Annotated in this window: 51 protein-coding genes and 8 tRNA genes (1 of these 59 running past the window's edge); 36 read left to right on the forward strand and 23 right to left on the reverse strand. The window is 38.0% G+C overall.

Annotated elements, in window-relative coordinates:
- Positions 1 to 94: 94 nt before the first annotated feature.
- A complete protein-coding gene (locus ACG916_RS15075) occupies positions 95 to 397 on the reverse strand; it encodes an MBL fold metallo-hydrolase (RefSeq protein WP_419329053.1) in 303 nt (100 codons plus the stop codon).
- Between the two features lie 299 nt (positions 398 to 696).
- On the opposite strand from ACG916_RS15075, the gene xseA reads away from it, so the two are divergent.
- From xseA to ACG916_RS15095, 4 genes are all read left to right on the forward strand, one after another.
- Positions 697 to 1,962 (forward strand): exodeoxyribonuclease VII large subunit, encoded by a 1,266-nt coding sequence (gene xseA, locus ACG916_RS15080; RefSeq protein ID WP_419329052.1) that lies wholly within the window; start codon positions 697 to 699, stop codon positions 1,960 to 1,962.
- The gene (gene xseB / locus ACG916_RS15085) at positions 1,952 to 2,146 is read left to right on the forward strand and encodes an exodeoxyribonuclease VII small subunit (protein WP_419329051.1); all 195 of its coding nucleotides are present in this window, start codon (positions 1,952 to 1,954) and stop codon (positions 2,144 to 2,146) included. Before xseA ends, xseB begins: the two co-directional genes overlap by 11 nt.
- A 105-nt stretch (positions 2,147 to 2,251) precedes the next feature.
- Positions 2,252 to 4,987: a UvrD-helicase domain-containing protein gene (locus ACG916_RS15090; RefSeq protein WP_419329050.1), complete on the forward strand. Its 2,736-nt coding sequence runs from the start codon at positions 2,252 to 2,254 to the stop codon at positions 4,985 to 4,987.
- A gap of 550 nt (positions 4,988 to 5,537) precedes the next feature.
- Positions 5,538 to 5,783 carry a hypothetical protein gene (locus ACG916_RS15095; protein WP_419329049.1) on the forward strand — a complete coding sequence of 82 codons (246 nt, stop codon included), beginning with the start codon at positions 5,538 to 5,540 and terminating at the stop codon, positions 5,781 to 5,783.
- 29 nt (positions 5,784 to 5,812) lie between these two features.
- Here ACG916_RS15095 and ACG916_RS15100 read toward each other — a convergent pair whose 3' ends face one another.
- The 4 genes from ACG916_RS15100 to ACG916_RS15115 all read right to left on the reverse strand — a co-directional run bounded on the left by ACG916_RS15100 (position 5,813) and on the right by ACG916_RS15115 (position 9,537).
- Entirely contained in the window at positions 5,813 to 6,766 is a 954-nt protein-coding gene (locus tag ACG916_RS15100) for a recombination directionality factor (protein WP_419329048.1), read from the reverse strand.
- A gap of 182 nt (positions 6,767 to 6,948) precedes the next feature.
- Positions 6,949 to 7,995, reverse strand: a complete 1,047-nt coding sequence (locus tag ACG916_RS15105; protein WP_419329047.1) for a YqaJ viral recombinase family nuclease — start codon at positions 7,993 to 7,995, stop codon at positions 6,949 to 6,951.
- A 154-nt stretch (positions 7,996 to 8,149) separates the two neighbouring features.
- Entirely contained in the window at positions 8,150 to 9,199 is a 1,050-nt protein-coding gene (locus ACG916_RS15110; RefSeq protein WP_419329046.1) for a DUF932 domain-containing protein, read from the reverse strand.
- 89 nt (positions 9,200 to 9,288) lie between these two features.
- Positions 9,289 to 9,537 carry a hypothetical protein gene (locus ACG916_RS15115; RefSeq protein ID WP_419329045.1) on the reverse strand — a complete coding sequence of 83 codons (249 nt, stop codon included), beginning with the start codon at positions 9,535 to 9,537 and terminating at the stop codon, positions 9,289 to 9,291.
- A gap of 715 nt (positions 9,538 to 10,252) precedes the next feature.
- Here ACG916_RS15115 and ACG916_RS15120 point away from each other — a divergent pair.
- Genes ACG916_RS15120 through ACG916_RS15135 form a run of 4 tightly spaced genes read left to right on the forward strand, consistent with a single transcriptional unit; the run spans position 10,253 to position 11,744 of the window.
- On the forward strand, positions 10,253 to 10,531 hold the full coding sequence (locus tag ACG916_RS15120) for a hypothetical protein (protein WP_419329044.1): 279 nt from the start codon (positions 10,253 to 10,255) through the stop codon (positions 10,529 to 10,531).
- 10 nt (positions 10,532 to 10,541) lie between these two features.
- Positions 10,542 to 10,691, forward strand: coding sequence for a hypothetical protein (locus ACG916_RS15125; protein ID WP_419329043.1), 150 nt, complete (start codon positions 10,542 to 10,544; stop codon positions 10,689 to 10,691).
- A gap of 51 nt (positions 10,692 to 10,742) precedes the next feature.
- Complete coding sequence (locus ACG916_RS15130) at positions 10,743 to 11,159, forward strand: hypothetical protein (RefSeq protein WP_419329042.1); 417 nt, start codon at positions 10,743 to 10,745, stop codon at positions 11,157 to 11,159.
- Between the two features lie 12 nt (positions 11,160 to 11,171).
- On the forward strand, positions 11,172 to 11,744 hold the full coding sequence (locus tag ACG916_RS15135) for a membrane lipoprotein lipid attachment site-containing protein (protein ID WP_419330594.1): 573 nt from the start codon (positions 11,172 to 11,174) through the stop codon (positions 11,742 to 11,744).
- A 152-nt stretch (positions 11,745 to 11,896) separates the two neighbouring features.
- Here the strand turns inward: ACG916_RS15135 and ACG916_RS15140 are convergent, their stop codons facing one another.
- A complete protein-coding gene (locus tag ACG916_RS15140; protein WP_419329040.1) occupies positions 11,897 to 13,231 on the reverse strand; it encodes a hypothetical protein in 1,335 nt (444 codons plus the stop codon).
- Between the two features lie 78 nt (positions 13,232 to 13,309).
- Here ACG916_RS15140 and ACG916_RS15145 point away from each other — a divergent pair, with 78 nt between their 5' ends.
- From ACG916_RS15145 to ACG916_RS15155, 3 genes are all read left to right on the forward strand, one after another.
- Entirely contained in the window at positions 13,310 to 13,531 is a 222-nt protein-coding gene (locus ACG916_RS15145; RefSeq protein ID WP_419368198.1) for an AlpA family phage regulatory protein, read from the forward strand.
- 428 nt (positions 13,532 to 13,959) lie between these two features.
- Entirely contained in the window at positions 13,960 to 15,147 is a 1,188-nt protein-coding gene (locus ACG916_RS15150; RefSeq protein WP_419329038.1) for a YagK/YfjJ domain-containing protein, read from the forward strand.
- Positions 15,144 to 16,133: a hypothetical protein gene (locus ACG916_RS15155; protein ID WP_419329037.1), complete on the forward strand. Its 990-nt coding sequence runs from the start codon at positions 15,144 to 15,146 to the stop codon at positions 16,131 to 16,133. The genes ACG916_RS15150 and ACG916_RS15155 overlap by 4 nt, the downstream gene beginning before the upstream one ends.
- Before the next feature lie 235 nt (positions 16,134 to 16,368).
- Here the strand turns inward: ACG916_RS15155 and ACG916_RS15160 are convergent.
- Both ACG916_RS15160 and greB read right to left on the reverse strand, forming a co-directional pair.
- A tRNA-Ser gene (locus ACG916_RS15160) sits at positions 16,369 to 16,458 on the reverse strand.
- A gap of 111 nt (positions 16,459 to 16,569) precedes the next feature.
- On the reverse strand, positions 16,570 to 17,043 hold the full coding sequence (gene greB / locus ACG916_RS15165) for a transcription elongation factor GreB (RefSeq protein WP_419329036.1): 474 nt from the start codon (positions 17,041 to 17,043) through the stop codon (positions 16,570 to 16,572).
- Positions 17,044 to 17,597: 554 nt separating this feature from the next.
- Between greB and ACG916_RS15170 the strand changes: the two genes are divergently transcribed.
- Positions 17,598 to 18,707 (forward strand): MltF family protein, encoded by a 1,110-nt coding sequence (locus ACG916_RS15170; RefSeq protein ID WP_336952668.1) that lies wholly within the window; start codon positions 17,598 to 17,600, stop codon positions 18,705 to 18,707.
- An 83-nt stretch (positions 18,708 to 18,790) separates the two neighbouring features.
- Here ACG916_RS15170 and ACG916_RS15175 read toward each other — a convergent pair whose 3' ends face one another.
- Positions 18,791 to 19,174 carry an SCP2 sterol-binding domain-containing protein gene (locus ACG916_RS15175; RefSeq protein WP_004722377.1) on the reverse strand — a complete coding sequence of 128 codons (384 nt, stop codon included), beginning with the start codon at positions 19,172 to 19,174 and terminating at the stop codon, positions 18,791 to 18,793.
- Between the two features lie 225 nt (positions 19,175 to 19,399).
- Positions 19,400 to 20,308 carry a tRNA 2-thiocytidine(32) synthetase TtcA gene (gene ttcA, locus ACG916_RS15180; RefSeq protein WP_419329035.1) on the reverse strand — a complete coding sequence of 303 codons (909 nt, stop codon included), beginning with the start codon at positions 20,306 to 20,308 and terminating at the stop codon, positions 19,400 to 19,402.
- Between the two features lie 538 nt (positions 20,309 to 20,846).
- Between ttcA and ACG916_RS15185 the strand changes: the two genes are divergently transcribed.
- Both ACG916_RS15185 and htpX read left to right on the forward strand, forming a co-directional pair.
- Positions 20,847 to 21,680 (forward strand): lytic transglycosylase domain-containing protein, encoded by an 834-nt coding sequence (locus ACG916_RS15185; RefSeq protein ID WP_419329034.1) that lies wholly within the window; start codon positions 20,847 to 20,849, stop codon positions 21,678 to 21,680.
- A gap of 309 nt (positions 21,681 to 21,989) precedes the next feature.
- A complete protein-coding gene (htpX, locus tag ACG916_RS15190; RefSeq protein ID WP_419329033.1) occupies positions 21,990 to 22,895 on the forward strand; it encodes a protease HtpX in 906 nt (301 codons plus the stop codon).
- A 167-nt stretch (positions 22,896 to 23,062) separates the two neighbouring features.
- Here htpX and ACG916_RS15195 read toward each other — a convergent pair whose 3' ends face one another.
- From ACG916_RS15195 to ACG916_RS15205, 3 genes are all read right to left on the reverse strand, one after another.
- Entirely contained in the window at positions 23,063 to 23,416 is a 354-nt protein-coding gene (locus ACG916_RS15195; RefSeq protein ID WP_419329032.1) for a bleomycin resistance protein, read from the reverse strand.
- 53 nt (positions 23,417 to 23,469) lie between these two features.
- Entirely contained in the window at positions 23,470 to 24,051 is a 582-nt protein-coding gene (locus tag ACG916_RS15200; protein ID WP_336952673.1) for a DUF4112 domain-containing protein, read from the reverse strand.
- 164 nt (positions 24,052 to 24,215) lie between these two features.
- Positions 24,216 to 25,247, reverse strand: a complete 1,032-nt coding sequence (locus tag ACG916_RS15205) for a L,D-transpeptidase family protein (RefSeq protein WP_419329031.1) — start codon at positions 25,245 to 25,247, stop codon at positions 24,216 to 24,218.
- Between the two features lie 524 nt (positions 25,248 to 25,771).
- Here ACG916_RS15205 and pyrC point away from each other — a divergent pair.
- The 9 genes from pyrC (at position 25,772) to ACG916_RS15250 (ending at position 33,003) form a co-directional block, all read left to right on the forward strand.
- Positions 25,772 to 26,806 (forward strand): dihydroorotase, encoded by a 1,035-nt coding sequence (pyrC, locus tag ACG916_RS15210; RefSeq protein WP_419329030.1) that lies wholly within the window; start codon positions 25,772 to 25,774, stop codon positions 26,804 to 26,806.
- A complete protein-coding gene (gene rnt / locus ACG916_RS15215; protein ID WP_336952678.1) occupies positions 26,791 to 27,450 on the forward strand; it encodes a ribonuclease T in 660 nt (219 codons plus the stop codon). Before pyrC ends, rnt begins: the two co-directional genes overlap by 16 nt.
- A 20-nt stretch (positions 27,451 to 27,470) precedes the next feature.
- A tRNA-Glu gene (locus ACG916_RS15220) sits at positions 27,471 to 27,546 on the forward strand.
- 162 nt (positions 27,547 to 27,708) lie between these two features.
- Positions 27,709 to 29,136: an amino acid permease gene (locus ACG916_RS15225; RefSeq protein WP_336952679.1), complete on the forward strand. Its 1,428-nt coding sequence runs from the start codon at positions 27,709 to 27,711 to the stop codon at positions 29,134 to 29,136.
- A 673-nt stretch (positions 29,137 to 29,809) separates the two neighbouring features.
- Positions 29,810 to 29,885 (forward strand) — tRNA-Glu (locus tag ACG916_RS15230).
- A 335-nt stretch (positions 29,886 to 30,220) separates the two neighbouring features.
- Complete coding sequence (locus tag ACG916_RS15235; protein WP_056514257.1) at positions 30,221 to 31,645, forward strand: amino acid permease; 1,425 nt, start codon at positions 30,221 to 30,223, stop codon at positions 31,643 to 31,645.
- 131 nt (positions 31,646 to 31,776) lie between these two features.
- Positions 31,777 to 32,679, forward strand: coding sequence for a lipase family protein (locus tag ACG916_RS15240; protein WP_419329029.1), 903 nt, complete (start codon positions 31,777 to 31,779; stop codon positions 32,677 to 32,679).
- Positions 32,680 to 32,809: 130 nt separating this feature from the next.
- Positions 32,810 to 32,885: transfer RNA gene (locus ACG916_RS15245), tRNA-Glu, on the forward strand.
- A gap of 42 nt (positions 32,886 to 32,927) precedes the next feature.
- Positions 32,928 to 33,003, forward strand: a tRNA-Glu gene (locus tag ACG916_RS15250).
- Between the two features lie 85 nt (positions 33,004 to 33,088).
- On the opposite strand, the gene ACG916_RS15255 is transcribed toward ACG916_RS15250, so the two are convergent.
- Positions 33,089 to 33,703 (reverse strand): YiiX family permuted papain-like enzyme, encoded by a 615-nt coding sequence (locus ACG916_RS15255; protein ID WP_419329028.1) that lies wholly within the window; start codon positions 33,701 to 33,703, stop codon positions 33,089 to 33,091.
- A gap of 190 nt (positions 33,704 to 33,893) precedes the next feature.
- Positions 33,894 to 35,084 carry a putative solute-binding protein gene (locus ACG916_RS15260; protein WP_419329054.1) on the reverse strand — a complete coding sequence of 397 codons (1,191 nt, stop codon included), beginning with the start codon at positions 35,082 to 35,084 and terminating at the stop codon, positions 33,894 to 33,896.
- 547 nt (positions 35,085 to 35,631) lie between these two features.
- On the opposite strand from ACG916_RS15260, the gene ACG916_RS15265 reads away from it, so the two are divergent.
- The 3 genes from ACG916_RS15265 (at position 35,632) to ACG916_RS15275 (ending at position 39,402) form a co-directional block, all read left to right on the forward strand.
- Positions 35,632 to 36,216, forward strand: a complete 585-nt coding sequence (locus ACG916_RS15265; RefSeq protein WP_336952686.1) for a 5-formyltetrahydrofolate cyclo-ligase — start codon at positions 35,632 to 35,634, stop codon at positions 36,214 to 36,216.
- 147 nt (positions 36,217 to 36,363) lie between these two features.
- Entirely contained in the window at positions 36,364 to 38,793 is a 2,430-nt protein-coding gene (gene lon / locus ACG916_RS15270) for an endopeptidase La (RefSeq protein ID WP_336952688.1), read from the forward strand.
- Positions 38,794 to 39,024: 231 nt separating this feature from the next.
- Positions 39,025 to 39,402 (forward strand): VOC family protein, encoded by a 378-nt coding sequence (locus ACG916_RS15275; protein WP_336952690.1) that lies wholly within the window; start codon positions 39,025 to 39,027, stop codon positions 39,400 to 39,402.
- A gap of 265 nt (positions 39,403 to 39,667) precedes the next feature.
- Here ACG916_RS15275 and ACG916_RS15280 read toward each other — a convergent pair whose 3' ends face one another.
- From ACG916_RS15280 to ACG916_RS15300, 5 genes are all read right to left on the reverse strand, one after another.
- Complete coding sequence (locus ACG916_RS15280) at positions 39,668 to 40,096, reverse strand: DUF7832 domain-containing protein (protein WP_336952692.1); 429 nt, start codon at positions 40,094 to 40,096, stop codon at positions 39,668 to 39,670.
- 151 nt (positions 40,097 to 40,247) lie between these two features.
- Entirely contained in the window at positions 40,248 to 41,093 is an 846-nt protein-coding gene (gene dapF, locus ACG916_RS15285) for a diaminopimelate epimerase (protein WP_336952693.1), read from the reverse strand.
- A gap of 13 nt (positions 41,094 to 41,106) precedes the next feature.
- Positions 41,107 to 42,351 (reverse strand): diaminopimelate decarboxylase, encoded by a 1,245-nt coding sequence (lysA, locus tag ACG916_RS15290; protein WP_336952695.1) that lies wholly within the window; start codon positions 42,349 to 42,351, stop codon positions 41,107 to 41,109.
- Positions 42,352 to 42,384: 33 nt separating this feature from the next.
- Positions 42,385 to 42,615 carry a hypothetical protein gene (locus ACG916_RS15295; RefSeq protein ID WP_034617490.1) on the reverse strand — a complete coding sequence of 77 codons (231 nt, stop codon included), beginning with the start codon at positions 42,613 to 42,615 and terminating at the stop codon, positions 42,385 to 42,387.
- 155 nt (positions 42,616 to 42,770) lie between these two features.
- The gene (locus ACG916_RS15300) at positions 42,771 to 44,171 is read right to left on the reverse strand and encodes an amino acid permease (protein ID WP_004819689.1); all 1,401 of its coding nucleotides are present in this window, start codon (positions 44,169 to 44,171) and stop codon (positions 42,771 to 42,773) included.
- 279 nt (positions 44,172 to 44,450) lie between these two features.
- On the opposite strand from ACG916_RS15300, the gene radA reads away from it, so the two are divergent.
- The 3 genes from radA (at position 44,451) to ACG916_RS15315 (ending at position 47,899) form a co-directional block, all read left to right on the forward strand.
- Positions 44,451 to 45,836: a DNA repair protein RadA gene (gene radA / locus ACG916_RS15305; protein WP_004722416.1), complete on the forward strand. Its 1,386-nt coding sequence runs from the start codon at positions 44,451 to 44,453 to the stop codon at positions 45,834 to 45,836.
- A 552-nt stretch (positions 45,837 to 46,388) separates the two neighbouring features.
- The gene (locus tag ACG916_RS15310) at positions 46,389 to 47,390 is read left to right on the forward strand and encodes a Tim44 domain-containing protein (RefSeq protein WP_419329027.1); all 1,002 of its coding nucleotides are present in this window, start codon (positions 46,389 to 46,391) and stop codon (positions 47,388 to 47,390) included.
- A 182-nt stretch (positions 47,391 to 47,572) separates the two neighbouring features.
- The gene (locus ACG916_RS15315) at positions 47,573 to 47,899 is read left to right on the forward strand and encodes an EF-hand domain-containing protein (RefSeq protein ID WP_336952701.1); all 327 of its coding nucleotides are present in this window, start codon (positions 47,573 to 47,575) and stop codon (positions 47,897 to 47,899) included.
- Between the two features lie 86 nt (positions 47,900 to 47,985).
- Here the strand turns inward: ACG916_RS15315 and ACG916_RS15320 are convergent, their stop codons facing one another.
- Positions 47,986 to 49,161, reverse strand: coding sequence for a S1C family serine protease (locus ACG916_RS15320; RefSeq protein WP_336952703.1), 1,176 nt, complete (start codon positions 49,159 to 49,161; stop codon positions 47,986 to 47,988).
- A 171-nt stretch (positions 49,162 to 49,332) separates the two neighbouring features.
- Between ACG916_RS15320 and ACG916_RS15325 the strand changes: the two genes are divergently transcribed.
- From ACG916_RS15325 to ACG916_RS15355, 7 genes are all read left to right on the forward strand, one after another.
- On the forward strand, positions 49,333 to 50,091 hold the full coding sequence (locus tag ACG916_RS15325; protein ID WP_419329026.1) for a Nif3-like dinuclear metal center hexameric protein: 759 nt from the start codon (positions 49,333 to 49,335) through the stop codon (positions 50,089 to 50,091).
- 219 nt (positions 50,092 to 50,310) lie between these two features.
- The gene (gene sodB, locus ACG916_RS15330; protein WP_419329025.1) at positions 50,311 to 50,937 is read left to right on the forward strand and encodes a superoxide dismutase SodB; all 627 of its coding nucleotides are present in this window, start codon (positions 50,311 to 50,313) and stop codon (positions 50,935 to 50,937) included.
- A gap of 81 nt (positions 50,938 to 51,018) precedes the next feature.
- Positions 51,019 to 51,660, forward strand: coding sequence for a hypothetical protein (locus tag ACG916_RS15335; protein ID WP_419329024.1), 642 nt, complete (start codon positions 51,019 to 51,021; stop codon positions 51,658 to 51,660).
- Positions 51,661 to 51,734: 74 nt separating this feature from the next.
- Positions 51,735 to 51,810 (forward strand) — tRNA-Asn (locus ACG916_RS15340).
- Positions 51,811 to 51,815: 5 nt separating this feature from the next.
- Positions 51,816 to 51,891: transfer RNA gene (locus ACG916_RS15345), tRNA-Asn, on the forward strand.
- A 623-nt stretch (positions 51,892 to 52,514) separates the two neighbouring features.
- Positions 52,515 to 52,590 (forward strand) — tRNA-Asn (locus ACG916_RS15350).
- Positions 52,591 to 52,652: 62 nt separating this feature from the next.
- Positions 52,653 to 53,102: a DUF2726 domain-containing protein gene (locus ACG916_RS15355; protein WP_419327631.1), complete on the forward strand. Its 450-nt coding sequence runs from the start codon at positions 52,653 to 52,655 to the stop codon at positions 53,100 to 53,102.
- A gap of 47 nt (positions 53,103 to 53,149) precedes the next feature.
- Here ACG916_RS15355 and mgtE read toward each other — a convergent pair whose 3' ends face one another.
- Positions 53,150 to 54,487 (reverse strand): magnesium transporter, encoded by a 1,338-nt coding sequence (mgtE, locus tag ACG916_RS15360; RefSeq protein ID WP_419327630.1) that lies wholly within the window; start codon positions 54,485 to 54,487, stop codon positions 53,150 to 53,152.
- Positions 54,488 to 54,654: 167 nt separating this feature from the next.
- Positions 54,655 to 57,671: the 3' portion of a multidrug efflux RND transporter permease subunit gene (locus tag ACG916_RS15365; RefSeq protein ID WP_419327629.1), read on the reverse strand. The gene runs 82 nt beyond the window's last position; the window shows 3,017 of its 3,099 coding nt (coding positions 83-3,099); its start codon lies beyond the right edge, outside the window; its stop codon occupies positions 54,655 to 54,657.

Consider the following 57,671-nt stretch of genomic DNA (forward strand, 5'->3'; position numbering starts at 1 on the left):
TGAACCGCTCTTTCTCTGATTTCAGGGGTATATTTTAATTTTGTCATCGGGATAGTCTCTCAGAATATTGACTCTCCGACAAACCCGGTACGGTTCAATTGGTCATTTGGGGAAGATAATCAGGATGTTCGAAGGCTTTGAGCAACCCTCCAATATGATCATCATCTACATGAGTAAGTATAACAAGATCAATTTTTTGATTATCTTTGCGTAGATCATCCAAAACTCTTTTTAGATGTCCATCACGTTGATCACCTGGCTCACGTGGCCTAAAAGAATATTCAGGCCCCCCATCAACCAATATTCTTATATTCCCTTGTTTAGACTCACTTGTAATTAAAATTGAATCCCCATGAAGGGCTTTAATAAATTCTATTCTTAGACTCACAATACGCACATCTTCACAAGGGTATACAGAAGATATTATCAGGTATAGAGTACTAAAATAAGTTATGACTTCCGAAAATGAAAAAATATTTTAGAAAATTTCCCAAGGATTGCTTTAAATCGTACGAAGGTTTTACAGATTTAACCTAATGACCTGAACTGACTGCTACAATCTTTTCTGAGCGGACTATATGTAGATCAAGTCATGTGTTGCTGTTGCTGCTTATCTAATCTTGCATACTTCTACTTACTACATATCTACATTTTTTGCTAATATCTAAATACTAAAATCAATCACAATTAAATTGAATGCCTGAATTTAAGCTATCGCTCAGTGAATATCTTGCAACAGTCCAAGAGGTCATACAACTGACTTTTGAAGATGCGGTATGGGTGAAAGCTGAGATTCGCAACTTAAATATTAAAGGTGGGCATTTCTACCTTGAACTTGCTGAAAAGGATGAAAGCACAGATAAAGTGATTGCCCATTGTAAGGCAACAATCTGGAAGTCTACTGCTCAAAAAATTGTACCCAAGTTTGAGCGCGAAAGTGGTGTCGAACTTTCTAAGGATTTGAATGTGCTGATTAAAGTTAAAGCGCGCTTTGATCCGCAGTATGGTTTTTCAGTCAACATCGAGGAAATTGATTCTTCTTTTACCTTGGGTGATCTTGCAAGGCGTTATCAACAGGTTATAGAACGTTTAACGCAAGAGGGCTTAATTCATAAAAACAAGCAGCTTCCCTTACCTTTCGATATTCATCATGTTTTAGTCATTACCCCTGAGAATGCAGCAGGTTTAGGTGACTTTAAGCGTGATGCTGATATTCTTGAAAAAACAGGTGTTTGTCATTTTGTCTATCACACAGCCACTTTTCAAGGGAATATGGCAGTAGCGAGTATTATTGACAGCATTTCAACGAGCTTAAAACAATGGGCAAAGGATTTTAAAATTGCACCTGATTTAATTGTGATTATCCGTGGTGGTGGTGCAGTCAATGATTTGGCTTATTTGAATGATTATGACTTGGCAGCCCTACTGTGTAAGCGCAGTGTTCCGATTTGGGTGGGTATTGGTCATGAAAAAGATCGTACAATTCTAGATGAAGTGGCTCACCGTTCATTCGATACACCTAGTAAGGTTATTGCTGGCATTCGTAATGTGATTGTAGAACGGTCACAGCAAGCGACTGACTGTTTACACACCATAAAACTATTGTCACAACATCAGATTACTGCTTATCAAAGTCAAAATGAACATTTGATGCAGATCATCAAAACTCTGGCTCAAGCCCAAATCAATACGGCATCCAGTTCTCTTGTACAATTTAAAGAACAAACTCAGTATTTTGCCAATCAACAGCTTAAACATGCCTCAAACCAAATTGAGGTTTTACTTAGAGAGACATTGCTACAAAACCCAAAACAAGTGATGTCTAAGGGGTATGCAGTCATCCGTACTGAAGGTAAAGCAATACGCTCTGTTCAACAATTAAAATCGTCTCAATTTTCTGTTGAAATGCAGGATGGGATCATTGAAGCCAAAGTCACACAGGTAATCACTCATGACAAATGAAACTTTAAGCTTTAAACAAGGTTATGACATTCTAAAACGTAATGCAGATTTACTGGAATCTCAGGAAGAGCCTGATATTGATAATTTGATGAAGGTCGTCGAAGAGTCGATGGATGCTTTTAAATCTTGTAAATCAAGAGTTGATGCTGTGCAACAAGCGTTGAATAAAACCTTTAAAGAGTAACAATGGTTGTTGATAATTTCTATCATACTGCTGAATTAAATAACTTCAACGCTTACAATTACATATAAACCATTAATTATTTTAATAATTTTTCTTTAGGACATTATGGAAATCCATCCAAGTTTACTCAGCTACATTTTTGCAGGCTCAGCCAAATGGTATCTAAGCTATGAATACCCTGAACTCACAATTAAGCTTGATGACAACACGACAAAAATGACTCCTGAGCAGGTCTTAGACATTCATATCCAAAAGGGTTGGATATGGTCATCTTTGACACTTAAAACGCTTGATCAGATTTTTTTGTTCAAAGGCATATTCAATTCACAAGCCGAAGAATTTCGAACTCAAATTCAAAGTGATACAGAATTCCTAAAAAATAAAAGAAATGCAGAACAAATTAAAGCCGTTCTGCAACCATTTATCATTGAATACCAAGACTTTATTCATCAAGATCGTTACCTATCTCATCGTTTTTCAAATTTATTCAGGTCAGACTTAATTGCACGCTCAAAACCTGATGTTGACCGATTTGACAGTTTAATCAAACGTGATCGTTCATTTTGCTTTGAATCACAACAACAGGTAGCCTTTGAACAGCTTCAAAAATTGATTGAATTACCGATCCAAGCAAACTATGCCATCGATACTAAAAACTCTCGTTTTATTGACAGTGAATTAGTTAAATATAAAGATTTTTTTGATCAGGTTGAAGCTACCCCACTCACGCATGAACAACGGGTTTCTTCGATCATTTTTGAAGACCGTAACTTGTTGGTCGCTGCGGCAGGTTCAGGTAAAACTTCTACCATCGTTGGGAAAGTGGGTTATGCATTATTAACAGGTCTTTATCAACCTGAAGAAATTTTAGTATTGGCTTTTAATAGGAATGCAGGAGAAGAACTGAATGAGCGGATCAATTTAAGGCTTAGCAATATTCTTACTCAGTTTAATGGCAAAATTGAAGCACTGAATTTTCATAAATTAGGTGTAAGGATCATTGGCAAAGCCACTGGTAAAAGCCCTACAGTTTCAGCACATGCAGAAAATATAAAACGCCTCTTAGATAGAATTATTCAACAGTTAAATGAAACTGACTCAGACTTTCAGGAAAAGTATCTTTTATTTAAAACAGCTTATTTAAAAGCTCCACTCTCGCCTTTTGCATTCAAAACTCAAAGTGAATGGGATAAGGCACAAAAACAATCATTTGATAGATTCAAGGATGGCTTTGAAACTTACCAAGGTGAAATCGTAAAATCCCATGGCGAAAAAGCTATCGCCAACTGGTTATATAGCCAAGGTATTCCCTATCAATACGAATGCAATTATGAACATGACACTGCGGATGAAAGTCACCGCCAGTACAAACCTGATTTTTATTTTCCTGAAATCAACCTTTATTTAGAACATTATGCTGTGGATCAGCATGGTAAACCTCCAGCTCATTTTGGGCAAAAATACCTAAATGAAATGAAATGGAAAGCTGAAATTCACAAGCAGTATAAGACTGATTTAATCAGCACCACTTTTCACGAGTTTATTACAGGTTCAATTTTTCATAAACTAGAGAAAGAACTTAAATTACGTGGACAAGCATTTACCCCACGTAGCTTAACTGAGATCAATATAAAAGCCGAATCTATTTACGAACAAAGTGCAAATGACCTCTACAGTAGTTTTTTAAGCCATTATAAATCTAATCAAGCCAATACAACTCAGCTTTTAGCAAACTCGTCATTAACGCTTAGACAAAGTCTATTTTTAGAGTTGTTTGCCAAAGTTTATGCAAAATACGATGCTATTTTAAAATCCAGCCAAGAGCATGATTTTGATGATTTGCTGATTGAATCAGCCAAACTGATCAACGAAAATAAATATAAGAGTCCATTTAAACTCATTATAGTGGATGAGTTTCAGGATACATCTCAAGCTAGAGCACGCCTTATCCAGTCTTTACTCAACCAAGTACCTGAAGCAAAACTGTTTTGTGTTGGTGATGACTGGCAAGCAATCTATCGCTTTGCAGGTTCAGATATCAGTATTTTTACTCAGTTTCAAAAAGTCTTTGGTTATACCAAACAAACTCAACTTACCCAAACATTCCGTTCCAATCAAGGTATTGCCAATATTGCTAGTGGTTTTATCCAAAAAAATAAAGCACAACTTCAAAAGGTGGTTAATGCTGTTGATCAATCGACCACTAAAGTCGTCGAAATTAGCTTTTCAACAAATAAAAAAGATATTGATCAATATTTACTTAAAACCATTATGGAAATCAATAATACAAATTCAGGTCAAGCTAAAAAGAAATCTATTTATATATTAGCACGATACAATCGCCATGAACCCCAAATCAGCAGTATTCGACCTTTTTTAACCCATTGTACAGTCCAGTTTAAAACCATTCACTCATCGAAAGGCTTACAAGCGGACTATGTTATTTTGGTTGGCTTGAATAAAGGTGGAAACTCTTTCCCTGCTGACAAGGAAGATGATCCTCTATTGAATATGGTACTTCCCCAACCTGAAGCACATGCTTTTGCTGAAGAACGTCGCTTGTTTTATGTGGCTCTGACTCGTGCAAAAGAAAAGGTTTATCTCATTGGAGAGCGAGGCTCTATTTTCCTTGATGAGATTATTAAAGACCAAAATTTCAAAGAATTGATTTACATACCTCAAGACGAGCATAAACCTGCAAATAGTGAAATACCACCTGAGTGGTTATGTCCGAAATGTAATCAAGGACGTATCTGGAAGAAAACAGGACCTTATGGTGAATTTATGGCATGTAATCGCTATCCGAATTGTAACTATAAGCGGACTTTAAAACGCCATTAAATTTCTATTAATTTTTTTAACAATTTGCATGTAGCCATACTCTAGCGCAAGCTCTTCATAATCACCTAAGTAATTATCAAAATTAATCTCTGGTAAATATATGTCTACAATTTGAAAGTGATCATGCCAAGAGTGGTATTCAGCAATAATTATATGAGGTGCATCCTTGAACTGTCCTGAAGTTAAGTCAACTTTTATACCGAGTATATCAAGCCATAGATGGAGTTGAGATGATTTCTTTCAACATTGTCCCTTAATCATTAAAACATCAGTAATTTGGTATGCCCTTTCCTAAATTAAAAATCGGGCTAACAACATAGAGGTAAATTCACAGCAATTGTCTGGAAATAAAGACAATATTTTAAAATGAAAATCAGCTTTATTAATTTTAGAAAATGCTTTTAAAAAATCTTGAACATCTTTCTCAATTTTTACTTTTGGCTTGTTAGCGACCATTCTTATACTCAAAATATTTAATTACAATGAATTAATTGAGATTTAAGTCATATAGGGATACTTTCTAAATTATCAATTATTTTCTAGATCCACAATGTCTGATAGTTTTTCACCTAAATATATTCGTAATTTGAAAGCTCGTTCACCATCGGGTCACTTGATTAGCATTACTATTTTTTCTGAATATCGACCTGAAGAAGTTGAGAAAAAAACAAAAGCAATTTGGGCAATAAATAAGTTACGCTTGAATGAAGATAATGAGGTCATAAATTTTTTAGATGGTCGTACAACTTTTTTTCATCCCAAAACAAATGAAGAATATACGGTTATCTATGATTAAAATTTAATAACCTCATTCATAATACCTAACTAATTCACCGCCCTGACACTCCCCTGCAAGCCTTGCTGAATATCTTGTGCAAATCCCTCCCCCTGATTAAATTTAGCCATACTTTTCGATCTAGCCTGCTCCTGCTCAGCTTGTACATTTTCAGGTGATATTTGTTCAGCATCTGAATTCTCATCGCTGTAAAACTCCTCCACCATATCCATACCCTCCTCACCATTCACCTCAAACTGTGCATTGGCAAAGCCCTGCCTCGCCATCTGATCTAAAGCACTTTGATTAAAACCACTCTGCTTACTTTGCTGATCAATCTCTTGCGCCATTTGGATCGCTTGCTGAAGATTGACACCATCACGTAGGGTTAAATCCACGTAATAAACAGGGGTACGATAGCTTTGTGTGGTGGACTTTCCTCTCAATGTCAATTGCAGTGGTAGGCAAGATAGTAAACCATTCGATGCTGCATGGTAATAACTCAGTCGTGCTGCCAAGGTGCGGATACTATTAAAACCCGTCGTTCTAAAAATAAAGGTTCCTAGTTCATCCGACTCATCTAAATTGACATGCAACCGCCCATAAGGTTTACAGTTACCTCCTTGTGCCAATGGACATAAATCGGGTGATGGACAGGGATGTTGTTCAATGCCTTGGTTGGTACGTCTTTGACACATTTCACCATTCCCAACACATACAGGCCTGCCCGTCTGACGATCAAATAAAGTGTATTCAGCTCTAAGGTTAAGTTCAGGGTCATTGAAGATCATCCGCACAGGAATAGTTCTCAATTTTTGATTGGGTGCTTTGGCTCGAAGTTGTTCATCGAGTGGATGTTTAATCCAGCCATCCTTATTTTGGATTTGACTGGTAATGGTAAATTGATCATCCTTTTCAGGTAATCGTTTGCCATTTTTTTCAACAACCTTGCCAATGCTAATACGACCTAATATCGGGGGTGTAATCGCTAAACCTTTGATCATAGTGTTTTCCTCATCCGTTATTTTTTACTAATGTTCGGTTGATATGTAGAAATCATTTATTTCTTCGCAATTCAGTCCATTTTGTTCTCTGTAAGTACTTCGGTGCTTACAGGGAACGGGGGCTGTTTTGCGATTTTTTGCAGATATGCGCTGGATTGGATTTGGTTAGAATGAAATTTTGTTTACTCATCATCATGTGCATAGATGTTAAAACGCCGTGAACCTGTTTTGCTTTGTGAAAACTGGTTGAGATATTCAGGGTGTTGTTTGAGTAATGCCTTACTGTCTAAGCTGATCGAGTCTTTGGCCTTTTTCCACGTCACCGAACCTGTCTTAAAGGTGGCACGTTCCGACTCCTGCATCTGGGCTTGCAGTTGATGTTTCAGTAGATCGAAACTTTCTTGATGTTTTTCAATTTGGTTTCGTGCTTTGATCAACTGTTCAAATTGTTGGTTGGCTTGTTCATCCTCACTCAAATCTGTGGTACTCAATGGCACATGTTCAGGATAAAGTTGCTGTAATGCTTGAGCTGCCGATGCGCTGGCATCTGCATCAGGTGGTATATCTTTTTCAACACAGTCCCAAAATTGACGTTCCGCATTAATAATGTGTTGAATGACTGATTCTGAGCGTGTCACTTTGAAGATTCGAGTTTCATGTCCACAAATCAACACACATATATGAGCTGCTTTCTTGCCTGTCACCGCCAATTGGTGTTGTACCTGACACAGTACGTATAAAGGCACACCATCTCGCCACAACTTGGCACCATATTCTCCTGCGGTTTTACATTCCAAGATTTGTACATCGGCATCCCCGACTACGGAATAATCTAAGTTTGCTAACATGAAATGTTTGTCAGGGTCGGGATGTTGCAGTACTGCATTGACTCTGCGGACTTTATAATTGGTGTGCATACTGTAGTATTCAGCCACGAGCGGCTCTAATTGCTTGCCCCAATACAAAGGTGCATGACCTGTACTTTCATCTTCAATGGATTGTTTAATACGTCCTGTTTTAATCATCCACAGTTCGAGCATCGACATATAGGGGTTAAGTCCACAGGCTGCGGCACAATCACTACTGCCGATGCCTTGTCTGCGTATTTCTAACCATTCGGCTTGACTGAGTTTTTTGGTCTCCACGAAGCGTTTTGCAGTAAATAATTTTGGGGCAATAAAGGCTTGACTGGCTTGTTGAATAGATGGCTTTAATATGGCTGTATTCATGTTGAATTCCTATTTTTAATCAGGATTAAGATCAAGGTGATAAATAAAGGGCATAAAAAAACCACATCATCGGATGTGGTTTCAAGGGTGTAGCTTGGATGCAATTTAAATCTTTTGTTGAAGTGGAATTACTTAGGCTAAATTATGGAGTAATTTAAACAATCATCCTTAGCGCCTGTTCTAATCCTCGCTGTTTTAAGCCTGCCCCTGCACCAAACCATGCTGAATCAAGTCGATGATCTCGACTCATAGACCGACGCTCATGGTCTGCAAATTCTGTGATAGAACACAGTAAGCCATAGGCCGTTTCCTTGGCTGAGGAGAGCTCTGCGCCCCGTCCATGACCATTAAACATGGTCATCACTTTCGACATTGCACGCCCATTCGGTTCTGCTTTTGTTACATTCGCTTTAATTGACTCAACTGGGTTGTTAGCCACTTTGCGATAGAACTGAATGATGCCTTCATCCTGTTCTGATGGGCTGAGGGTAGTATTGTTAAACACAGCATCGAAATAAGCCGCTGCTTCTTGTTGGGTGACTTTACGCTGACTGAGCTGTTTCATTTCATACATATGTTCATCCCATGCACGCACTGAAATGCCCAATTGCTGTTTGATCTTGTCTGCATCAAACTTGGTACTGTGAGGTACTTTAACCACACCTCGACTTACATCCTGTCCTTTGAGTGCAATCGCTAAGGTATTGTTACAGACCACACGAATAGAAGTAAATTGTGCAGTGGTGGCAAGCGTACCATCACATGCCGTTGCTAAAAGTATGTAGCCATTACTGACATCTTTGCCTTTTAAGGCTGAGGTCTGTCCTGTTCGTGCCAATGCCCAGAATTTCTTACCACCTTTGAGGACGCCAGCTGTTTCCAATTCAAAGCCTGATTGCTCTGTTAAATCTTTGTAGAAATGTAGAATTTCTTTGGGTTGAACTTCTTGATAACGTTGACTGACCACAGATAAAGGCGCATGCGTGTCTGAACGGTATAAAACCCGTTGTTCTTCAAACGGCATGATGATGTTTTGCCCACGTTGATTTTGTGCCATGTAGCTAACATCAGAGGATTCAATCCGCCAGTCCATGCCTGCTTGTTGTGCCCAGACTTCAATCGGCTGATGGTGGGTGAGTTGATTGCCTAAGCCATGCCAAGGGGTTTGTCCGACATAGGCCATTTGTTCGATAAGGTGTGCCATGAAATATAGTCCTAATTTAAGATAATGAATTTTTTGAATTTAAAAATGAATATGCTATTTACGATCGTGTTGAATGCTTGCTGAGCAAGCTATTTGCTAAAAGGTGGTCGTGAATTATTTGGCGTTTGTTCGGCAATGACCAAAATCACACCACCCAACATGGCACCTGCAACCCCACCAATAAAAGGTGAATAGCCCAAGGAACGTGCCAGTGACATCCCCAATAGGGCTAAAGTGGTCGGTGAATTGGTTAAACCTAAACCTTGCATCATGGGCTTCATCGTTCCACGTTGCGGAAATATCCCTTCTTCTTCTTGATCAAAATCTCGATACGGCATAAAAAACTCCTGATTGTATTAATGAATCTGTTGTGCATTTCCCAAGCAGTTAGGGAAATCTGATTCGGTTCTTCATTCAGGTGTTATGTATCTGAAATTATTTGCATTCTATTTTTGATTGTTTTTAGCTCGTTATCACAGCGTAGTCCGTAAATGAAATTGACCCTGATCGGGCTTAGCATTATCATGGGCGTGCTGGCCTACATTGCCAGTCGGTTTTAGCAGACCGCAGATCCAGCACGATATATAAAATCAATTTTGTATGTCGTGAAACCCTCGTGTTCCCCCTTTGCGGTAGAACGGGAGGGGGACGCCTCGTGCGTGCTGGTTCCTTGGATCCCAGTCTGCTAACCCCCTTTCGTTCTGCCACCATTATTTAGCAGTAATTTGGTAGAACTTCTTATAATTCCAAGGAGTCAATCATGACTGTTTCTTTATTCTTAAAATTTAACTTTATTCCGATTTTAACTCGCCTCACTCAGCCGAATCGTATCTCTACATTGCTTCGGTAATGAAAATCATTGCACGTCTGATTTTAATCGTCGCTGTAGTGATCTAGCTGGGACCTGCTGTCATTGGCTTTGTGCTGATGATGTTGCTGTTTTGGCTGTTGGTTGAACTGGCTGGCTGGAATAAGTCTCCTCAGTAAATCATTTCATTTCTACGCCTTTTGAAGTCAGACACCATTCATGCTCTATTTATGGCGAGAATCATCATGTCTGTTTTTTATCATCTGCCCATTCTTGGGCTGGCACTGTTCACGGCTGTTGTATTAACAGGTTGTGAAAGTAAATCTAAACGTGACTTTAATGCAGGTTGTCAATCGGGTGGTACAGATCGATCTACCTGTTCCTGTGTCTATGACAAGCTCGAAGCACATTATTCCCCTGCTGTGATGGAGAAACTGGCTCAACAAAATGTCAGTCGTCTTGATCTACCGCAAGATTTTGGCGAGCAAATGTATCGCGCTGCTCAAACTTGTCAAACCTCTTAGGAGAAGCACCATGCAAATCAAAAATTATCTGATCGGAATTTATATCGTGATTGCCTTGCTGTTTTCTGTTTATTTAAAGGGATGCAGTGCCACAGCCGATCGAAGCTATGCCTATAACTTAGGCAAAGCCGTGGTATGGCCAATCTCGATGTTTAAGTAATTTCATTCAATTAAAAATGTATCGAACAACAATAATTAGGAATTAATTTAAATGAACAAAAGAATCAAATACGTTTTACGGTCAGGTGCCGTCATTACCTGCCTATCTATAGGTTCAATCTGTCATGCAGATATGAATCAGGTCATGGCATTGATCAATACACCAACCAATGCACCCGTCGTGAAACGCTGTGAGGGTAATATCAATTGCAACGCCTTTGTTGCGATTAGCAAACAATGGCAAATCATCCCCAAAGGTGATCGTCTCCGTTATTTTATTTATAGCGCTGATCTCAATGCCATGATTCGAGAAGGCAAGGATTTAAAGGAGCCAAAGTTAATGGATATTGATGACTTTGCTTATCAAGTCTTTGATTATCATGCTGAGAATGGCAATGACCGATGGCTGTACGTCAAAGGTTTAGCGGTGCTGAAGTATGTGCAACGTACTCAGTTTTCATCACAGTAAGAGGATGCCATCATGAAAAAATTAATCCTTGCAACTGTGATTGTATCAATACTCACCGCCTGCCAAAAGAAACCTGATGAGCATTCCTCAGTAGCATCCTCAGAGGCACAAGCATCAATTGACACCCAAACTGAATCTAATCTACAAGTTAAAGAGCAAGAAGCAGAAGCTGCTGCTATTGCCCATGACCGTTATGATCCTGACAGTACTTACACAGGGGCTGAAAATATTGATATTCCACCGCCTCAGCTGAAACGTGAGTTATTGGCAGGCGAAGCACTCGAAGTCAAATACCGCCCTGTGGATGCTTACCCAAATTTTAAAGTTATCACAAGTACGGTTTATGACACCACGCGTTTAAAAGTAGTGTCTGAAGTCAACGATGTGATAGATAAAGTTGAAATGGACAATCCAAACTGTAAAGTCGTGGGGCTAGAACCTTTTACCACTAAATTTCCAAGTGTGTCTTATTATGGAGCAATATTTAACATTGTTTTAAAAGGCTGTTCTGCTGAGGGAATTAAGGAAGTCTATCTGTATACCACGCATGGTAAAATTACCTATCGTGCCATTGTTGAGCAATGAGTGTTTTAACGTAAAATAAGCAGGAAGCCATTTTAGCTCCCTGCATTATCACCCATTTTTTATGTTTAATTTCACTGTCAAATGATCACTAAAAAAGTAAAAAAATAATGCTCATTTTAGCCCTTAAAACCCCATGTGATAGTTATCCTGAGTTATTCATAATTAAACAGTTTTTTATCTTTTTTATGCTTATCATACATCGATCGAATTGCACTCCAATTCCACTCCAATATTTCAATTTTACCCGCTGTTTTTTCACCCTCTTTTTCTAGATGATCAAATAGTTTTATTGACCAAGCATCAGTTTTATCATTTTCCAAATTAAGTTTAACCATAAATGACATCTCCTCAAAACCTTTTTCTAGAAATTTAAAAAATGCTTCAATTTGATTTCTTGCTTCTGCATCTGTTCTGCTCTTTTTCTTTTCTACTACAACTTCGTTCAATTCAATACCTGAATTCAGTTCTTTTTGGTATTGTTCTAAAAAATTGACATATAAAATACTTCTTAAGACAGGAATAATTGAACTTTCATCTTTCACACTTCTATACACTAAGTGTTGCTCTTTTGGCCACGCTTGCAATAATAATTTCATGATATTATTACATTCATCTAAACGATCATCACAACGTTGTGTGAATGTAGCGCGATCTTCCAATATTCCACTTGCCTTTTTAGCATTAAAATTTTGAGGATCATGATATAAATACTCAAAATAAAAAAGTTCAATAAGATGCTGAAATAAGAAATGTAAAAGATTATCAACCAAAGTGCCTGGTGCGAAATCCAAAGGTGTTCTTAATGTGGAGTAATAGCGCTTACCCATAACTGTTTTGTAAGTAGAATAGCCTGTAATAGATGAGCGCCCAAAAATAGAGTAATACGGAATTTGCTTCAGTAACTCAATAAATTTTGCACGTAACTCATGAGTCCCGAGTCGGACGTCTGGATTTGTCAACTCAGCATAAATTTGAAAATATTTAAAAATGGATTGAGTAACCCGTTCTTTTGCAACAAATGATGAATATGCATACTTTTCACTAAACTCAATAAATTGTTCTAGGGTTGTGCCTGATTCTTTAGATGATGACAATTTATGAAAAATTTTAATAAAAAAGTCAGTAACTATTTTTTCCTTGAGTTCAAAATCAGAAAACAAGGTTCTGTTGTATTGGACATCTTGGTACTGATAATAATCCCAGAAATATTGAGTGAATTCGTAAATAATATCTGCTTCAGTTGAATCAAGATTAATCGTTTGATGTTTACTATGTTTTTTAATTTTAATATGAAGATTTTTAACATTTTTTCTTAAAAACTGTTTAATTTCATATTCAACAGTTTTGTTGTTTTCTTCAAACCATTGATAAATTTCTGGAAACTTATTCTGTACCTTAATCCTTTCACAAGAATACATGACCACCAACCGAAAAAGGTTGGCTAATATTTCTTTAAACATTGTTTCATTCTGAGTCTTTTGGTTCACGTAATGATTTCCAACTATTCTTTACGTATGTTTTTAGCATAATTCCGTTGTGTCCACATCAATCCAATGGAGATTTTTATGCAAAACAATCAAAGCTATGCTGACACTATGCGTATGTTGAAATTACGTGATGTCACCGATAAATGTCAGATCAGCCGCTCAACCATTTATGACAAACTCGATCAAAAGTCTAAGCGATACGACCCTGACTTCCCTAAGCCCCGTAAGCTGGGCATGAACAGTGTTGCTTGGGTAGAAAATGAAGTTGAGCTATGGCTCAAGAACCTACCCTTTCATTAATTTTATCGGCATAACTTTCATCACTTCTTAGTTCTCGTATCCCTGTAAATCACGAGGAGCAGTTTATTCAATTGCCCCTGTAGGAGGACTATGTCTTGTGAAAGTGAATTTAGGTTTTTTAATTTAATTAATAATCTTATTAGCACTATTAATAATCTTATTAGCACTCTAATTAATACGATGATTAACAATCTTATTAAACCATTAAACAGACTAAAGATTTAATTAATACGCTTAACAATATCTATATGAATGAAAGAGTTAGTTTACTAAATACTGTTTTATATCTCTATAAGATCAGTGCCTATACCAACTAGCTCATCAGAGAGATGATCTACTTCATCTCTCATCATTCTTATAATTCTAAAGCATTATTCAGTTAATTCAATTATCTAGCATATAAACCAATGACTATAAGAGCAAAGCCAATGGAAAACCGAATAGATATTGATCAGAAATATCCACCTAATTTATTAGAACTCACTAGTGAGCAAGACAATGGTCTATTCATCCTTAAAGAAAATCCTGTTATTTCGACTATATACAGTACCATTCTTTGCGTTAATCGAATTGAAAACGAATCAATAGATCGCTTGTTTAAACTCAGCAACGAGGGCTTGAGCTTAAAGACTTATGTACCTGCTCTTGAATTATTCTTAAAAGGAATTTGTTCAATTGAACAAGCGAGTCAAAGTAACTACCACTGTGAACATAGCATTATTTTCAAACAAGCATATAACGTGGCTGTTGCACCTAATATTCATCCTGAAGATGAGCCTTCTTTTTGGAAAGCAGCACCAAATCGTACATTCGAATTATTAGATGATATGACGGGAGAACTGATCTGCTCTCATACAACGGCTCAACTTAAAAATAATTTGGTTCGTGAGATTTTGATTCGAATCGACTCACCGATCTTTACAAAGGCTCAATACGCTCGTCGTGAAAGATCAAAGGATCAATATAAAGGGGCTAGAAAGCTCGTTCAAGCCTTGAGAGACACGTTTAGTAAGCTACTGGTACTTCGTATTGACTTCGGCTGGAAAGAACGGATACAGGATGATGTCACCTTTAAGAAAATGAAAGCTCATCATGCTCAACTCATGAAAGGTTTCCATCATGACAAAGACTTACCTAACATCGTGGGTTATCTCTGGAAGTTAGAGTTTGGTGAGAAAAAAGGCTATCACTACCACTGTATCTTTTTTATGGATGGGAACAAGTTTCAAAGCGATACGCACTACGCAGAAATGATTGGTCAACGCTGGACTGAGATTACCCTAGGCAAAGGTTATTACTTCAATTGCCACCGTGACAAAATCAAATATCGTCACCTTGCAATTGGCATAGCACGTCATAGTGACCAAACCTTCTTCGACAATCTTGATCAGGTTCTAGTCTACATCTGTAAGCAAGATCAGTTTCTGATTGATAAGCGCTTACTAGGGAATGTTCATACCTTTGCAACCAGCAATCGTACAAAACAACCGAAAACAGTTGGTCGTCCGCGTATTTTTAAAATTATCCCTAATCCAATCCCTCAGGATAAATTAATCAGTCCTGTGACCCTTGTTAAGAAAAAATTAGTCATTAAACCATCAGGTAAATCATTATGAGCTTCGAACAACTTCAGCAATTCAGTAATTTAGATTTGATTTGTGGACAAAATAATTTAATCGTTATGAAATGGCTTCATACCTTGGGTGAAGCATCTCATCAATTATGTCTAAAAAGTTCAAAACCTTTGCAAATCAGAGGTCAGGTATTAACACCAACAGCACCATTGATCGAGCTTGATCGTGTGCTAAAGATGCAACGTCAAATGATGCAAAGCAATTGTGCATTCCCCTTAACCACTTTGCCTAATGAGTTTATTGTAAACAAAGGCGCTAGTTTCCTAGTGTCTAAAATGCATCAAATCGTTATGCAAAATAGTTGGTTTGATATTTTAGGGATTAATCAACACCCTGATAAACAAGCAATACATTCTTCCTTAAATCAACTTTGGAATGAAATACGTGGTTATTCAATCAGTGTTGAGGCTGAGAGCGACGTTAACAAGCGTAAAAAGCTCATATCAGACCAAGCTAAGGAAAACTCACGTATTGTCAATCGATTGCTCACTCAACACGCTAACATCTCATCTACCAAGCTCTTTTATTGCTTTTGTGCCAAAGGTGATACAGCATCGTTACAAGTAAATGAGCTAGAAAAAGCAATTGTTAAGCTTAAAAGTAAATTGATTGACCAATTTCAGCAACTTAATCAAGGAAACCTATTTTGCATCCAATGGCGGATTCAAAAAACATTGTATGGGCAGTACTACCTCAATATGTTGGTTTATCACGAACAAAATCATCAGTTACAACTGCCTCAGGATCAAAATCTATTATCACATTCGATTGATAAAGAAGGTCAAATTTCGGTTCAACTGAATTTGCCAAATATTTCTATTCAAACTCTGAAGCTTGAGCGTGATAATTTCCAAGGCATTAATTTAGCAGAGTGGAAAGTTATTTTTAACAATATGCTCTATCCTTTGAAGTATTACTACTATCAATCCAAAGTCATCAAATCAAATTTTGAGTATATTGTTTATTAATCGTATTTGACTCATTCAGTCACAGCCCAGTAGTTCCTTATTGGGCTTTTTTACGTGTTGGAAATAGTGATATGAACTTATCGTGAATTTAAACTAAATGAATGACTCTTCCTACAACGTCCTAAATCCACCAATTTGATGTTATCTAATCCAAAATTTTATGTGGGTTACAATGTGGGACAAAAGCACAAGCAAGAAAAAAGCCCTTGCAATAACAAGGGCTTAGATCAATATTTGGCGGAAGCGGTGAGATTCGAACTCACGGAGGACTCACACCCTCGTCGGTTTTCAAGACCGGTGCATTAAACCGCTCTGCCACGCTTCCAATGGCGGCTATCATATAAATAAAATTGCGACTTGGCAAATCTTTTTCAGTATTCCTTCAATCAAGTGTACAAAATAAAGTCAATTTTTACTGATTTGATGAATATTCAAGCTACTCATAACGAATTGAATTGATATACCAACGTTTTTTCCCTAAAGGTGTTACGACTTCAACATCATCATCCACTTGTTTTGAAAGCAAAGCTCTTGCCATCGGTGAGTCAATTGATACATGTTGTGGATGATGATCATAAATCTCATCTACCCCGACAATACGTATGGTTTTCTGTTCACCATCATCATTTTCAATTTCAACCCATGCCCCAAAATACACTTTGCCTGCTTGCTCTGGAGAAAAATCGATAATACGTAATTCTTCTAGCCGCTTACCCAAATAACGTACTCGACGATCAATTTTTCGAAGTAGCTGTTTATTATACTGGTAATCAGCATTCTCAGAACGGTCACCTAGACTTGCAGCCCATGTTACTTTCTTAGTAATTTCAGGTCGTTCTTCTCGCCAAAGATGTTGTAACTCAGCAACCAACAGATCATGCCCTGAACGGGTAATTAAATTTGATTTCATGATTTAAAACCATTCACAATATATATGCACTTGATACTTATTTTTGAAAAAATGTTTTTATAGTCTACAACCAATACAGTAAAAATGTCAGATTAAAAATCTTGCATTTTAAGGTTTAAAAAGGGATAAAATCCTTTTTTTCCTATTTAAATTCGCACAAAAAATTCAACAGAAAAACGTTTTAAAAGTGGTAAATCTTAACTTAGCTTTGGAACATTTCCTTACAGTTTTTGACAAGCTATTTCAGCTTTAAAATCCACGTAATTATTAAAAAAATATTCCTTTAAAAATCATAATCTTAAATATTTAAAATTGATCATTTTTCATACAAAGTTTGACAGATCTAAAAACCGCCTATATTATGCGCACATGTTTTATGAGTTTATTTTTTTAATTTTGTAGTTTTTCTGCAAAATCTTTCTATCCCACATGTCATTTTTTGAATGACGTTCATGACTGCCCACCCTTATTGAATTTACCAACTATAAAAAGTTTTTAGGTGTTTTTGTGCTTATGACTTTTTAGGGCAATAAATTACTTGTAGCGGAGACAACATGCACAGTAGTTCAACCTCTGGGTCGAGGCTTAGCCTTAACTCATTTTTTCGTGCGCTGCCAATCAAAACATTAGTTTTAACCACTGCATTAATTCCTTTTAGCATTAATGCGAGTAAGAACAATCAATACAATGCTGTAGTTAATTCGAGTAAATTAACTGTAGTTGCAGTTTCCAATCCAAGCATCGTGTTTAAGGATGGAGACTATAAGCATGGCTTCGGCTATGACTTAGCCCATAACTATGCTGAAAGTTTAAATGTTAAACTTGAGTTTAAAACTGTCTCAGACAATGCAACAGCATTGAAAATGGTTGCTCAAGGTAAAGCTAATTTTGCGATTACCACTGCAAATATGCAGACAATTGAAGCAGAACGTTTAACCTCATTTTCAGCAAGCTGTGGTGATTTCAACAGTTTAAAAAGTAATGGTTTAAACCCAGAATTGAATTGGGTATTTAAACAAGCTGAAGACCCATTAACAGCAACAGCAAGTGGTTTCATTTGCCAAAGCAAACAAAATGGTTCAACTCAGCAACTTGCCTCATTTTATAATCGTAATGTTGTCAAGAAGGACGATTGGAACGTGATCCAACGTGACCTAAGTTCTCGTCTACCGATTTATAAAGCCAGCTTTAAGCGCTCTGCGCAGCAATATGGCTTAGATTGGCACCTACTTGCTGCAATTGGTTATCAAGAATCATATTTAAAACCAGACTCTGTTTCTCCCACAGGTGTCCGTGGTTTGATGATGTTGACCAATACTACAGCCAAAGAAATGGGTGTAAGTAATCGTAGTGACCCCGCTCAGAGTATCCAAGGCGGCGCAAGATATTTTGATATGATGTTGAGTCGTTATTCTTATATTCGTAATCCAGATCGTCATTGGTATGCGTTGGTTGCATACAATATGGGTCCTGGTGCGGTTGAAGGTATTCAAAAGCGTATCAAAGCACAAGGTAAAGATCCTAATGACTGGATGAATCTTTATAATTATTTGACACGTAATCAAGCAAGTAATGGTCGTTATAAGCAAGCAGTACAGTATGTCACACGTATTCGGGCTTATTTAGAACACATTAAAACCACACCTCGATTATTAGAAATTTAATCTGTATATTAAATAGATTGGATTTGTAAAAAACAGGCAATAAAAAAGCTTACTCTTGGGTAAGCTTTTTTATTTTAAAAGGATTAAGCAGTTTGCTCTAATACTTTCTTAAATAAATCTTTTTGCTCTTGGCTTGGCTTCGCTGTTTGTAAAGCCATCAATTGAGACATATCACCTTGAACTTTGATTTTGCCTGTCATAAATGCTTGCATAGCAGCAGCCATATCAAATTCTAAGAATACTTTACGAAGCGTTTCAGCATCCATGTTCAATGTTGTTTTCGCATTTGCAGAACTACCTTTGACGATTTTTCCGCCGTCTAAAGCAAGCTCAGTGTTGCCATCTGCATCTGCAACAACCAAATTAATTGCTAAACCTGAAAGTGCTGGTGGTAAGTTTAAATCACCTGCTTCAGCAGTTAATTTTTCAACATTTGCAAACCAATCATCAGTTAAAAATGCAGGCATGTTCATTCCTCAAATTATTTATTCAATTTATTGTGTTATCTATCCAGACAACATCAGGTTGAAGCAGTTTTGCTTGCCCAATGTTATAGCATGATAATTTCAATTTGGGCTAAAGTTTTTTGTACGGACTGTTCATGTTTTATCGGTTTTATCGTTTTATTTTTTTAAATCAGGCACTCATCTCAATATGAATGCCCGATTCGTTCATTTAATTGGCAAAAAAGATCAATCTGCTGCAAAACTAAGATTTACAACATCTAAACGTTTTTTCATTTCTTCCGTATCACATTTCATATCGAATTCACGTTCTTCATCCAATTTTTCGAAATCAAATAAATCACGGTCAGCCAATTGAGATGGTGAAACATTCTGCAATGCACCAAAAATGCTGTGCAAACGTTTTGGATATTGTTTATCCCAACCACGTAGCATGTCGTTTAACATGGCACGTTGTAAGTTTTCCTGAGAACCACATAAGTTACATGGAATAATCGGGAATTTACGAATTTCAGCATATTTGATGATGTCTTTTTCTTCGACATAAGCCAAAGGACGAATCAAAATGTTCTTTTTATCCGAAGACAGTAATTTTGGTGGCATCGCTTTTAAGCTACCACCATGGAATAGATTCAAGAAGAACGTTGCAATGATATCATCGCGATGATGACCCAATGCCACTTTGGTCGCACCAATCTCTTGCGCAAAACCGTAGAGTGAACCACGGCGTAAACGTGAACACACTGCACAAAAGGTTTTACCTTCTGGGGTCAAACGCTTGGTGATGCTATAGGTGTCTTTTTCCAAAATATAATAAGGAATATTGTTTTCTTCCAAATATTTCGGTAACACATCTTCAGGAAAACCAGGTTGCTTTTGATCCAAGTTCACTGCGACAACATCAAAGTTGATCGGTGCAATACGTTTAAATTGCAACAAAATATCAAGCAAGGTGTAACTGTCTTTCCCACCAGAAACACAGACCATTACCTTATCGCCTTCCTCAATCATTTTAAAGTCACGAATTGCATGGCCGACTTGACGACGAAGTTTTTTCAAAAGACGATAATAAGCTGAACTTGTTGGAAGCTCTGGTTTAAAATTAAATCCTTGTTCGGACTCAACTGGCGAGTACATAGACGAGATAAACCCATTAAAAAATACTGGGCAATTTTATCTGATTTGAACGTCAACCGCATCTAAAGATTTTTTTATTTTGCATCTATTTTTATCTGGTCATCTTCCTGTCGCATTTCCACATTTAAAATAGACGGCTCAGTTCATTTTTTAGCCGAAGTGCTTATCTTTTGGACTTTTCCACAGTTTTCCACAAAACCTGTGGATAAAATTGTGGATTGTTTGGGGCTTGACAAAGTTTTCTCACGCAATGATGGGCATTCTCTTTAGATTGATCATTTTTTAACCACTAAATTTTATGTCTATTTTTCAAATGCTTAATATAGTCAATAAATATATTTTAAAAAAAATATAAAATTTTTTTTGATTAATATGCCAACAAATAGCACTTGCTTTTTTGCAATTGTATTGTTAAAACTCAATTCATTGTTTTTCTTGTTCAATAACTTTGTTAAACTCCCAAAAATTGGGGAAATATTTTAATTACTACAAAATGAAAAAATTAATTACAGGTTCGTTAGTGTCAATTTTAGGATGTATGAGCTTCGCTTCATTTACATCGCAAAGTTTTGCAGGCCAAATTTATTTCTACAAAGACCAAAATGGTACAACCCTACTCACCAATCGGAAGAACTCAGATCGCTCACTGCAAAAAGTCAAAGTGACTTATTATAAAGACAGCAATATTCACAGTTATAGCAACTGGGGAAGCACAGAATCCGCAGTACTGCCAAGTTATAGTAAAAGTAAAAACTCATTTGATAGTATTATCCGTCAAGCTGCACAGACACATGGTGTTTCAGAAGGCTTAATCAAAGCAGTGATGCATACTGAGTCCGGTTTTAATACCAATGCACGTTCCCCTGTTGGTGCGCAAGGTTTAATGCAACTTATGCCTGCAACAGCACGTCGCTTCAATGTGTCAAACTCTTATGATCCACAGCAGAATATTTTTGGTGGTGCCAAATATCTCAGTTGGTTAATGAAACGATTTAATGGAAATACCAGTTTAGCTTTAGCTGCTTATAATGCTGGTGAGGGTAATGTGGATAAATACGGTGGTATTCCACCCTTCCGTGAAACCCAAGACTATGTCAAACGTGTGACCAGTCGTTTAAATAACCTATATGCTGGCGGGTTAAATTTAACTGCAAATAATATCGACACTTCAACGGGTGCTGGGCAAATCATTGCACAATCAAATCAACCTGAAACCGTACAACAAATCAGCAACAGTTCACCTATTCAACAGGTTAAATATAGTTCTCGACCGATTATTATTGCCTCTGATGGAACATACACGGATGCACCTGCGGGTTCTTATTCAACAGCGCATGCCAGTGCGACAGCACAAATCACTATTGGCAACTGATAAAATCAGACTTTATTTCCAAAATAGAGTTTGTTTATATCTTAAATAAGTATGTAATTTATGCAATTACATATTTTCAACAAATTGCTAAAAAAATAATGTTTTCTCTAATACCGAGAATCTTTTTTTATCTTGTCTATTTTTTTTTATAAATTTCTTATCCACTATCCATTTCATTTTATTTTCTCATTTTTTATCAGATCGATTTTTCTCATTATTCTTGAATTTTAGTCATCTAAACCTCATATTGAATTTCATGATTTATTTTAATACATCATATTATTTATTATTTATAAGAGGATTCTCTCCATGATGCGGATTGGTTTGTTTTTGCTAACCAACCTCGCGGTACTGGTTGTAGCTGGCATTATCCTATCATTATTAGGTGTTGGTAGTTACCACGGCGCTGGCGGTCTTAAATTAGGCAACCTGATGGTCATCTGTTTAGTGTTTGGTATGGTAGGTTCTTTAATCTCCCTCTTTATGTCCAAATGGATGGCGTTAAAAACCACAGGTACTGAATTAATTGACCCGAATGCTCCTCGTAACCAAGCCGAAGTTTGGTTATTACAAGAGGTTGCTCAACTTTCACAACGTGCTGGTATTCAAATGCCAGATGTTGGTATTTTCCCATCTTATCAGTCGAATGCGTTTGCCACAGGTTGGAATAAAAACGATGCGCTTGTATCGGTTTCATCAGGTTTACTGGAACGCATGAACAAAGATGAATTGCGTGCCGTACTTGCGCATGAGATTGGTCACGTTGCCAATGGCGACATGGTCACTTTATCCCTTATTCAAGGTGTAGTGAACGCCTTTGTAATGTTCTTTGCCCGTGTGGTTGGTGATTTTATTGACCGAAACTTCTTTGGCCGTCAAGACGGTGAAGCACCAGGACTTGCTTATTTTGCAATTACCATCGTGCTTGATATCGTTTTCGGTATATTGGCTTCGGCAATCGTGATGTGGTTCTCTCGCTATCGTGAATACCGTGCAGATGAAGCTGGTGCTCAACTTGCAGGTAAAGAAGCCATGATTTCCGCTTTATTGCGTCTACAGGCTGAATCTGAAATGCCAGATCAAATGCCGAAAGAAATGAAAGCTTTTGCTATCGCAGAAGGTAAAGAGCAAGGTTTCAGTTTGGCAGCTTTATTCCAAACTCACCCAAGCATCGAGCAACGTGTTGCCGCTTTACGTCAACTTAATTTACCTTAATCTATACGCTATCGCTAAATTGTAGTGATCGATAGAAAAACAGAGCCTCCAATATGGAGGCTCTGTTTATTTACATCATATTTTAATTTTGCTTGTCCGCTATTTACCGCACAATTTCTATCTACCTATCTTTCTTTAAATACCAATAACTATAACAACTGAAGGAATTAATCTAATTGGATGCAACGAATTAAACTACCATTCGGATCAACTACACAAAACATATCAATTTCTCCGAGATACTGAATTTCAGTTATTTTTGCTTCTGGGAATTGTGCCCAATCTAAGCCTTGCCAATAATGAAACAAATCTGGTAGGACATGGGTCCTTAAGCAAGCACTAAACCATGATTCTTTTGGATTCAGATTGGGGTGGTGAAAAAACTCAACAAGCAAACTGTCTTTGCTTAAGATCATCCATTGTGCAGACTGATAATCACACTGAAAGCCTAAAAATGCATAAAATTTACGAGTATGATCAAAATCAATAGAAGGAAGGTTCGCTGAAATATAATCTTGCATGATCACCTCTGTATTTTAATATCTACATTTTCAAATCAGTTCACTGTTGGAATTTAAGCACGATAGCTTTGATACCAATCCCATATCATATTTACGCCAAACCACATTGCAAGTCCAATCAGGATCAAAACAATCAAGCCTAAAATATCGGGAATATGAATCCAAATCCAAGCAATAACAGGGTTACGCCAAAATGCAGATTGCTGTTGCTTTTGTTCCAGCTTCTCGTGTAAAAATGGGTGAACTACATGATCGTCGCTATAAATCTGATATTCTTCTTGAATATGGTCATGTACAACATCTAAAGCTCTACGACTGGGCCGAATAAAAATATCGAATAAGGTTCCAGCGATGGGTATACATCCCACAACCCCATCAATCACAGCCAATTTTAACACGCCATTGAGTTTTGCTTGAGGCACACCAATCTGTTTAGCTTTATAAACTGCATAACAAGTCAATACAAAGCCTGCAATATCACCAGCGATGGGTATGGTACTGAGTGCAGCATCAGCCCCCACCCCTTGTTTGGTAAATGGAATACGCACCACCGAATCCATCATATTGGCAAATTTAGCCAAATCTCGTTCAAGTTTAATGACTTCTTGAGTAGATAATTTTTTTTCTGTACCCATAAAGATTTCAATTTTTTTGACATGATTAAGTTAAATTGATCATACCCAATAAATTCAGTATGTTGTGTATAAGTTTAATATTTACAGCAGCAAAATTTTATCTGCGCAATAAAAAACTGAGCACTGTTTTAAAGTACTCAGCTTTTTTCAGAGATACAACCAGATTAATCTAAGAACTTAACCACTGTCCCCGGTTGAACCTTGCGGCCTAAATCATTGGCATCCCAATTGGTCAAACGAATACAACCATGAGAAGCGGTCTTTGAAATTAATGAGGGATTCGGCGTACCATGAATACCAAATGTCGGTTTACTTAAAGCAATCCACATATTGCCAACAGGGCCATTGGGGCCAGGCGGTAATGCCAGCTTTTGACGGTTACTCCCTTGAACAAAGTTTTTCGGGTTATAACCATAGACAGGGTTTGCGGCAACTTTAATGACCTTATGCGTCCCTTTTGGGGATGGTGTACCAGAACCACCAATTGTGGCAGGAAAAGATGCAATCATCTGATTGGCACTATTATACAAATAAAGTTGTCGAGCAGGTTTATGCGCAATAATTAGGGCCACACCCTCAGGCAAATCATTGCGTACGATCGGTACATTGATGGTTTCGCCTACTTTTTTAAAGTTAGCTTTTGGATTGAGTTGTTTAAGAAAGTCTTCATCAATATGAAACTTTTCACCTAACATTTCACTCACACGGGTGTAATACAGACCCGGCATTTTTGCTTGTTGCGCATAATTTCGCGGAATTGCTTTTGCATAAGGCCCTTTAATATCCTCTGCCGTAATTTGATAAGTTCCAAATGCTGCAGTTTTTTGATTTTTTAACAAACTGTCCCACGTCTGTTTATCCAGTTCACCACTAATTGGTAAACTTTTAATCTGTTGATATGCGGCAAGTGCTTTTAAAAAGTTCTTGCCACCTTTACCGTCGATTGGCCCAGGTGAAGCATGTAAATTATTGAGCATCACTTGCGCACGTGCATAAACGGGGAATTGTCCTCTACCAATATTTTCAGACCAATTGGCGGTATTGATACTATTGACTGACCAATCTTGTTTTAAGTCCGCTTTTATCGCTTCTTGACTTTTATCAGCTTTAACATTTTGTTTGGCAAAAATTTGACTTTGAATATTTAAACCCACAAGACACATGATGCAAATCAGGTTTGGCAGAAACTTGCCCATATAAAGCTCTCTATTAACTCAATATTATAATTGATGTACTTATCTAATAAACTATTGTATTACATATACATAGTATACTGATCTCAGACAATAAAAGCGACGTCACACACACCTTGAGTGGATCATTTATATTCTCAAGGCTTTAAACACAATTGTATAAGGTCAATAGCGTGTTTATTCATAAAATGAAAATTATGTATGTTCGAAGTTTATCTTTGTATGACTTTATTATCATTTTTTAAGAAAAATATGCAATAGTACATTTTGACTATTTCATCATTCAAAAACTGTAATTTTAAAATAAATTCAAAATAAGCAATTGAAAATCATTGCCATGTTATACAGTTGTAGATTTTCTGCTAAGCATGAGCACCCAATCATGACACCTACATGACCAATCCGAACAAAATATAAGCTTTAGATTTGTTTTTAATCATTTAATTTGAATTATTGATTAGAAATAGCTGTTATCATTTTAAAGTGTTATAGATTATCATCTCATTTATTTGTCAGTAAGAATTGCCTTGAATACGATCACTTTGCTTCAGCCAGATGACTGGCATGCCCACCTGCGTGATGGTCTTGCCTTAAAACGTACAGTTCCAGATCTAGCCAAACAATTTGCCCGTGCGATTTGTATGCCGAACCTCGTTCCACCTGTGAAAACTGTAGATGAAGCGAATGCTTATCGTGAGCGTATTATGGCACATGTACCAGAGGGGATTGATTTTGACCCACGCATGGTGCTGTATTTTACCGACCATACTTCTCCAGATGAAGTTCGCAAAATCAAAGAATCCCAATTTGTCAATGCAATTAAACTCTATCCTGCGGGCGCAACAACTAACTCGGATAATGGTGTCAGTGACATTCGCAAGGTCTATGCAGTCATTGAACAACTTGAAGAACATCAAGTGCCATTACTATTACATGGTGAAGTCACCCATCAACATGTGGATATTTTTGACCGTGAAAAACGCTTTTTAGACGAAGTACTTTCACCGCTACTTAAACAATTTCCGAAATTAAAATTGGTGTTAGAACATATTACCACCAGTGAAGCTGCACATTTTGTGCTTGAACAAGATCGTAATGTTGCTGCGACGATCACACCACAACATTTACTGTTCAATCGTAATGATATGTTGGTCGGTGGTATAAAACCGCACTTTTATTGTTTACCGATTTTAAAGCGTCAAACCCATCAACAAACTTTACTTGAAGTTGCTACAAGCGGCAGCCCTAAGTTTTTCTTAGGTACTGACAGTGCGCCGCATTCTAAAAATGCCAAAGAAAATGCATGTGGTTGTGCAGGTTGCTATAGTGCACCTACAGCAATTGGGCTTTATGCTCAGGCTTTTGATCAAGTCAACAAAATTGAACGTCTAGAAGGTTTTGCCAGTATGTTTGGTGCAGACTTCTATGGTTTGCCTCGCAACACAAATAAGATTACCCTTGTGAAAGAAGATCAGGTAATCCCTGAAAGTTTAGATTATTTGGATGGTGAACACATTATTCCACTTTATGCTGGAAAAACCATCCAATGGAGAAAGGTGTGACAACTGAAACATTACCTGTGATTGGACAACGCTTTCGTGGTTTTTTACCCGTTGTGGTTGACGTTGAAACAGCAGGTTTTAATGCAGATACCGATGCATTGCTTGAAATCGCATGCATCCCCATTGTGTATGATGCTGAAGGAAAATTTGTTCCAGGTGAAGCACATCATGCTCATATCAATCCTTTTGAAGGCGCAAATTTAGATCGTCGCTCTTTGGATTTTATTGGTGTAGATCCATTTAATCCAATGCGTATGGCAATGGCTGAAGATGAGAAAACAGCATTAAAACGTATTTTCAAAGCCGTCAATGAAGTACGTCGTCAGCAACATTGTACCCATGCTGTCTTAGTCGGACACAATGCCCACTTTGATTTGGGCTTTCTAAGAGCAGCAATTGCACGAACTGGCACGAAAAATCAGAACCCTTTTCATAGTTTTTCTGTATTTGATACTGTGACTTTAAGTGCGGTGATGTTTGGTCAAACTGTTTTAGCTAAATCATGTATTCAAGCTGGAATTGAGTTCGATGGTAAAGAGGCACACTCGGCCTTGTACGATACTCAAAAGACGGCTGAACTGTTTTGTTATATTTTGAACAAACTCGCACCTCACTTACTTGACAATTTGGTGGCGGATCAATAAGATATCGCCATCTTCTAAACGACCCTATCGTCTAGAGGCCTAGGACATCGCCCTTTCACGGCGGTAACCGGGGTTCGAATCCCCGTAGGGTCGCCATCTAATTATTCTTATAATTTCTTTCTCTTGTTTTGATCCTCTTGATTCAGTTATTTTATTTCATCCCTCTTCTTTAGACTTTAGAAGTTGATGGGTTATTTTATTTTGTCAATTTTGGCATTTTAATTTAAAATATCTCTTTAAAGTTCAATGACATCAAATATGCAATCACCTGATCAATCGAATCAGCACACTGTCGCTGATGGGCAAACTATTGTCTTAAAAAGATCCATGACCAAACGCCACCTGATCATGTTGTCATTAGGTGGTGCGATTGGTACCGGCTTATTTTTGAGTTCAGGTGAAGTGATAGCACAAGCTGGGCCGATTGGAGCAGTGATAGCCTATATTATTGGGGGTTTAATTGCCTATATGGTCATGCTGTGCTTAGGTGAGCTTGCCGTTAATCAACCTGTGACTGGGTCTTTTGGTGCTTTTGCAGCTAAAAATATTGGACCAGGCACAGGCTACATGGTGTCGTGGATGTACTGGCTTGGCTGGTCTGCTACCTTGGGGACTGAATTTACAGCAGCAGCCATGCTGATGCAGGAATGGTTTCCAACAACCTCAATCTGGTTATGGACCTTGGTCTTTATTGGGGCAGTCCTAATTTCCAACCTAACCTCAACACGCTTTTTTGCAGAGTCAGAGTTTTGGCTGTCTTTTGTTAAAGTCGCAACGGTACTGGTATTTATCTTACTCGGTCTAACCGCAATATTTGGATTAATCCCCTTTCATGGTCATGAAACTGCACCGTTATTCAGTAATCTAACCGCACATGGTTGGTTACCCAATGGTTTATTTCCTATTTTCGCCACCATGCTGATTGTAAATTTTGCCTTTAATGGTACCGAGATGATAGGGATTGCAGCGGGTGAAACTGAAAATCCTGAAAAAAATGTACCTAAAGCAATTCATGCTGCTGTTTGGCGTTTAATGATTTTCTTTGTCGGTACCATCATTGTCATCAGTTCATTATTACCTTATCAAGATGCTGGCTTAACAGCGCATGGTGAAGGGATCAGCAATAGCCCCTTTGTTTCTGTATTTAACTTGATTGGGATTCCTTACGCAGAAGACATCATGCGTTTTGTGATCATCACAGCGTTATTATCCACTGCTAATTCAGGCCTATATGCAGCATCTCGTATGATGTGGGCACTTTCAATTCAAAAACAATTACCTCGAATTTTTTCCAAATTAACCAAATCAGGTACGCCCGTTGTTGCAATATTTGTGACCATGATTGGTGGTTTACCCGGCTTACTGTCAGAACAATTTGGTGCAGATGTCATCTTTAAAAATTTACTCGGGGTGGCTGCATTTACCATGGTTATCGTGTGGATGAGTATTTGTTGGAGTCAGTTTAATTTCCGACGTAAATGGCTTGCTAGCGGTAAAACATTGGCCGATTTAAAATTTAAAACCCCGTGGTATCCTGTCGTGCCGATTCTTGGCTTTATTACCTGTACTGCAACTGGCTTAAGTATGGCGGCAGACCCTGAAATGCTTTCTGGCTTTATTGGCTGCTTAGTGTTTATGGCAGCGTGTTACGCAACTTATTACTGGCTTTATCATCAGAAAAACTAACCATTAGGATAGATAACTGATCAACCCGTATCTGTATGGATTTTTCTGCTATCAAGTCATTAATCATAAATGAAGCTTATGTTTTCCTAGTAACTTTTGAAACTGTTGGTTATCAATTCACTATTGGTACTTTTGAATCATAGATGGTGATCCTAATGTGGGTGACAGAGATGTCGCCCGTTGTGTGCGAGAATGCGGGGGTACCAGAACCTCCCCCTCGCCCAACATAAGCAAAAACAAAGCACTGTTTTGTTTGCAGCGCAAGGTTTAGCAATTCCTACGAAAAGTCAGGTATCGCCTACGCAAAGGTATTTAAACTTTGAATATAAGGTGTGGTAGTTTAAGGTTTTTACAATCAAACAATTTGTTTTCTACATTATTGATTTAATTTAAGATATTAATTAAGAGAAATTATATTCTTGTGGCTAAGTTTTTTGACAGGTTGAATGTATTTTAGGCTTTTAATCTGCAACATAATTTTTAAGTGATCCATATATAAATAATGCAGTTTTTTATTTGATCTGGATTCTTCTAAAAACAAAAATAGCTTTATGGTTAAATTAAAAACAAATACCTAATGATTCGCTTATAGATTCATCAGTTAGACGTTTTTTCGCTAAATCCATTTTGACAAAAAAGTCTTTTATCCTTAATATACGCATCACCTCATCACGACCCTATCGTCTAGAGGCCTAGGACATCGCCCTTTCACGGCGGTAACCGGGGTTCGAATCCCCGTAGGGTCGCCATATTTGAGATTGTTTTTATATAAAACTTTCTCGTAAGAAAAGCCTGAGCAATGCGACTCAGGCTTTTTTATATCTATCGTATTTTAAAGCATTTAAAAACTACCGCTCTCTCATATTTAAAAGATTGTTTTTTCAGCAATAATCTGGATTTTTAATTTAAAATAATCAGCATAGAGTTATATATAAATAATTGATTTAAAAAACTATTTATTAAAAAAATAAACTCACTACGATTTATAGTATTGCTTATTGAGCATTAGCAGCACTCAATCATTGCACTATTTATGAATTGGGCTAAAATAGCGCGCTTCTTGTTTTATTTCCATCTGAAGCTTATGCAGTCATCACCAAATCAAAATGATGCTCAGGTATCATCTAATTCTTCACCACTCAAACGAGCAATGAGTACTCGTCACTTGGTGATGATTTCGCTTGGTGGTGCAATCGGTACTGGGCTTTTTTTAGGTTCTGGTGAGGTGATCTCACAAACAGGTCCTATTGGTGCCATTATCTCTTATATCCTCGGTGGTGTAATTGCCTATATGGTGATGCTGTGCTTAGGTGAACTTGCTGTTCATATGCCTGAGTCAGGTTCATTTGGTACTTATGCGCAACGATATATTGGTCCAGGTACTGGATACACGGTCACATGGTTATATTGGCTGACATGGTCAGCAACTTTAGGGACTGAGTTCACTGCTGCAGCTTTGCTGATGCAAGAATGGTTTCCACATATCTCGATGTGGCTATGGACGCTGATTTTTGCAGCAATCGTGTTTGGCTTAAATATGAGCTCAACCAAATGGTTTGCCGAATCTGAGTTCTGGCTCTCTTTGGTTAAAGTCATCACGGTAATTGCTTTTATTCTTTTTGGTCTATTGGCAATTTTTGGTATTTTAAATTATCAGGGACATACTTCAGCACCGTTATTTAGTAATTTAACGGATGAAGGCTGGTTCCCACAAGGCCTATTCCCAATCTTCACCACCATGTTAATCGTTAACTTTGCCTTCTCGGGTACAGAGTTAATTGGTGTTGCTGCAGGTGAAACTGAAGATCCTGCGAAAAATGTGCCTAAAGCAATCAATACTGCTATTTGGCGTTTATTGATTTTCTTTGTAGGTACCATCATTGTCATTAGTGCATTGCTTCCCCACCAAATGGCAGGATTACATGCTGAAGGTGTCAGTAGCAGCCCATTTGTTACCGTATTTGATCATATTGGTATTCCATACGCAGAAGACATTATTCGTTTTGTGATCATTACTGCGTTGTTGTCTGCTGCAAACTCAGGGTTATTTGCTGCATCACGTATGATGTGGTCGCTCTCGGCCAAGAAACAGCTTCCAGCATTATTTTCTAGGGTCAATGCACGCGGTATTCCATATATAGCGGTGATTGTCACCATGTTTGGCGCACTACCTGGCTTACTTTCAGAGCAATTTGCGCCTGAAACTATTTTTAAAAACTTGTTGGGTGTGGCTGCTTTTACCATGGTTGTGGTATGGATGAGTATTTGTCTCAGCCAATTTAATTTTAGACGTCAATGGTACAAACAAGGTCATACCAAAGCTGAGTTGGGCTTTGCTGCACCGTTGTTTCCAATTGTGCCGATCTTAGGTTTTATCTTCTGTTTAATTACCTGTATCAGTATGGTGTTTGATCCTGAAATGGTGGTTGGCTTTATTTGTTGTTTAATCTTTATTGCAATTTGCTATATCAGCTACGCATTCTTATATAAAGACCAATCACAATCCTAAACAAGACCTATCAGATCATTTCTAAACAAAAAGTGTAGCCATGGGCTACACTTTTTGTACATTCAAAGATAGTCAAAATCAGTTTAAACTCGTAATTTAATAATTAAACATAACAATCTATAAAAAACCCAATGAAGATTATTTTTATTCATGGCATGAACCAGCAGAATTATAATGCTGCAAGTTTAAAACAACATTGGGTTGATATTTTTCAGCAAGGAATTGATGAACTTAAGTTGCCTATTGCAACAGCGCAATTAGATATTCGCTTAGCTTTTTATGGCGATTTAATCACTAAACACCAATTAAGCAATCGCTTTGACTTAGAAAGCTTTCTACCTAAATCATGGGTAAACTTTCACTTTCATAAACATACACCACCACCACCTAGTACAATTTTAAATGCCTCTCCCGCAATTCCAATATTGCCCTACTTCATGCCTGATCACGACTTAAAATTATCTAAACGCTTGTATTTGGCTTCGCAATTGTTAAAAGATAAAGCACTCAAAGAGTTCTCTTTAATTTTAAATAATTTTCCAAAACTCCATGAAAGTCTGATTCATAAATTCCTCATCGAAACTTATTTATACCTCGCCAATCCTCAGTTTATGGATGAAGTCCATCAACGGATACTTGCCAACTTAGAACCCAATCAACCGTATATTATCGTTGCGCATTCGTTAGGGACTGTGATTGCCTATAATCTTTTACAACAACTGCAAGTAAACTACGAGATACAACGCTTTATTACTTTAGGCTCACCATTAGCCTTTAAAGTGATTCAGTCTAAACTGACTCCACCTATCAAAAGACCAAGGTGTCTAAATGGTGATTGGCAAAATTTCTATTCCCCAGATGATTTCTTAACCGCTTTTCCGTTGATCAATGCTCCTTTTGACTTTCAACCGGCAATTATAAATACCGCTATTTCAACTTTTATTCATACTCCCCATCAAATCGCAGGCTATTTACAACATCCAGCAGTGGTTCAGAATATTTTAGAAGCTATGCTGTATTGCAAGCCTCAATAATGGTATTAATTTTAACCACATTGGTCATATTGCTTTGTTTTTATCCATATAAACGTAATTTCAGTTTTTATTGTAGAAAAAAGTTTGACACGTTCCAGTATTCGCCCTAATATACGCCCACCTCTGAAACGACCCTATCGTCTAGAGGCCTAGGACATCGCCCTTTCACGGCGGTAACCGGGGTTCGAATCCCCGTAGGGTCGCCATTAATTTAGTGGTTTTGTTTCAAGAGTCAGCCTCAATTTATTGACCCTATCGTCTAGAGGCCTAGGACATCGCCCTTTCACGGCGGTAACCGGGGTTCGAATCCCCGTAGGGTCGCCACATTCAAGAAAGTATCTATATACCTCTTCTTATAAGAAACCTGAGCATCATGATTCAGGTTTTTTTATGTCTACTATATTTCCAATCAATTCAAACCAGCAACCGAGTCAACCGTTTTCAGTTTCTTTGAATTAAAAATTGCACTTGGCGCAATCACTGTTTCTTGCAATGGAATATGCTGTCCATATCGTTGGTGCATGAGCGCTTTAACACTTCGATCTGTGAGATCAAAACTTTGTAATTTTTCCAAGGGTGCCAGTTCTAGCCCTAAAGCGTATTGATAAGCTTTCCATACAATTTCAGAACAATAAATTGCATCATCATTCCACTCAAAATAAACATCATAGGGCTTATTTAAATAAGTCTCAGCTTGTTTGACTAACTTGTGTTGTTGCTCTGCTGTCAACTCAGTTTGATAACGTTTTACAATATAAGCTTTATTTACACCTCGATTGATCCATTGCCGCAGAGGTGTATATTTCACAGGTTGAGTGGCTTCTAAAACCCAAGCTTGCTCGTGTTTAATCACGATCATTCCCATATGACTATATGGTGAATGTGTGGCTTTTTGAATTACCAGACTTTGTGCTGATTTAGAAGTATGAAATATAATATCCCCTGTCTGATATTGTGTTGCATATACAGAGGTAGAACAAAATAACAAGGCCAACAGGAATAACTTGAATTGTTTTTTTAACATCTTTTCAAATCTTAATTTTGATCTTCTTTATCTTGGGTTTAATCTAACAGAGTAATAAAGAATTGCCTAAACTTTGCAATAAAAAAGGAGCAAAATAAACTTTCATTTTGCTCTTTCACTTTTCAATTCAAATAAAAAATATCAGCTGTTTGTGATTTTGCTTTTGACTTAATATGTCATCAAAACCCGATCATTCATCATTTAAAGCACATTCAAAACTACTTGGGGTTTGACCACATCGAACCTTTTTCAAAATTTTCATCATTGTTGGGTCATAGAAGCCTTCTTTTGTCATCTGAATACGGGCTTCACGCATAATCTTAATATAGCCCGGTTTATCCGCTTCACGAATATCAAACCAATATTTATCTGGAACTTCTCGCTCCAGTTTATCAACAAATTGAAATGCTGGGCTGAGCTGTTTAGAAATCATTTCCCGTGCAATTGGCCCCATACCTGCAGGGAACTTATTCCGATGCATAATTAACGTGCCTGTCACCTGTATCAAAGGAAAGCGAATAATGCCACCGACTACATTACCATTTTTATCAGTCATGCCCTTTTTCAATTCTAAAGGCTTAAATAACAAAGCAGGCCCCGCCATAATATCGACTTCTTTATTATTAAACTTTCCACCCACTGTTAATAGGTCAACAGAAACAGGTTGTGCACCGACATTTTGCACCAACTTCTTTTGAGTGCCGTCAAAGTTCATGACCGCTACTTTTTTTCCTGCTGCTTTCGATAAGGTATCAATACGGCGATCATTGACCATGATATATGCCGCACCTAACGGAACAATCCCTACGACTTCATAATCCCTATTCACCATTTTTGCATCGTACTCTGGGCGTGCAAGCAACTGGATCACTGTAGTTAATTGCTTATAGTTTTGCACTGCCCCAATGGCATCAATACTCCCCACAAAAGGGTTAAACTGACGCGCACGAATGTTACTGATTCCAGCTCCATCACAACGTTTACTTCGAAAATCCTCAGTTAATACACGTTCATCGGTATAAACCCTTAAATTAATATCAGTTGAAGCAGTTTTCTTTAATTTTGGATAATTTAAATCAATACGCATCGATAATTTGGTTGGACGGGTAATTTTCATATCTACCCCAAACTCTTTGGCAATTTGGGTAATACGTGGCAATTCACTGATATAACTGGTCGCTTGTTCAAAAGCTTCACTATTGGCACCATCTGGAGAAAATACACACAGCGTGACTGTTTTAGGAATCTGTTGCCAAACTTTTGGATCATTCATTAAGGTTTTAATTTTATTTTTTGAATGTGCAGACAATTCAAGGTCCAATTTTGGAGCTGCTGGAGCTGCATAAGTAATAAATGGTAAAGTGCTCGTCAATGCAAGCATTGAGATAACAAACCGTCGTGACAAAGGATTAAACTTTTGTTTGAGCTTACTGTGCATGATCTTTTCCTGTTTATTTTCGTGGTTATCCATAATCATCACTCACGTGAATTTTTTTATCAGCGTAATTGAAGTGCTTTGATTTGCAATTGACTGAGCAAAATCCTACATTTGTCAGAATAGACACTTTGAAGTTAAAATATGAAATATCGATATTTTAATTGTTTGATATCAAACGATTAGAATATATCTTAAAATCGCCCATTTATCGCAAACTCTGGCGAATAAAAGTAATCGAAATAGAACAATCATATTGCCATTCTTTTTAAAACCGTTTTTTATGATTACTTAATTTTTTATAAATAATATTTTCGGCTCATCAAATCTGTTGCTGGTCAAACTCAATATACATCTTCAAGGAAATGCCAAGCATTGCTTCCCGATTCAACGCTATTGATACTTCATCGCTTTATCGTTACAAATCTCAATTTATGATGCCGTTTATCAATTCATTGTATACTGGCAATAGTTTAGTTTTAGCATTCAAAATATGGATCAAAATTCACAACTGCGTAAATCTTTAAGACAACAACGACAAAAGCTGACCCGTAATCAACAAGCAATGATCGAACGGCAATGCTTTAAACAGATGCTACGCCACCACCATTTTTTGAATGCGCAGAAAATTGGATTATATTTAGACGCTTTTGGTGAAATTCAAACCAAATTACTTATCGAATATTGCTGTGCAATTGGAAAAACCGTGTATTTGCCCATGATCTGTAACATGAATAAAAAACTGGTTTGGGTCAAAATATCAAATCGGCAGTTTCGCAATCGCCGCTTTTCTTTACATCGTCTTGGGATGTTGGAACCCATGGCAAGTCGTGCTAAGCATATTTCAATACTCGATCTAGTGGTCATGCCTTTATTGGCTTGTGATTTAAAAGGGAGCCGTATGGGCATGGGAGGCGGTTTCTATGATCGAACGCTTGCATCCGCTATATACCGCCCACATCGACTCGGTTTAGCCCATAATTTCCAGTTACTCACCCATGAGCTTACAAGAAATTCATGGGATCAGTCCCTAGATAGCTTAATTACCCCAGCAAAAACCTATTATTTTCGGCGTTAAAGTGACCAATAAATGTAAATAGGTTTATTTGTTAATCAAATACTTGCGATTTTTTAAACTTTTTATTCGGCAAAGCCCTTGTAATTTTTGAAATACACATCACTATAAAAAACATGGCAACACCGTTGTCACTCATTAGGAGTGCCCATGTCTGAGATTATTATGAATCAAGAAAACTTAGAGCCACAGGTTCCAAGTGTATTACCGCTTTTAGCGTTGCGTGACGTGGTTGTGTACCCACATATGCAAATCGCGCTATTTGTGGGTCGTGAAAAATCGATCAATGCAGTTGATGTGGCTCGTAACAGTGACAATTTAGTATTTGTAGTTGCGCAAAAAGATTCGCTTACAGAAGAAATTGATCACGACAACTTATATCAATATGGTACCGTCGCGAAGATTGTACAAGTTGTGAATCATGAAAATGATGAAAACTGTATCAAGGTACTAATTGAAGGCTTACATCGTTCTAAGCTGGTTGAAATCATCGACAATGATGAATACTTATCGGCTGAACATGCATTAAGCCCAATGACGATATCTGTAGATAAAGATACTCAAGCAACACGTGTAGAAGAATTACGTGCACTGTTTTCACAGTATGCAGAAGCCAAATTGCGTAATGCACGTGAATTGATTGCAGCAGCAAATAAAATCGATGATTTATTACAATTGTTGTTCTTTGTTGCAACCCGTGTACCTTTAAATATCGATGTAAAACAAAAATTCCTAGAGCACGATGAGTTTGAAGCACACTTACAAGAGTTGATGACTTATTTACTGCAACAATCTGAAGAACAACAGATTGAGCAAACATTGCATGACTCTGTAAAACGCCAAATGGAAAAGAATCAACGCGAATACTTCCTCAATGAGAAGATGAAAGTCATTCAGCGTGAACTTTCCGATATGAATGGTGGTGCGGAAGATGATGTTGCTGAAATTGAAAAACGTTTAGCGGAAGCTGATTTACCTGAACATGTGCGTAAAAAAGCTGAAAATGAATTCCGCAAATTAAAAGCAATGCAACCAGCATCAAGTGAAGCTGCTGTTGTACGCAACTATATCGAGGCGATTTTAGATACGCCTTGGAATAAAGCGAGCAAAGTCAGCATTAACTTAGCTAAAGCTCAGGAAATTTTAGATACAGACCATTACGGTTTGGACGAAGTCAAAGAACGTATTGTTGAATACCTCGCTGTTCAATCACGCGTTAAAAAACTTCGTGGTCCAATCCTTTGTTTAGTTGGACCTCCAGGTGTTGGTAAAACATCACTCGGAGAATCAATTGCCAAAGCAACTGGTCGTGAATTCGTTCGTATGGCACTCGGTGGTGTTCGTGACGAAGCAGAAATTCGTGGTCACCGTCGTACTTATATTGGTGCGATGCCGGGTAAAATTGTACAGTCGTTGACAAAAGTTGGTGTTAAGAACCCACTGTTCTTGCTCGATGAAGTTGACAAAATGGCACAGGATTATCGTGGTGATCCAGCTTCTGCCCTGCTTGAAGTACTTGATCCATCACAGAATAACAAGTTTAACGATCACTACTTAGATCTTGATCTTGACTTGTCCGAAGTGATGTTTATCTGTACTGCAAACAGTATGAATATTCCAGAGGCTTTATTAGACCGTATGGAAGTAATTCGTTTGCCAGGTTATACCGAAGACGAAAAAGTCAATATTGCAGATCGTTACCTTGTTCCAAAGGCAATCAAGAACAATGGCTTACGTGGCAAAGAATTGACAGTTCATGAGGAAGCGATCCGTGACATTGTCCGTCGTTATACCCGTGAAGCTGGTGTACGTAGTCTTGAACGTGAAGTTTCTAAGATTGCACGTAAAGTAGTAAAAGAGTCCGTCAGTAAGAAAGCGAAAAACTTACATATTGATGTCACTGCTGAAAACTTACCTGAATATTTAGGCGTGCATAAGTTTGATTACGGCATGGCTGAAGAAGAAGCTCAAGTAGGTCGTGTAAACGGTTTGGCATGGACTTCTGTTGGCGGTGAGTTACTCACCATTGAAGTAGCGGCAGTAAAAGGTAAAGGTAAATTTATTACTACGGGTTCACTCGGTGATGTAATGAAAGAATCCATTACTGCGGCAATGACTGTGGTTCGTACACGTGCTGATGAATTGGGTATCGAAGCTTCTCGTTTTGAAGAAACTGATGTACACGTTCATTTACCTGAAGGTGCAACACCGAAAGATGGACCATCAGCAGGTTTGGCTTTAACGACTGCTCTTGTTTCGGCATTCACTGGCATTGCAATTCGTCCTGATATTGCAATGACAGGTGAAACCAGTTTAGGTGGCCGAGCAATGCGTATTGGCGGCTTAAAAGAGAAACTTTTAGCAGCACATCGTGGTGGAGTTAAACTGGTATTTATACCACAAGAAAACGTACGTGACTTAGCTGAAATTCCTCAGAACGTGAAAGATGGTCTAGAAATTAAAGCGGTGAAAAGTATCGATGAGATTCTTCCACTTGCTTTAGTTGAGCATCCTACACCATTGGTCAAAGCACCCATCGTTAAAGCAGTGGATGAAGGCAAAAAAGCTGCACGTCATTAATCCAATGATCGAAAAAAAGAACGCTTCGGCGTTCTTTTTTTTAATGACTCCCCGGATAGTGATCAAAAAATATACTTTCTTACAAAATACAGCTGATCTTAAGTTAAGTTTGTCATAAGCTAATCAGGATAAAGTCTAAAATAGAAGTTAAAGGCTCAATTGCCCTTAGGCTTATGAATACAGCCATGTATGGTCATAAAACAGATAACAGCAAAATAAAAGGACACTTTTATGTCAAATCCAGTGTGTTGGTTCGAAATTTATGTCAATGATATGGCGCGAGCTAAATTATTTTATCAAACTGTAATCGGCACGGAGCTTAGTTTATTAAGTGATCCCAGCAATTCATCAGTAGAAATGTGGGTATTTCCATCAGATATGAACCAATATGGCGCAACTGGCTCATTGGTTAAAATGGAGGGTATATCTGCTGGGGGGAACAGTACCATTATTTATTTTTCCAGTGAAGATTGTGCAATTGAAGAAGCCAGAGTAGAAGCTGCTGGTGGTCAAATTCATCAAACAAAAATGTCGATCGGACCTCATGGTCATATTGTTTTAGCAGTTGATACTGAAGGCAATATATTTGGTATTCACTCAATGAATTAATTGGGTGGGAGTACAAATAGAATGACCAATTTAAAATTGGCAACTTTGCTGGTTGAAAAATAAGCTGTCATCCTCATATATAAATTATATAACTATGCGCGCTGTAAGTGTGGTTACTTAACGTCGATTTGGTCTCCAGACAGGTCAACGTTAAAACACAGTCCGACCCATTTTGGACTGTGTTTTTTTATGATTAAATTTGAGTATGCTGACAAAAGCCCATCAATGAAAAAGTATATTTTGTTAATGTACATACAATGCTGATTTATTTTCGATTGCGCTTCCATTGTTGATATTTTTGGCTAATCATCGTAGCCATTAAGTCATAGTTTTCCCATGTATCATCTACAGCATAAGTATCGATCAAACCTTGAGCATTGACTAATATCTCATCATAATCTTTTAAATACTGATGACTCTCATAATAAGCTTGGGTAAATTCAAAACCCTGTGGATTTAAATCTTCTTCCCAAAATTTTTCATCGCACATATTGATCAAAAAATCTCGCCCAGTTATTTGACGTGTACGGACTTGTTCTAATTCATCAACACTTTCTTCTTGGTGAAACTCACCTTCTAATTGATTATTGATAATCCATGCTAAATAAATTCCAATATGCGTCCCACCATTTTCATATGGAAAGCCTGCTTGCTCTGCCGATTCGCCATGCCAATCAATACGATCTATTGCCATTATTTATTTTTCCTTGTGATTATTTATTTAGATCTTTAAGCAGTATAAACACTTATTTTATATTTTTTAATCCAAAAACTATGCAGTTAGAGACAAAAAAGCCCTGAAATTAATTCAGGGCTTTTTTGTAAGCTGATAAGAGAAAAGGAGATCAACCTTGGAAATAACGTAAATCTAAACGGCCTTCATAAACGGTTGCAGTCGGGCCTGTCATCCAAACCACATCGCCTTCTTTCCATTCGATTTGTAATTTACCACCAGCTAACTCAATTTCTACATTATTGGCAAGTAAACCACGACGCATTCCAGAGACTGCGGCTGCACAAGCGCCTGTACCACATGCCATCGTTTCGCCCACACCACGTTCAAACACACGTAAGCGCGCATGCTTTTCATCAACAATTTGCATAAAGCCTGCGTTTACTCGTTGCGGAAAACGCGCATGCGCTTCCACTTGAGGACCAATTTTGGCAACATCTGCAGTTAAAACATCGGGAACGATTGTGACCGCATGTGGATTGCCCATATTGACCACATCAATAGTCAGCGATTCATTATCTTTCAATGCGATGTCATACAATGCATCTGCTTCTTCTGCAAGAAATGGAATCTCATTGGGTAAAAATTTTGGATAGCCCATGTTGACTCGTACCCAACCATTTTCACCCAATTCAGGTTCGACAATACCAGCACTGGTTTGAACCTTAAAACGCTTTTTATTGGTCAACTGACGTTCATAAACAAACCGAGCAAAACAACGTACGCCATTGCCGCATTGCTCTACTTCTGAACCATCTGCATTGAAAATACGATATTTAAAATCAACATTGGGAAAATCTGGTGCTTCAACAATTAACAGTTGATCAAAACCGATCCCGAAATGCCGATCAGCCAAACGGCGAATGGTCATTGCATCAAAAAATGCACGCTGGCTGATTAAATCAACCACCATAAAGTCATTGCCCAGACCATGCATTTTGGTAAATTCTAATAACATTTAAAATGGCTCCTTAAGGCAATAAGCTTTCATTTTCCCAAAGTGATTCAATCGTTTCTCTCTTACGAATCACATACGACTGGTCAGCATCGACCATGACTTCAGCAGCACGACCACGGCTGTTATAATTTGAACTCATGACAAAACCATACGCACCAGCACCTAAAACAGCAAGATTGTCATTTTCCTGAATGGCAAGTTCACGTTCTTTACCGAGGAAATCGCCTGTTTCACAAATGGCACCCACGATATCCCATGTTTTTGCTTCAAGATCTGTACGCGATACCACAGCTTGAATGTCCATCCACGCTTGGTAAAGCGAGGGACGAATCAAGTCATTCATTGCAGCATCAATAATTGCGAAATTACGATGATTGGTTGGTTTTAACAAATCAACTTTCGTCACCAATACCCCAGCATTTGCTGAAATACTGCGACCCGGTTCCATATAAACTTTTAAGCCTAATTTCTCTAAAGCTGGACGCATTGCGTTGGCATATTCTGCAACACTTGGCGGTGTTTCATCTTTATAGGTCACCCCTAAACCGCCACCAATATCGATGTGTTTCAGCTGGATGCCCAATTCTTTTAATTTTGCAATCATCATAATGACGCGGTCAAGCGCATCTACGAAAGGTTGTGTTTCAGTTAATTGCGAACCAATGTGACAATCAATTCCAATCACATCAAGGTTAGGTAAAGACGCTGCATATTGATAAGTTTCAAAAACTGAATCTGATGGAATACCAAATTTATTTTCTTTTAAACCTGTCGAAATATAAGGATGGGTTTTCGCATCTACATCGGGGTTTACCCGTAACGAAATCGGAGCTTTTGTACCTAAAGCTGCCGCAACTTTCTGAATCCGATCAAGCTCAGCATGAGATTCCACATTAAAGCACGCAATCCCCACTTCTAGGGCTTTTTGAATATCTGCTTCTTGTTTGCCTAAACCTGAGAATACGATTTTTGTAGCATCTCCACCTGCGGCAAGGACTCGCGCAAGCTCACCACCTGTGACAATATCAAAGCCTGAGCCTAATTTTGCCAATACATTCAATACCGCAAGATTTGAGTTTGACTTCACCGCAAAACAAATTTGATGATCGATAAAGCTAAATGCCTGATCCATATCCAAATAATGCTTTTCAAAAGTTGCCTTTGAATAAACATAAAGCGGTGTGCCATATTGCTGCGCGAGTTGATCTAAAGAACATTGCTCTGCATGCAATACCCCATGAATGCGGGAGAAACTCATGAATCTATCCTTTCAATGAAAGTGTAATTAGGTTTAGTTTGAAGTAGCTTGAGATGCGGGCACAGACTGATCTGCAACAGCTGTCTGATCTTGCACTTTTGCCTTGCTTTGGGCAGCTTTATTGGCATCTTTTGAATAGAGCAAATATTTGGCACGTTTGTCATAGTCTTGACTGTTTGCCAATTGCAAATTGCCTGATTGACCACAACCCACCAACACAGCACTTGCTAAAACTAAACCGATGCCACAAATTGCAAAACGCATTTGTTCACCTATTTCCAAAATTTTCGTCAGTATACCTTATACCTTGAATCTAAAATATAGACCAAAGCGGAAGCATTAAAGCTTAAAATGAGAATAAAAAAAACGCCAGTAAATTACTGACGTTTTCTTATCAATATCATTGAAATCGTTAATAACTATTTTTTCTTATAAAAACAGAAATAACCAATCGCAAGGATAATGAGCCAGATTGGACTGACCATCAATGATTTCATTGTATCTGGTTCTAATGCAAGAATACCAATCGTACCGACAAAGAAAATGATCACGATATAACAAGTAATCGGTCCACCTGGTAATTTAAACACTGATTTTGCATGAAGTTCTGGGCGTGTTTTGTAATACACCAAGTAACTCCACAAAATAATAATCCATACCAAGATAAACAAGATCGTGGACAGTGTGGTTGCTAAAGTAAATGCTTCGACAGTATTAGGAACGAAGTATTGTAATGCCGCACCACCCAATAGACATACACCAGAGAAATATAAAGCATTCGCTGGAACTGCGCGTTTATTTAACAGACCAAATGCTTTAGGACCTTGATCTTCACGAGAAAGACCAAATAGCATACGACTTGTTGAGAATACACCACTGTTCATTGAAGACATTACAGAAGAAAGAACCACCAAGTTCATAATGATTGCAGCCGCAGCAATTCCCGCTTGACTAAACAAGTTCACAAATGGGCTAACTTTAGGATCAATCATATTCCATGGTGTAACTGACATAACAATCACTAACGCCAATACATAGAAGAAAATAATACGGATTGGGATTGAGTTAACTGCTTTAGGTAAGTTCTTCTCTGGATCTTTGGTTTCTGCTGCGGTGGTACCAACAAGTTCAACACCGACAAAAGCAAATATGGCAATTTGGAAGCCTGCTAAGAAGCCTTCAAAACCTTTCGGGAACATTCCACCATGATCCCAAAGATGAGTAAATGACGCCACTTGACCTGTTGCTGCCGAGGTAAAGCCAGTAAAAATCATCCAGAAACCCACCAAAATTAACACCACAATGGCAATAATTTTGATCAGCGCAAACCAGAATTCCAATTCACCAAACAGTTTTACTGTGACTAGGTTCAATCCTAAAATAAAGAAGATTGCGGCAACACTAATCATGGCCCCTTCAGTCGGGGTAAAGGGCACCCCATTATTGAAGAACTGTAAGTAATAGATAATTGCAGATAAATCTGCGATACCAATAGTGATCCAGCACAGCCAATAAGTCCATCCGACAAAATAGCCTGCCCATGGTCCGATCAAATCTGTAGAAAAATCAATAAATGACTTGTATTGCAAGTTTGAAAGTAACAGTTCACCAAGCGCACGCATGACGAAAAAAACCATCAAACCAATGATCATGTAAATAAATAATATGGATGGTCCTGCAAGACTAATCGTCTTTCCTGAACCCATAAATAAGCCTGTACCAATCGCACCACCAATTGCAATTAATTGTAGATGACGATTCGATAAACTTCTTGCTAGTTCACCTGTTTCCGCAGAAGAACTGAGGTTTTCATTTGACATTGTTATATTCTTCTCTCAGATTTCGTTGTTTAAAAGTAGCTTAAAACAAAAAAAATAAAAAAGCCTTTTTCAATGAATACTTAAAATAACTAAGTTTTTTCATCTTTTAGCTTATTTAATAGTCAAATGACTATCCCTTACCTTTCTTATTTTTACCGTTCCTTCGATTTGCAGTTTACGTGCCAAAATAGTTTTTGGCGAGATGTTGCACAAAAAATTGTATTTCAATAGCGCTATTGGTACATTCAGCAGATCATTCAAAAGGTGAACGCACTCAAAATGGGCAAAGTTAAAACTGTTTATCGTTGTGAACAATGTGGTACAGACCATCCAAAATGGGCAGGTCAATGTTCCGACTGTGGTGAATGGAATTCTCTGACTGAAGTGCGAATAGAACCTGTCGTATCACATCGCGCCAAACCTATGGGCGGTGGATATGCAGGACAAGCAGCCAATGTCACTTTACTCAATCAGATTACAGTGTCTAATGAAACACGTTTAGCTACGGGTATTGGCGAATTTGATCGTGTGCTAGGTGGTGGTTTAGTCACAGGTTCTGTCGTCCTGATTGGGGGTGACCCCGGTATTGGTAAATCTACCATTCTTTTACAAACCGCAACCCATATGGCTGCTGCGAAGAATTCAGCGCTCTATGTCACTGGTGAAGAATCACTTTCACAAGTAGCTTTACGTGCCAATCGTCTTGACTTAGCTACCGATAAATTACAAGTCATGGCAGAAACCTGCGTAGAACGAATTTGTGATACCCTCGCACAATTACGTCCTGCTGTTGCCATCCTTGACTCAATCCAAACCTTATATACTGAAACCTTACAATCTGCTCCCGGCGGTGTTTCGCAAATTCGTGAGTCAGCTGCACTCTTGACTCGGTTTGCAAAAAATAGTGGTACAGCATTATTTCTTGTTGGTCACGTCACCAAAGAAGGTGCATTGGCGGGGCCTCGTGTGCTTGAACATATGGTCGATTGCGTACTGTATTTTGAAGGCCAATCTGACTCCCGCTACCGTATGATTCGTGCTGTCAAAAACCGCTTTGGTGCGGTCAACGAACTTGGTGTATTTGGCATGACCGATAAGGGCTTAAAAGAAGTCGCCAATCCGTCTGCCATCTTTTTAAGTCGTTATGATGAAGCGATTCCCGGTTCAGTGGTGATGATCAGCCGTGAAGGGACACGTCCGTTATTGGTTGAAGTTCAAGCACTGGTTGATGATGCGCATGGACAACCACGTCGGGTTGCACTGGGCTTAGAACAAAACCGTTTAAATATGTTGCTTGCAGTCATGCATCGTCATGGTGGTGTACAGACCTCTGGACAAGACGTTTATGTCAATGTCGTGGGTGGCTTGAAAATTACCGAAACAGGTTCTGATCTTGCGGTACTTTTGGCCTGTGCTTCAAGTTTACGCTCTAAAGCCTTACCACAACAATTGGCTGTATTTGGTGAAGTGGGGTTATCAGGTGAAATACGCCCAGTTCCCAATGGACAAGAGCGCTTAAAAGAAGCCATAAAACATGGTTTTAAATACATCATCGTACCTAGAGGCAATGCACCACAAAAGCCTATTGCAGGTGTACAAATCATTGCAGTAGCTCGACTGCATGAGGCGTTAACAGAGGCCATGCAATTGAGTGATGAGGTCTAATTATCACGTTATAAAATAAGATCAAGTCTTACAAGGAAGTAAGCTTGCGTTGATAGATAGTTTAAATAAAAATTTGTATCTTATCCCTTATTTAAATGAACCCTCACAAATCCAATAAAAAAATAAATATTTGACTAAAACTAAAACAATAGTTGGTTTAATCATTTTTATAACGGATTGAGCGTTCAATATGTATTCAAATAATTAAAAGATAAAAGCTATCTACTGGATGCTTTAAATTATCTTTTAAATCATGAGAATTTTTATCATAAATTGCCTCGCTAAATTTGTATATCACAAGACAATTCCACCGATATGATAAAAGCCTTTTTAATTTGATTGTTTTAATTATTTCAATAGATTAGAAAATCTGTATTGAGCTTTAAAAGCCCAGCAATATATTCGTTATGTTTATGTGAATATATGTGCAAATAAATCTTAAAAACATTGAAATTCTCTTAAAAAGACTGCATAAAGAGAACTATGGAAAGCAATACAGTAATATGCTTGCACCCATATTCATCAACATATTTTTTAATATAGGTAGATTCAATGGAAGTTCGACAGCGCGGCTTGATCGCAGGTATTTTAATGGCAACTTTGGCTGTAGCACCTTTAGCTGAAGCAAAACGTGCAGGTGGTGGTAAAAGCCATGGCATGAGCCGTTCTTCGAGTTCAAGTCAGTCTTATTCTCAACCTCGACAAGTTACGCCTGCTCAACAACCAACGCCTGCTCAACCTGGTCAACAAAAATCAGGTTCTGGTGTAGGTAAAATGGTTGCTGCTGGTGTTGCAGGTGCAGCAGTAGGTGCGATTGCGGCAAATGCGATGGCTGATGATCATAATGGTAACGCACAAGCTCAGACCAATGATGCTGAATTAGCGAAACAACAAGCAGCTGCTCAACAAGAAGAGAAACAAGGTGGAATTCCAAGTTGGATTTGGTTAATCCTGATTGCTGGTGCTGCATTCTTCTTATTCCGTAAATTCGGTGCAAAAAAAAAATTAGCCAGTAATAATCCATATGCACCAAATAGCGCAGGTTCAACATCTACGCCATTTGGGCAAAACAATGCGACACGTAGTTCGAATGACTCTACCAATATTTTTGGTCAGTCGGTGAATGGTGGTACTGCAACACAAGCACCTTTTGGTGCAGCGTCAATGCAAAGCGGCAATCAACTTCCAGATGGAACGGAACCTGCTGCTTTCTTACGTGTTGCTCGTCAACGCTTTAACCATATTCAGTCAATGAACTCTGTGAGCAACATTGCTGAAATTCAGCGCTATTTAACAGCTGATCTTTATCAGTCAATGTACAGCGATATCATGGCAAACCAAGATCAAGATGTGGCTGAGTTTTCGAACTTAAATGCATTGGTATTGGATAGTGCAACAGAAAATGGACAATACGTGGTGAGTGTTCGTTTTACAGGAACTGTCAGCGAAGACTTAAATAGTCAACCTGTACCGTTCTCAGAAGTATGGCACTTTGTTAAACCAGCAGGGTCTACTCAAGATTGGTTAGTTGCTGGAATTCAACAAGAAAGTTGATTGAATAGCGTTTTATTGCAATAAAAACAGTGCTTCGGCACTGTTTTTTTGTTTTAAAAATATAGTATTTTCTATCGAATAGATTGAATCAAGACGGAAATAGTTTTGTTGAGATGCAGCCATTCGTTTAAAATCACTTTGTCTTTATAATCAAAGCTAATTAAAAAAATGGGATAAAACAAATGAATAAAATAATCTATAGTCTAATTCTCAGTTGTAGTGCATTTTCAAGCTTTAGCTTTGCCTGTGATCCGGCTTCTTTAGACTGGGAGAAATTCCATAAAACCTATGATTTAAATAAAAATGGTACCTTTGAGCTCAATGAGTTCTTAAAAGTCAAAGACTTTGATCCACTCCCATGGCCAGATGACCGACGCTTTAAAGGTCAAGATAAAAACATTAAGTTATTTAAATTCTTAGATAAAAATAAAGATACAAAGCTCTCAAATGAAGAAGTTGGCGCAATCCATAGCCTATTACCTAATCCCTGTGCCAATTGGCCTCACTAACACTAAATAGTCTTTTGAGCTAAGGAAAACCTTCATTTTCGAAATAAAAAAGCCCTGATTCATCAGGGCTAAATTTTTTGCGATACTTAACGTCGTGGTAAAGGGATAAACTGTGAATCAGCACTTTGAACTTTTCGTTCACCCACTTTAACAGTGAGATTGACAGTTTGTTCACCACGAATGACTTCAACTTGAATATCGGTATTTGGTGCTTGAAGTGCAACATAATTAATTAAATGTGAGGTTGAAGTAATATCTTCATTATTCACTTTAATAATACGATCACCGACTTTAATTCCCGCTTCCGCCGCAGGACCTTTTTTCAATACATCAGCAACTACAACACCAGGCTGACGTGGCTGCAATACATCCGCTTGGGTTGGTGGGACTAAACTAATACCCATCCATCCACGAATCACACGACCATCTTTCAAAATCGAATTTAAAATTTGTTGACAGATTTTCGCAGGAATGGCAAAGCCAATGCCCAATGAACCACCAGACTGAGAGAAAATTGCAGTATTGACGCCAATCAAATTCCCCGCCACATCAATCAATGCACCACCAGAGTTACCTGGATTAATTGCTGCATCTGTTTGAATAAAATCTTCATAAGTATTAATACCGAGATCAGAACGGCCTGTCGCAGAGATAATACCCTGAGTTACAGTTTGCCCTACACCAAATGGGTTTCCAATTGCCAGTACAACATCTCCTACCTCATTCCCACTCAATTTAAATGGTAATACAGGTAATTCTTTCAATTCTATTTTGATCACAGCCAAATCTGTATCAGGATCTGTGCCAATTACAGTTGCTTCAGCACGACGACCATCTTGCAAGGCAACAACAATTTGTTCTGCTTGAGCAATCACATGGTTATTTGTCAAAATATAACCATCTGGACGAACAATTACCCCTGAACCCAAACTATTTTCATTCTGGTTTTGATTTTGTTCAGGAATCTGATTTCCAAAAAATTCTCTAAACGCAGGATCATTGAGTAATGGATGATTTTGTTTTACTTTTTGAGTTGTAAAAATATTGACTACTGCTGGTGCGGCAACTTTGACCGCAGCACTATAAGACACCACACCGCCCGTTCGAGATGTATTGACCAAAGGTTCAACTTTCTCAGCTGGCATTTTCACACCATCAGCAGCAATAGGCGCTTTGGGCTGTTGAAGTTTTTGCCAAACCACAAAACAAATAATAACCAATATCAGTAAAACCCAAGGGAGCCAAGTAAATGAACGCCGCACGTTTTTATTCCTCTAAGAATTTTTTAATTCGTTGATGCAAAAGCAATTTGTATATTGTAAAGCAATTCAATCAAGAAACATAAAAAACACAAAGAGTTTTGTTCAGCTTTAGTTACAATTTAAAATATGTTTTGATGTTCTTAACACACTTAATTTAATTAAAGGTTATTCATGGCTTTACTCAAAGATATCATCCAATGGTGTGATCAAACCTTAAAATCGCATGAATTTAAAGATTACGCGCCCAATGGATTACAAATCGAAGGACGATCTGAAGTAAAAAAAATCCTGTGTGCAGTCACGGCGTCACAGGATGCAATTGATGCAGCAATTGCACAACAAGCAGACCTTCTCTTGGTTCATCATGGCTACTTCTGGAAAGGCGAACCCTATCCAATCACAGGCATGCGTGGCAAACGAATCAAAGCATTAATCCAAAATGATATTTCACTTGTTGGATACCACCTCCCCTTAGATTCACATCCAACACTAGGGAATAATGCAATGATTGCCAAAATCCTTGGACTGGAAAATATTGAAGCTTTAGACCCAAGCGAACGCAATCCGATTGGTAATATCGGTTATTTAAAAGCTCCAATCTCACCAGAAGATTTTAAACACCTTCTTACTGAAAAATTAGGCTTCAATTCCATACATTTAACCGCAGAAAAAACGCTGATCCAAAAAGTTGGATTTTGTACAGGCGGAGCACAGGATTTTATAGGCAAAGCGGCAGCAATGAATTGTGATGCCTATATTTCAGGTGAAGTGAGTGAGCGTACTTTTTATGAAGCAAAAGAATTAGATGTGCATTACTATGCATGTGGTCATCATGCAACTGAAAGGTACGGTGTTCAACAACTTGGTCAAGCGATCGCTGAACAATTCAAGATTGATTATCGCTATTTCGAACTCAACAATCCAATTTAAGTGTTATCCTAAAAATGTAGCTCATTTGTAGACAAATATTGGCTTGCCGATTAGACATTTTTTCATAAAAATGCGATGCATTTTTTACATTTTCTTTATACGTATTAAATCGAAATAAATTGTGTATTGTTATTTAACATCTTGCACAATTGTTGAAAGAATCCATTACAATAAAGCCACTTAATGTTAAAACCCAGCTAAATGCAAGGAATTTAAAACATGACAACCATTACTTTACCTGCTTTACCATACGGCTATGAAGATCTTGCGCCGCACATCAGTAAAGAAACTTTAGAATATCATCATGACAAGCACCACAATACCTATGTTGTAAACTTAAACAACTTAATCAATGGTACTGATCTTGAAGGTAAAACTTTAGAAGAGATCATTGTGGCTGTAGCTGGCGATGCATCTAAAGCAGGTGTATTCAACAACGCTGCACAAGTTTGGAACCACACATTCTACTGGAACTGTATGGCTAAAAACGGTGGCGGTAAAGCTACTGGCGCTTTAGCTGCTAAAATTGATGAGGCTTTCGGTTCTTACGAAAAATTCGCTGAAGAATTCGCTGCTGCTGCAACAACTCAATTCGGTTCAGGTTGGGCTTGGTTAGTTGCTGATAAAGTGAATGGCGAGCTTTCTATTCTTAAAACTTCAAATGCAGATACTCCACTTGCACATGGCAAAGTAGCGGTACTTACAATTGACGTTTGGGAGCATGCATATTACATCGACTTCCGTAATGCTCGTCCTAAATACATTTCGACTTTCTTAGAAAGCCTTGTAAACTGGGACTATGCAAACGCGAAATATGCAGGCCAAGAAGCTGGTGTTGAAAAATAAGATCTAAGCATTTTATTTTTGGATAAAGGCCATTCATTTTAGAATGGCCTTTTTATATGATTCATTTTTTTCAATTCTAATATGATCAATCCTAGTTACACTGTAAAAGCAGATCCAATAAAAATCTTTTATAGTTATGCCATGCTTAGCGCCATTCAAATCCCCTGTTATCTCTATATTACCAATTCGGACGATATCAGCTTCACTTTCATTTTGGTGGTCCTGTTTTGGCTGTTTATCGTGTTGTTTGAACTTATTTCATTGTCTTTGCTGATCAAACATGGACGACCACAGATACGTTTTCATTCCGAGTTTTGTCAAATTCAAATGCATGCAATAAAAATCACCTTCGATTATGCACAAATTTCCGCTTTCAGCATGCGTAAAATACAGCAAGAACATAGAGGCTTTTCTTTTGGTATGTGTTACGAACTTGACTTAATGTTTATTGATCAAATTATGCAACAACATTTTTTGTGGAAAAAAGCCTATAGGGCTAAAAAGATAGTGATTTCATCAAACTTGCGTTTTAAAAATATTCAAATCTTAGAAATCACGATTATTTTTAGCGCTTTAGTCCGAATGAAACCATCACAACGAATACAAACCCTTCTCCAACTGCAACAAAATTTAATCACTTATGATCATTTAATCTCGAATAAAGAACTAGAAAACTTTAAAAATAATCAATATATATACAAACTCTTTAAATTCGGACAATAAAAAAACATTTAAGCCTTTTTTCTTATCATTTCACTTGACCACTTTGGCTTTCATCCATAAAATGCGCATCAGATTCTCCAATAGCTCAGTCGGTAGAGCGACGGACTGTTAATCCGCAGGTCCCTGGTTCGAGCCCAGGTTGGAGAGCCATCTATTCTTCCATAGCTCAGTCGGTAGAGCGACGGACTGTTAATCCGCAGGTCCCTGGTTCGAGCCCAGGTGGAAGAGCCAGATTCTAAAAAGCCCACTCATCATGCAGTGGGCTTTTTTATATCTTTATTTTCTATAAAGAAAAGATGTAGGGTCAAATCATTTAATTATTCATACAAGTCATTGATTATAAATAAAGCTTATGTTTTTGTATCAAATTTTAGAAAATGTTAGTTATCAATTCATTTTTGTACTTTTGAATCCTAGATGGTTATCCTACCGCGGGGCGACAGGGATGTCGCCGTTGGGCGGAGGTACAGGACGTCCCCCTCGCCCATGAGCAAAAACAAAGCACTGCTTTGTTAGCAGCGCAAGGTTTGGCATCGCCTACGCAAAGGAATTTAAACTTTGAATGTAAGATGTGGTGTTGCAAGCTTTTTATAATTAACAATTTATTTTTTCCATAAAATTGATTTAATTAAAAATATTAATAGAAATTATATTCTTGAGTCTGAGTTTTTTTGACAGGTTGACTATAATTGATTTCACTCTCAATTTCAGAACGCTTAAAACAACTTTAATTTTTATTCAGATTTACTTTTATTCAGAATGATCAAATATTTAGCAAATAATGCTTTTTTATGATGGATTTAACAATTTTTCCTTGACCCATTCCCATTTCATCCCTAAAATGCGTTCCAGATTCTCCAATAGCTCAGTCGGTAGAGCGACGGACTGTTAATCCGCAGGTCCCTGGTTCGAGCCCAGGTTGGAGAGCCAGATTTTAAAAACCCACTCATGATTGAGTGGGTTTTTTCTTGTCTATATGATACCGATCGCTTATGTCTCTCGATTTACATCAAATTTTATTTTTATTGATTGGCAGTATCGCAACCATTGCTTTATTGCTTGCCTGCTTTGGTCAGTATTTATTTCGAAATAAACATTATTATGCAAAACTTGTGATCACCCCTTTTGAACAGAAAATGTTTTTCCGTTTAAATGAAGCCTTTCCACAACATCATGTACTTGCGCAAGTCGCGTTTAGCGCATTAATTGATTGCAATCAATTTAAATTGCGTTCCAAATTCAATCGTAAAGTGACCGATTTTGTTTTACTCGATAAACAGCTTGAAGTAATTGCTATTATTGAACTCGATGATCCCAGTCACCTTGGCAAAGAGCATATCGATGCACAACGTGACGAGATGTTAGAGCAAGCAGGTTATCAGGTATATCGCTATACAGATATTCCCAGTTGTCGTGATTTAAGAAAAGATATTGCTAATTAAACATGATCAGCCAAGCATTTTTAAAGCTTATACCCTTCAGCCATGTCTTATAAAATAATCGATGCAATACATAAGTAAACGATAACACCTGTTGCATCACAAATCGAAGTGACTAAAGGTGCCGAAGCACTTGCTGGATCCAGCTTTAAACGATTTAATATAAATGGCAGACTCATCCCTATTAAGCAGCCCATCAATACTATACCCATCATACTTAAAGCTAAAACCAAGGCGACCATTGCATCCCCTCTAAAGTAGCCAAGAATGGACACAGCAATTGCCATTGTTCCGCCCAAGCATAAACCGACCAAGCTTTCACGCCCAATCAGGTACATCCAATCTTTTAAATGTACATCACCCGTTGCCAATGCCCGCACCATTAACGTGGCCGACTGTGAACCGGCATTCCCACCACTCCCGACCAAAAGCGGCAAAAAGAATACCAGCACAATATTTTTTGCAATAATATCTTCAAAATGGGCAATCCCAAATCCAGACAATAAGCTGCCAAAAACTAAAATCACCAACCAAAATACCCGTTTCTTATATAGGTAATGAATCGGCGCTGTCTTAATACTCATTTTAGGAGAAGATGAGACTGCACTGGATTTTAAAAAATCTTCAGTGGCTTCTTCGGTGACAACATCCATCGCATCATCATAAGTGACAATACCTAAAAGACGCTGTTGCTCATCAACGATAGGCAGCGCAATAAAGTCATAATAATGCAACTTCTCTGCAATACTTTCTTGGTCTTCATTAACATCCCCTACAATCAAATCCGTACTCATAACTTCAGCAATGGTTTGTTCAGGCTCAGCAAGAATAATTTCACGTAAGGACACAACCCCAAGTAACGTACCTTGAGGATTGATCACATAAATCAAATAGACTGTTTCACGATTTGTAGCAATTGCTCTGATCTGCTTGATGGCTTGCGTCATGTTCAAATCAGGTGACAATGTCACATAATCTGAACTCATGATTGCACCAGCAGACTCTTCTGGATATCTGGCTAAATGTTGGATCTGCAGTTGTATTTCAGTGCTTAAATCAGCATAAACAGCTTGCTGTAATGCATAAGGCAAATACTTAAATAAATCTGTACGATCGTCCGAGTGCATCTCAGAAATGATATTGACCAGTATTTGTTTTGGTAAATGCTCAGAAATTTTAAGTTGTTGTTCGAGTGATAAAAACTCAAGAATGTACGCAGCATTGGGCAAATACTCCACCAATGTCAGCTGTTCATTTAAAGATAAGTCTGCCAAAATTTTTGCGATATCAGCGTCATTGATTTGTTCAAATTGTTTTTCGATGATATCAAATTGATGGTTTTGAATGGCTTTTTCTATTTCTGAAACGAGTGCCAAAGAAAATTGCATAGGATGATCCAAATTCCATCAAACTTTTGCCACATGTTGGACTGCAATCCCACGAAAATAAAGATGTTTTTTGTTGTGAAACATGTTTTAACGGTTCTGTATGATTTTAAGCTTGATCAATCCTCATCTAAGAACATTGATCAAGCTAAGGCCATCAATCGACACCATTACCCAGAGGGTGCTTTTGATTTAAAAATTGAGCGAACCAACACATACATAAATGGGATAAACAGTAAAACCAAAACCGTTCCAAAGATCACTCCACCTAACACACTTACACCAATTTCTTGACGGCTGGCAGCACCTGCACCAAATGCAACAACCAATGGGATAATCCCCGCACCAAAGGCTAATGATGTCATTAGAATTGGACGTAACCGCAGCCCTGCACCTTCTAATGCAGCTGCAATAGCTGTTTTACCTTTTTCCTGAGACAGAGCAGCAAACTCAACAATCAAAATCGCATTTTTACAAGACAAACCAATCGTGGTCAACAATGCAATTTGAAAATAAATGTCGTTTGGAAAACCTATCAATTTACTGAAAATAATATTGCCTCCAATCCCCAAAGGAATTGCCGCAATCACAGCAGTTGGAATCGACCAACTTTCATATAAAGCTGCTAGACAAAGAAAAATAAAGCCGATTGAAATCAAATAGAGTAACCATGCTTGGCTACTGGATTTTTGTTCTTCAAATGACAAGCCACTCCACGCAACATCTATTCCCTCTTGTTGACTAATCAAGGTCTGAATATCTTTCATGGCTTGACCTGAACTAGTATGCGCCGCAGCATTGGCTTCCATTTGCAAGGCGGTATAACCTTGGAAACGATTCACTACATCTGGCCCACCTTCCCAGCGCGTTGTTGCGAAATTGCTAAATGGCACCATCTGGTTCTGTGCATTACGCACCGTCCATACCTGTAGGTCTTCTGGCTTGGAACGAAATTCTGCATCGCCCTGCATCATTACTCGTTTAATTCGCCCACGATCAATAAAGTCATTTACATAAGAACCACCCCATGCTGCTGACAAGGTGTTGTTAATCGCGGTTTGACTCAGTCCATTTGCCAATGCCAATTTTTGATTAACATCAACTTTTAACTTAGATTTATCGGGATTGGACTTTTTATCCAGATTCTCAAAGGATCGGAACTGTTTGGCTTGCGCCTGCAATGTATTGAATTGTTGGTCTAAATATTTTCGACCTTGACCATTAATATCCTGAATCCAGAATTCTAAGCTATCACTATCTCCCAAACCATTTACAGAAGCAGGCAAACTCACTGTAATCCGAGCATTGCGATCTTGACTAAAATATTTTGTTGCACGTTCACGAATTGCTTGCGCAGAATTTTGTGTACCTGACCGATCATCCCAATGCTTTAAGGCTACAAAGCCTGTTCCTAAATTTTGTCCTGTACCTGAAAAATTACGCCCATAACGAATCAATACAATATCTACATTTTGTTTTTCATTTTCAAGGAAATATCTTCGAATATTTTCTCCAACCACCTGACTACTTGACATCGGTGCACCATCGGCTAAACGGAACTGTACACTCAACATACCCTGATCTTCACTTGGAATAAAACTAGTAGGTAAAGTCCGATAAATCAGTGAAAACACAGCAATCAAAGCCACAAAAATCGTCAAAACCACCCATTTCAAATTTAAGGTCTTTTGAATCAGTCGAATATAACGTTGTCTTAGATTTTCAAGTTTGCGATTAAACCAAGTGGCCCAACGCATGGGTTTGGGGTTCGGTTTTAAAATAATGGCACACAGTGCAGGGGTTAATATCAATGCAACCAACAGTGACAAGGCCATTGCCGCCACTAAGGTAATGGAGAATTGACGATAAATCACACCTGTTGAACCCGTAAAGAATGCCATCGGGATAAATACAGCCGTCAAGACCACTGTAATTCCAATCAAAGCCCCTGTCATTTCCTGCATAGACTCGATAGATGCCTGTTTTGCAGTTAGACCCTGCTCATGCATCAAACGCTCGACATTTTCCACCACAACAATCGCATCATCGACCAACAGACCAATTGCCAACACTAAGGCAAATAAAGTCAATGTGTTAATACTCATGCCGAGCACATTGAGTACCGCAAAAGTACCTAAAATTACAATCGGAACAGTAATAGTAGGAACCAACGTTGCACGCCAGCTTTGTAGGAAAATAAACATGACCAGAACCACCAATACGATGGCTTCTAATAATGTTTTTACCACCTCTTTAATGGATTCTTGCACAAACGGCGTATTATCACGTGGATAAACAATCTTATAACCTTGTGGTAGTTTTTCAGAAATCTTTGCCAACTCGGCTTTGATTAATGCCGATGTTGCTAGTGCATTTGCACCTGAGGATAAAGAAATCCCCATACCTGATGAAGGATAACCATTGATGGTATTAAAAGATTGGTAGTTTTCTGCGCCCAATTCAATACGCGCCACATCTTTTAAATAGATATAGCCTCCATCGGTATTGGATTTGACTATAATATTCTTAAATTCGTCCACAGTTCTTAAACGTGAACCAGCAGTGACTTTTGCATTTAAATATTGGTCAGCAGTTACTGGTAAATCGCCTACACCACCAGCGGCAACCTGTGTATTCTGTGCCTCAATTGCTGTCCGAATATCACTGGGCATCAATTGATATTGTCGAAGCAAATTCGGATTGAGCCAAATTCGCATGGCATATTGTGAGCCAAATACATCAACTTCACCAATCCCTTCAATCCGTGATAATTCTTGTTCTATATGATCAGATAAATAGTCACCTAACTCGATATTGTTACTTTTACCCGTTTCATCATATAAACCCACCACCATAAATGTATCGCCAAGTGATTTATTTACCGTTACACCTTGACGCTGTACATCGTCAGGTAAACGGTTAAGTACGCCATTAATGCTATTTTGTACTTGTACTTGTGCGGTATCTGGGTCAGTTCCATTTTCAAAACTGATACTAATTCTAGCACGACCTGATGAGTCACTACTCGAACTAAAGTACAGTAGATGGTCGATCCCTTTAATTTGTTGTTCTAAAACCTGTGTAACACTCTCTTCAACCGTTTCAGCATCTGCGCCTGTATATGTTGTCGAAACAGTAATTCGTGGTGGAGCAATATCAGGGTATCGCTCTATAGGTAAATTTAAGA

This window comes from Acinetobacter legionensis (genome assembly GCF_048552295.1).
Taxonomy (GTDB): domain Bacteria; phylum Pseudomonadota; class Gammaproteobacteria; order Pseudomonadales; family Moraxellaceae; genus Acinetobacter.

Excerpts from the sequence above, each read along its gene's own strand:
- xseA (WP_419329052.1), top strand. The coding sequence starts at position 697 with ATGCCTGAATTTAAGCTATCGCTCAGTGAATATCTTGCAACAGTCCAA.
- ACG916_RS15310 (WP_419329027.1), top strand. The coding sequence starts at position 46,389 with ATGGAAGTTCGACAGCGCGGCTTGATCGCAGGTATTTTAATGGCAACT.
- ACG916_RS15335 (WP_419329024.1), top strand. The coding sequence starts at position 51,019 with ATGATCAATCCTAGTTACACTGTAAAAGCAGATCCAATAAAAATCTTT.
- ACG916_RS15175 (WP_004722377.1), bottom strand. The coding sequence starts at position 19,174 with ATGCCTGCATTTTTAACTGATGATTGGTTTGCAAATGTTGAAAAATTA.
- ACG916_RS15110 (WP_419329046.1), bottom strand. The coding sequence starts at position 9,199 with ATGGCACACCTTATCGAACAAATGGCCTATGTCGGACAAACCCCTTGG.
- ACG916_RS15125 (WP_419329043.1), top strand. The coding sequence starts at position 10,542 with ATGCAAATCAAAAATTATCTGATCGGAATTTATATCGTGATTGCCTTG.
- ACG916_RS15185 (WP_419329034.1), top strand. The coding sequence starts at position 20,847 with ATGAGCTTCGCTTCATTTACATCGCAAAGTTTTGCAGGCCAAATTTAT.
- ACG916_RS15260 (WP_419329054.1), bottom strand. The coding sequence starts at position 35,084 with ATGCTTGCATTGACGAGCACTTTACCATTTATTACTTATGCAGCTCCA.
- lon (WP_336952688.1), top strand. The coding sequence starts at position 36,364 with ATGTCTGAGATTATTATGAATCAAGAAAACTTAGAGCCACAGGTTCCA.
- ACG916_RS15145 (WP_419368198.1), top strand. The coding sequence starts at position 13,310 with ATGCAAAACAATCAAAGCTATGCTGACACTATGCGTATGTTGAAATTA.
- lysA (WP_336952695.1), bottom strand. The coding sequence starts at position 42,351 with ATGAGTTTCTCCCGCATTCATGGGGTATTGCATGCAGAGCAATGTTCT.
- xseB (WP_419329051.1), top strand. The coding sequence starts at position 1,952 with ATGACAAATGAAACTTTAAGCTTTAAACAAGGTTATGACATTCTAAAA.
- ACG916_RS15300 (WP_004819689.1), bottom strand. The coding sequence starts at position 44,171 with ATGTCAAATGAAAACCTCAGTTCTTCTGCGGAAACAGGTGAACTAGCA.
- ttcA (WP_419329035.1), bottom strand. The coding sequence starts at position 20,308 with ATGTACTCGCCAGTTGAGTCCGAACAAGGATTTAATTTTAAACCAGAG.
- ACG916_RS15115 (WP_419329045.1), bottom strand. The coding sequence starts at position 9,537 with ATGCCGTATCGAGATTTTGATCAAGAAGAAGAAGGGATATTTCCGCAA.
- mgtE (WP_419327630.1), bottom strand. The coding sequence starts at position 54,487 with ATGCAATTTTCTTTGGCACTCGTTTCAGAAATAGAAAAAGCCATTCAA.
- ACG916_RS15255 (WP_419329028.1), bottom strand. The coding sequence starts at position 33,703 with ATGTTAAAAAAACAATTCAAGTTATTCCTGTTGGCCTTGTTATTTTGT.
- ACG916_RS15275 (WP_336952690.1), top strand. The coding sequence starts at position 39,025 with ATGTCAAATCCAGTGTGTTGGTTCGAAATTTATGTCAATGATATGGCG.
- ACG916_RS15170 (WP_336952668.1), top strand. The coding sequence starts at position 17,598 with ATGCACAGTAGTTCAACCTCTGGGTCGAGGCTTAGCCTTAACTCATTT.
- greB (WP_419329036.1), bottom strand. The coding sequence starts at position 17,043 with ATGAAATCAAATTTAATTACCCGTTCAGGGCATGATCTGTTGGTTGCT.
- ACG916_RS15135 (WP_419330594.1), top strand. The coding sequence starts at position 11,172 with ATGAAAAAATTAATCCTTGCAACTGTGATTGTATCAATACTCACCGCC.
- ACG916_RS15100 (WP_419329048.1), bottom strand. The coding sequence starts at position 6,766 with ATGATCAAAGGTTTAGCGATTACACCCCCGATATTAGGTCGTATTAGC.
- ACG916_RS15240 (WP_419329029.1), top strand. The coding sequence starts at position 31,777 with ATGAAGATTATTTTTATTCATGGCATGAACCAGCAGAATTATAATGCT.
- ACG916_RS15325 (WP_419329026.1), top strand. The coding sequence starts at position 49,333 with ATGGCTTTACTCAAAGATATCATCCAATGGTGTGATCAAACCTTAAAA.
- htpX (WP_419329033.1), top strand. The coding sequence starts at position 21,990 with ATGATGCGGATTGGTTTGTTTTTGCTAACCAACCTCGCGGTACTGGTT.
- ACG916_RS15130 (WP_419329042.1), top strand. The coding sequence starts at position 10,743 with ATGAACAAAAGAATCAAATACGTTTTACGGTCAGGTGCCGTCATTACC.
- ACG916_RS15105 (WP_419329047.1), bottom strand. The coding sequence starts at position 7,995 with ATGAATACAGCCATATTAAAGCCATCTATTCAACAAGCCAGTCAAGCC.
- radA (WP_004722416.1), top strand. The coding sequence starts at position 44,451 with ATGGGCAAAGTTAAAACTGTTTATCGTTGTGAACAATGTGGTACAGAC.
- sodB (WP_419329025.1), top strand. The coding sequence starts at position 50,311 with ATGACAACCATTACTTTACCTGCTTTACCATACGGCTATGAAGATCTT.
- ACG916_RS15235 (WP_056514257.1), top strand. The coding sequence starts at position 30,221 with ATGCAGTCATCACCAAATCAAAATGATGCTCAGGTATCATCTAATTCT.
- rnt (WP_336952678.1), top strand. The coding sequence starts at position 26,791 with ATGGAGAAAGGTGTGACAACTGAAACATTACCTGTGATTGGACAACGC.
- ACG916_RS15150 (WP_419329038.1), top strand. The coding sequence starts at position 13,960 with ATGGAAAACCGAATAGATATTGATCAGAAATATCCACCTAATTTATTA.
- ACG916_RS15200 (WP_336952673.1), bottom strand. The coding sequence starts at position 24,051 with ATGGGTACAGAAAAAAAATTATCTACTCAAGAAGTCATTAAACTTGAA.
- ACG916_RS15355 (WP_419327631.1), top strand. The coding sequence starts at position 52,653 with ATGTCTCTCGATTTACATCAAATTTTATTTTTATTGATTGGCAGTATC.
- ACG916_RS15090 (WP_419329050.1), top strand. The coding sequence starts at position 2,252 with ATGGAAATCCATCCAAGTTTACTCAGCTACATTTTTGCAGGCTCAGCC.
- ACG916_RS15195 (WP_419329032.1), bottom strand. The coding sequence starts at position 23,416 with ATGCAAGATTATATTTCAGCGAACCTTCCTTCTATTGATTTTGATCAT.
- ACG916_RS15155 (WP_419329037.1), top strand. The coding sequence starts at position 15,144 with ATGAGCTTCGAACAACTTCAGCAATTCAGTAATTTAGATTTGATTTGT.
- ACG916_RS15205 (WP_419329031.1), bottom strand. The coding sequence starts at position 25,247 with ATGGGCAAGTTTCTGCCAAACCTGATTTGCATCATGTGTCTTGTGGGT.
- ACG916_RS15120 (WP_419329044.1), top strand. The coding sequence starts at position 10,253 with ATGTCTGTTTTTTATCATCTGCCCATTCTTGGGCTGGCACTGTTCACG.
- ACG916_RS15095 (WP_419329049.1), top strand. The coding sequence starts at position 5,538 with ATGTCTGATAGTTTTTCACCTAAATATATTCGTAATTTGAAAGCTCGT.
- ACG916_RS15265 (WP_336952686.1), top strand. The coding sequence starts at position 35,632 with ATGGATCAAAATTCACAACTGCGTAAATCTTTAAGACAACAACGACAA.
- ACG916_RS15280 (WP_336952692.1), bottom strand. The coding sequence starts at position 40,096 with ATGGCAATAGATCGTATTGATTGGCATGGCGAATCGGCAGAGCAAGCA.
- ACG916_RS15315 (WP_336952701.1), top strand. The coding sequence starts at position 47,573 with ATGAATAAAATAATCTATAGTCTAATTCTCAGTTGTAGTGCATTTTCA.
- ACG916_RS15225 (WP_336952679.1), top strand. The coding sequence starts at position 27,709 with ATGCAATCACCTGATCAATCGAATCAGCACACTGTCGCTGATGGGCAA.
- ACG916_RS15295 (WP_034617490.1), bottom strand. The coding sequence starts at position 42,615 with ATGCGTTTTGCAATTTGTGGCATCGGTTTAGTTTTAGCAAGTGCTGTG.
- dapF (WP_336952693.1), bottom strand. The coding sequence starts at position 41,093 with ATGTTATTAGAATTTACCAAAATGCATGGTCTGGGCAATGACTTTATG.